The 57,671-nt window shown below is 39.6% G+C and carries 52 protein-coding genes, 1 tRNA gene and 1 pseudogene (1 of these 54 only partly in view); 30 read left to right on the top strand and 24 right to left on the bottom strand.

All coding sequences use genetic code 11. The features are described from left to right. Positions 1 to 1,842 carry the 5' portion of a bifunctional 23S rRNA (guanine(2069)-N(7))-methyltransferase RlmK/23S rRNA (guanine(2445)-N(2))-methyltransferase RlmL gene (gene rlmKL, locus MN869_RS05765; RefSeq protein WP_005204447.1) on the bottom strand. The gene continues 363 nt to the left of window position 1, outside the view, so 1,842 of the gene's 2,205 nt are visible here — the first part of the coding sequence; the start codon lies at positions 1,840 to 1,842; the stop codon falls past the left edge of the window. A 252-nt stretch (positions 1,843 to 2,094) separates the two neighbouring features. Here rlmKL and MN869_RS05760 point away from each other — a divergent pair, with 252 nt between their 5' ends. The 12 genes from MN869_RS05760 (at position 2,095) to MN869_RS05705 (ending at position 17,643) form a co-directional block, all read left to right on the top strand. Beyond that, positions 2,095 to 2,466 (top strand): hypothetical protein, encoded by a 372-nt coding sequence (locus MN869_RS05760; RefSeq protein ID WP_004806346.1) that lies wholly within the window; start codon positions 2,095 to 2,097, stop codon positions 2,464 to 2,466. Positions 2,467 to 2,702: 236 nt separating this feature from the next. Continuing rightward, positions 2,703 to 3,719: an aspartate carbamoyltransferase catalytic subunit gene (locus tag MN869_RS05755; protein WP_033134032.1), complete on the top strand. Its 1,017-nt coding sequence runs from the start codon at positions 2,703 to 2,705 to the stop codon at positions 3,717 to 3,719. 12 nt (positions 3,720 to 3,731) lie between these two features. Next, positions 3,732 to 4,964: a dihydroorotase gene (locus tag MN869_RS05750; protein ID WP_033134031.1), complete on the top strand. Its 1,233-nt coding sequence runs from the start codon at positions 3,732 to 3,734 to the stop codon at positions 4,962 to 4,964. A 197-nt stretch (positions 4,965 to 5,161) separates the two neighbouring features. Next, positions 5,162 to 5,734 carry a hypothetical protein gene (locus MN869_RS05745; protein WP_004806349.1) on the top strand — a complete coding sequence of 191 codons (573 nt, stop codon included), beginning with the start codon at positions 5,162 to 5,164 and terminating at the stop codon, positions 5,732 to 5,734. 247 nt (positions 5,735 to 5,981) lie between these two features. Beyond that, positions 5,982 to 7,406 (top strand): OmpA family protein, encoded by a 1,425-nt coding sequence (locus MN869_RS05740; protein ID WP_243306972.1) that lies wholly within the window; start codon positions 5,982 to 5,984, stop codon positions 7,404 to 7,406. Between the two features lie 182 nt (positions 7,407 to 7,588). Beyond that, positions 7,589 to 8,635, top strand: coding sequence for a hypothetical protein (locus MN869_RS05735; protein WP_033134029.1), 1,047 nt, complete (start codon positions 7,589 to 7,591; stop codon positions 8,633 to 8,635). 83 nt (positions 8,636 to 8,718) lie between these two features. Continuing rightward, complete coding sequence (locus MN869_RS05730; protein ID WP_033134028.1) at positions 8,719 to 9,492, top strand: Rossmann-like and DUF2520 domain-containing protein; 774 nt, start codon at positions 8,719 to 8,721, stop codon at positions 9,490 to 9,492. An 87-nt stretch (positions 9,493 to 9,579) separates the two neighbouring features. After that, positions 9,580 to 12,177 (top strand): type VI secretion system Vgr family protein, encoded by a 2,598-nt coding sequence (locus tag MN869_RS05725; RefSeq protein WP_241345079.1) that lies wholly within the window; start codon positions 9,580 to 9,582, stop codon positions 12,175 to 12,177. A 1-nt stretch (position 12,178) separates the two neighbouring features. After that, a complete protein-coding gene (locus tag MN869_RS05720; protein WP_241345080.1) occupies positions 12,179 to 13,105 on the top strand; it encodes a hypothetical protein in 927 nt (308 codons plus the stop codon). After that, positions 13,098 to 15,890, top strand: a complete 2,793-nt coding sequence (locus MN869_RS05715) for a T6SS effector BTH_I2691 family protein (protein ID WP_033134777.1) — start codon at positions 13,098 to 13,100, stop codon at positions 15,888 to 15,890. The genes MN869_RS05720 and MN869_RS05715 overlap by 8 nt, the downstream gene beginning before the upstream one ends. Before the next feature lie 2 nt (positions 15,891 to 15,892). Beyond that, complete coding sequence (locus MN869_RS05710) at positions 15,893 to 16,627, top strand: putative type VI secretion system effector (protein WP_033134776.1); 735 nt, start codon at positions 15,893 to 15,895, stop codon at positions 16,625 to 16,627. Positions 16,628 to 16,878: 251 nt separating this feature from the next. Next, a complete protein-coding gene (locus MN869_RS05705) occupies positions 16,879 to 17,643 on the top strand; it encodes a putative type VI secretion system effector (RefSeq protein WP_033134775.1) in 765 nt (254 codons plus the stop codon). An 81-nt stretch (positions 17,644 to 17,724) separates the two neighbouring features. On the opposite strand, the gene trmB is transcribed toward MN869_RS05705, so the two are convergent. Continuing rightward, on the bottom strand, positions 17,725 to 18,441 hold the full coding sequence (gene trmB, locus MN869_RS05700) for a tRNA (guanosine(46)-N7)-methyltransferase TrmB (protein ID WP_004654068.1): 717 nt from the start codon (positions 18,439 to 18,441) through the stop codon (positions 17,725 to 17,727). Positions 18,442 to 18,623: 182 nt separating this feature from the next. On the opposite strand from trmB, the gene MN869_RS05695 reads away from it, so the two are divergent. Further along, positions 18,624 to 21,062 (top strand): ExeM/NucH family extracellular endonuclease, encoded by a 2,439-nt coding sequence (locus MN869_RS05695; protein ID WP_033134774.1) that lies wholly within the window; start codon positions 18,624 to 18,626, stop codon positions 21,060 to 21,062. 206 nt (positions 21,063 to 21,268) lie between these two features. Beyond that, on the top strand, positions 21,269 to 21,880 hold the full coding sequence (locus tag MN869_RS05690; protein ID WP_005294962.1) for a glutathione binding-like protein: 612 nt from the start codon (positions 21,269 to 21,271) through the stop codon (positions 21,878 to 21,880). 53 nt (positions 21,881 to 21,933) lie between these two features. Here the strand turns inward: MN869_RS05690 and MN869_RS05685 are convergent, their stop codons facing one another. Next, a complete protein-coding gene (locus MN869_RS05685) occupies positions 21,934 to 22,278 on the bottom strand; it encodes a hypothetical protein (protein WP_004806359.1) in 345 nt (114 codons plus the stop codon). A gap of 157 nt (positions 22,279 to 22,435) precedes the next feature. Beyond that, a complete protein-coding gene (ahpF, locus tag MN869_RS05680) occupies positions 22,436 to 24,001 on the bottom strand; it encodes an alkyl hydroperoxide reductase subunit F (RefSeq protein ID WP_241345081.1) in 1,566 nt (521 codons plus the stop codon). A 230-nt stretch (positions 24,002 to 24,231) separates the two neighbouring features. Between ahpF and MN869_RS05675 the strand changes: the two genes are divergently transcribed. Together MN869_RS05675 and MN869_RS05670 are read left to right on the top strand one after the other, a co-directional pair. Beyond that, positions 24,232 to 24,450: a DUF1653 domain-containing protein gene (locus MN869_RS05675; RefSeq protein WP_005204420.1), complete on the top strand. Its 219-nt coding sequence runs from the start codon at positions 24,232 to 24,234 to the stop codon at positions 24,448 to 24,450. Between the two features lie 40 nt (positions 24,451 to 24,490). Next, positions 24,491 to 25,078: a class I SAM-dependent methyltransferase gene (locus tag MN869_RS05670; protein ID WP_005204419.1), complete on the top strand. Its 588-nt coding sequence runs from the start codon at positions 24,491 to 24,493 to the stop codon at positions 25,076 to 25,078. Here MN869_RS05670 and MN869_RS05665 read toward each other — a convergent pair. Further along, a complete protein-coding gene (locus MN869_RS05665; protein ID WP_033132995.1) occupies positions 25,055 to 26,104 on the bottom strand; it encodes an AraC family transcriptional regulator in 1,050 nt (349 codons plus the stop codon). The genes MN869_RS05670 and MN869_RS05665 overlap by 24 nt on opposite strands. 122 nt (positions 26,105 to 26,226) lie before the next feature. On the opposite strand from MN869_RS05665, the gene MN869_RS05660 reads away from it, so the two are divergent. Further along, a complete protein-coding gene (locus MN869_RS05660; protein ID WP_033132994.1) occupies positions 26,227 to 27,420 on the top strand; it encodes an alkane 1-monooxygenase in 1,194 nt (397 codons plus the stop codon). A gap of 51 nt (positions 27,421 to 27,471) precedes the next feature. Here MN869_RS05660 and MN869_RS05655 read toward each other — a convergent pair whose 3' ends face one another. Both MN869_RS05655 and ahpC read right to left on the bottom strand, forming a co-directional pair. Then, positions 27,472 to 27,681, bottom strand: a complete 210-nt coding sequence (locus MN869_RS05655; protein ID WP_005204416.1) for a KTSC domain-containing protein — start codon at positions 27,679 to 27,681, stop codon at positions 27,472 to 27,474. A 253-nt stretch (positions 27,682 to 27,934) separates the two neighbouring features. After that, on the bottom strand, positions 27,935 to 28,498 hold the full coding sequence (gene ahpC / locus MN869_RS05650; protein WP_004654049.1) for an alkyl hydroperoxide reductase subunit C: 564 nt from the start codon (positions 28,496 to 28,498) through the stop codon (positions 27,935 to 27,937). A 477-nt stretch (positions 28,499 to 28,975) separates the two neighbouring features. Here ahpC and hrpA point away from each other — a divergent pair, with 477 nt between their 5' ends. Together hrpA and MN869_RS05640 are read left to right on the top strand one after the other, a co-directional pair. Next, a complete protein-coding gene (hrpA, locus tag MN869_RS05645; protein ID WP_033132993.1) occupies positions 28,976 to 32,830 on the top strand; it encodes an ATP-dependent RNA helicase HrpA in 3,855 nt (1,284 codons plus the stop codon). Between the two features lie 45 nt (positions 32,831 to 32,875). After that, the gene (locus MN869_RS05640) at positions 32,876 to 33,982 is read left to right on the top strand and encodes a beta-ketoacyl-ACP synthase III (RefSeq protein ID WP_004806370.1); all 1,107 of its coding nucleotides are present in this window, start codon (positions 32,876 to 32,878) and stop codon (positions 33,980 to 33,982) included. 64 nt (positions 33,983 to 34,046) lie between these two features. Here MN869_RS05640 and lipA read toward each other — a convergent pair whose 3' ends face one another. Then, a complete protein-coding gene (gene lipA / locus MN869_RS05635; protein ID WP_033132992.1) occupies positions 34,047 to 35,060 on the bottom strand; it encodes a lipoyl synthase in 1,014 nt (337 codons plus the stop codon). A 189-nt stretch (positions 35,061 to 35,249) separates the two neighbouring features. Between lipA and sthA the strand changes: the two genes are divergently transcribed. Continuing rightward, positions 35,250 to 36,665 (top strand): Si-specific NAD(P)(+) transhydrogenase, encoded by a 1,416-nt coding sequence (gene sthA, locus MN869_RS05630; RefSeq protein WP_004806376.1) that lies wholly within the window; start codon positions 35,250 to 35,252, stop codon positions 36,663 to 36,665. Between the two features lie 79 nt (positions 36,666 to 36,744). Beyond that, entirely contained in the window at positions 36,745 to 37,218 is a 474-nt protein-coding gene (locus MN869_RS05625) for a DUF3465 domain-containing protein (protein WP_004806378.1), read from the top strand. Between the two features lie 40 nt (positions 37,219 to 37,258). Here the strand turns inward: MN869_RS05625 and MN869_RS05620 are convergent, their stop codons facing one another. The 8 genes from MN869_RS05620 to MN869_RS05585 all read right to left on the bottom strand — a co-directional run bounded on the left by MN869_RS05620 (position 37,259) and on the right by MN869_RS05585 (position 44,276). Next, positions 37,259 to 37,711, bottom strand: coding sequence for an Mpo1-like protein (locus MN869_RS05620; RefSeq protein ID WP_004806380.1), 453 nt, complete (start codon positions 37,709 to 37,711; stop codon positions 37,259 to 37,261). A gap of 135 nt (positions 37,712 to 37,846) precedes the next feature. Continuing rightward, the gene (locus tag MN869_RS05615; RefSeq protein ID WP_004806381.1) at positions 37,847 to 38,458 is read right to left on the bottom strand and encodes a septal ring lytic transglycosylase RlpA family protein; all 612 of its coding nucleotides are present in this window, start codon (positions 38,456 to 38,458) and stop codon (positions 37,847 to 37,849) included. Between the two features lie 289 nt (positions 38,459 to 38,747). Beyond that, on the bottom strand, positions 38,748 to 39,749 hold the full coding sequence (gene mltB / locus MN869_RS05610) for a lytic murein transglycosylase B (protein WP_033132991.1): 1,002 nt from the start codon (positions 39,747 to 39,749) through the stop codon (positions 38,748 to 38,750). Positions 39,750 to 39,768: 19 nt separating this feature from the next. After that, positions 39,769 to 40,911 carry a rod shape-determining protein RodA gene (gene rodA, locus MN869_RS05605; protein ID WP_004806385.1) on the bottom strand — a complete coding sequence of 381 codons (1,143 nt, stop codon included), beginning with the start codon at positions 40,909 to 40,911 and terminating at the stop codon, positions 39,769 to 39,771. Between the two features lie 154 nt (positions 40,912 to 41,065). After that, a complete protein-coding gene (locus tag MN869_RS05600) occupies positions 41,066 to 41,725 on the bottom strand; it encodes a hypothetical protein (protein ID WP_033132990.1) in 660 nt (219 codons plus the stop codon). A 33-nt stretch (positions 41,726 to 41,758) separates the two neighbouring features. Continuing rightward, positions 41,759 to 42,574: an NADPH-dependent 7-cyano-7-deazaguanine reductase QueF gene (gene queF, locus MN869_RS05595; protein WP_243306969.1), complete on the bottom strand. Its 816-nt coding sequence runs from the start codon at positions 42,572 to 42,574 to the stop codon at positions 41,759 to 41,761. Next, positions 42,571 to 43,344 carry an ABC transporter permease gene (locus tag MN869_RS05590; protein WP_033132988.1) on the bottom strand — a complete coding sequence of 258 codons (774 nt, stop codon included), beginning with the start codon at positions 43,342 to 43,344 and terminating at the stop codon, positions 42,571 to 42,573. Before MN869_RS05590 ends, queF begins: the two co-directional genes overlap by 4 nt. After that, positions 43,341 to 44,276 carry an ABC transporter ATP-binding protein gene (locus MN869_RS05585; RefSeq protein ID WP_004654024.1) on the bottom strand — a complete coding sequence of 312 codons (936 nt, stop codon included), beginning with the start codon at positions 44,274 to 44,276 and terminating at the stop codon, positions 43,341 to 43,343. The genes MN869_RS05590 and MN869_RS05585 overlap by 4 nt, the downstream gene beginning before the upstream one ends. Before the next feature lie 273 nt (positions 44,277 to 44,549). Here MN869_RS05585 and MN869_RS05580 point away from each other — a divergent pair. Next, a tRNA-Arg gene (locus MN869_RS05580) sits at positions 44,550 to 44,625 on the top strand. 92 nt (positions 44,626 to 44,717) lie between these two features. On the opposite strand, the gene MN869_RS05575 is transcribed toward MN869_RS05580, so the two are convergent. Genes MN869_RS05575 through MN869_RS05555 form a run of 5 tightly spaced genes read right to left on the bottom strand, consistent with a single transcriptional unit; the run spans position 44,718 to position 46,798 of the window. After that, positions 44,718 to 44,984, bottom strand: a complete 267-nt coding sequence (locus MN869_RS05575) for a hypothetical protein (protein WP_243306958.1) — start codon at positions 44,982 to 44,984, stop codon at positions 44,718 to 44,720. After that, on the bottom strand, positions 44,981 to 45,508 hold the full coding sequence (locus MN869_RS05570; protein WP_243306948.1) for a hypothetical protein: 528 nt from the start codon (positions 45,506 to 45,508) through the stop codon (positions 44,981 to 44,983). The genes MN869_RS05575 and MN869_RS05570 overlap by 4 nt, the downstream gene beginning before the upstream one ends. 9 nt (positions 45,509 to 45,517) lie before the next feature. Continuing rightward, complete coding sequence (locus tag MN869_RS05565; RefSeq protein ID WP_243306946.1) at positions 45,518 to 46,213, bottom strand: AAA family ATPase; 696 nt, start codon at positions 46,211 to 46,213, stop codon at positions 45,518 to 45,520. 12 nt (positions 46,214 to 46,225) lie between these two features. Further along, positions 46,226 to 46,489: a hypothetical protein gene (locus tag MN869_RS05560; protein ID WP_243306944.1), complete on the bottom strand. Its 264-nt coding sequence runs from the start codon at positions 46,487 to 46,489 to the stop codon at positions 46,226 to 46,228. Continuing rightward, on the bottom strand, positions 46,490 to 46,798 hold the full coding sequence (locus MN869_RS05555; protein ID WP_243306940.1) for a hypothetical protein: 309 nt from the start codon (positions 46,796 to 46,798) through the stop codon (positions 46,490 to 46,492). A 16-nt stretch (positions 46,799 to 46,814) separates the two neighbouring features. On the opposite strand from MN869_RS05555, the gene MN869_RS05550 reads away from it, so the two are divergent. The 3 genes from MN869_RS05550 to MN869_RS05540 are packed head-to-tail and all read left to right on the top strand — an operon-like array spanning position 46,815 to position 51,239. Continuing rightward, positions 46,815 to 47,849, top strand: coding sequence for a hypothetical protein (locus MN869_RS05550; protein ID WP_243306937.1), 1,035 nt, complete (start codon positions 46,815 to 46,817; stop codon positions 47,847 to 47,849). A gap of 29 nt (positions 47,850 to 47,878) precedes the next feature. Continuing rightward, the gene (locus tag MN869_RS05545; protein WP_243306928.1) at positions 47,879 to 49,066 is read left to right on the top strand and encodes a glycoside hydrolase family 104 protein; all 1,188 of its coding nucleotides are present in this window, start codon (positions 47,879 to 47,881) and stop codon (positions 49,064 to 49,066) included. Continuing rightward, the gene (locus MN869_RS05540) at positions 49,056 to 51,239 is read left to right on the top strand and encodes a hypothetical protein (protein WP_243306926.1); all 2,184 of its coding nucleotides are present in this window, start codon (positions 49,056 to 49,058) and stop codon (positions 51,237 to 51,239) included. The genes MN869_RS05545 and MN869_RS05540 overlap by 11 nt, the downstream gene beginning before the upstream one ends. Here MN869_RS05540 and MN869_RS05535 read toward each other — a convergent pair whose 3' ends face one another. Then, entirely contained in the window at positions 51,240 to 51,467 is a 228-nt protein-coding gene (locus MN869_RS05535) for a kynureninase (RefSeq protein WP_243306923.1), read from the bottom strand. A gap of 63 nt (positions 51,468 to 51,530) precedes the next feature. Between MN869_RS05535 and MN869_RS05530 the strand changes: the two genes are divergently transcribed. The 5 genes from MN869_RS05530 to MN869_RS05510 all read left to right on the top strand — a co-directional run bounded on the left by MN869_RS05530 (position 51,531) and on the right by MN869_RS05510 (position 56,211). After that, on the top strand, positions 51,531 to 53,720 hold the full coding sequence (locus tag MN869_RS05530; protein WP_243306920.1) for a hypothetical protein: 2,190 nt from the start codon (positions 51,531 to 51,533) through the stop codon (positions 53,718 to 53,720). A gap of 18 nt (positions 53,721 to 53,738) precedes the next feature. Then, a complete protein-coding gene (locus tag MN869_RS05525; RefSeq protein ID WP_243306918.1) occupies positions 53,739 to 54,761 on the top strand; it encodes a YqiA/YcfP family alpha/beta fold hydrolase in 1,023 nt (340 codons plus the stop codon). Positions 54,762 to 54,826: 65 nt separating this feature from the next. Beyond that, a complete protein-coding gene (locus MN869_RS05520) occupies positions 54,827 to 55,204 on the top strand; it encodes a hypothetical protein (protein WP_243306915.1) in 378 nt (125 codons plus the stop codon). A 57-nt stretch (positions 55,205 to 55,261) separates the two neighbouring features. Beyond that, complete coding sequence (locus MN869_RS05515; RefSeq protein ID WP_243306913.1) at positions 55,262 to 55,849, top strand: N-acetylmuramidase family protein; 588 nt, start codon at positions 55,262 to 55,264, stop codon at positions 55,847 to 55,849. After that, positions 55,846 to 56,211: a hypothetical protein gene (locus tag MN869_RS05510; protein ID WP_243306911.1), complete on the top strand. Its 366-nt coding sequence runs from the start codon at positions 55,846 to 55,848 to the stop codon at positions 56,209 to 56,211. Before MN869_RS05515 ends, MN869_RS05510 begins: the two co-directional genes overlap by 4 nt. A 244-nt stretch (positions 56,212 to 56,455) precedes the next feature. Here MN869_RS05510 and MN869_RS05500 read toward each other — a convergent pair. Next, positions 56,456 to 56,731 (bottom strand): annotated as a pseudogene (locus MN869_RS05500) (tyrosine-type recombinase/integrase); the annotation flags it as partial. A gap of 323 nt (positions 56,732 to 57,054) precedes the next feature. Further along, positions 57,055 to 57,642, bottom strand: a complete 588-nt coding sequence (locus MN869_RS05495; RefSeq protein ID WP_033132987.1) for a hypothetical protein — start codon at positions 57,640 to 57,642, stop codon at positions 57,055 to 57,057. Positions 57,643 to 57,671 lie beyond the last annotated feature (29 nt).

The raw sequence follows: 57,671 nt of genomic DNA, 5'->3' as shown, positions 1-57,671 counted from the left end.
CAAACCATTGAGTACAAAATTCTCTTTAGACCAATTTAAGTAAGTATTGGATAAATCGACACTGGTCGTACTTGCTGCACCACCTAAAGCGGCATGTAGACTTGCTGTAGAAGTGTAGCTATAAAGATTTAAGAAGTGTTTACCTCGCGCTTCTTTGGCAATTCTTAAACGCATCTGACGATGGTCCAAGAATAACCCTGTATCCAAATAATCAGTCAAATTCACCAAGATACGTGCTTTGCCTTCCTGAACGATAAAACGTTTAGAGGCAGTACTCTGTTTCGTGTATTGGTTTGCACCCGCTTGTTTTGCACGTGTTTTAATAAAGATGGCATCACGACCTAAACCGGTCACAGCACGGATGGCAGCAAGAGCAAGGTTAAAACGTTTTTTTGCTTTTTCTGGATCAATGGTTTTTGGTGGCGCGTATTCTTGAACATGCAAACGATCGCCATATAAGTCGACTGCGACGTTAAAATCAGGCAAATCGGCATCATATAAACGTAAACAGAAAACATTTTCTTTGACTGCCCATTTTTTCAATGTTTGCATATTTTTTTGCAAGCGATTGGTAAAGTCTTCGGCACCTTCAATTTTTTCAAACTGTTGTGGCTGCCAAGTGGCAAGGAAAGGTTGTGTCACTGTTGCAGGTTTAACGGTACCAAAACGGATATAAATTGGTAATTTACCATTCATTAAACGTAAGGTTTGGGGATCGTTAATAGCAAGTACATCTGCTTGTTCAATTTGTGCCGCAATGACAGCCACAGACTGATTTGGGAAATTCTTTTGTAACAGTCCAGATAAACCTAGATAAAATGCACGACTAGAGGCTTTATCACCTAAACGTTCGCCATAAGGAGGATTTGTAACGATAAATGCTTTTTTACCTTCGGCATGGAAGTTATCCCAATCGGCCAAGGTACGTTCTTCAATCTGAATTTGATCGAGTAATTTTTCGAAACCAGCCGCAATGATGTTTTGACGCGTTGCTTTTACGGCTTCCCAATCAGCATCATAAGCATAGAATTTAGGTAGTGGCTGTTCTAAAGCCTTTTCATGACGTTCAGCAGCTTCAGCTTTTAATCTTAACCAAAGTTCATGGTCATGACCATGCCAACCATTAAAGCCAAAACGACGCACTAAGCCTGGTGCACGGTCTGTTAAAATGAGTAGAGATTCGATAATAAATGTGCCTGAACCACACATTGGGTCAAGAATAATATCGGGTTGGTATTTTGATAATTGGGCTTTTTGTAGAATCGCTGCTGCCAAGTTTTCTTTAATGGGTGCATCGGTCATATAGCGTCGGTAGCCGCGCTTATGTAAAGAATCACCAGATAAGTCTAAGCAATAAGTATGTTCAGTTTTACCTGCTAGAGCGTATAGGGTAATTTCAGGCTGCTTGATATCAATGCTCGGACGCTTACCAACGGCTTCCATAAAGGAATCCACTACACCATCTTTAACTCGTAGGGTCGCGAACTGTGTATTGACCTTGATTTCACGTTCAACATGTAAGCGGACTGCAAAGGTACTTTGTGGTGCAAAAATCAGTGACCAGTCAAAGCTAATCGCGCCTTCATAGAGTTCTTCAGCTACATCACGTGCATCATGGGTATGTTCAAGTTCATGGGTATGAATCGGTAAAAGCACGCGAGAGGCAAGGCGTGACCACATACAAACCCGATATGCATTTTCAAGTGTGCCTTTAAACACTAAACGCCCAGCAAAACGTTGGATATTTTGAATGCCTAAATCTTCAAGCTCTTGTTGTAATAAGGTTTCAAGCCCGTCTGCACAGGTCACCCAATAGTCTGTTAGACGTTGTTTAGCATTCATTCAAATTTCCAAAAACATTTTTAGCAATCGCATATTTTAACTGATTTTTGCTTGCTCTGTCGGTGCATATTTGTGTGATTGTCAGCTTTATTCTGCATTAATCGATATTTTTTGAATAATTTTATCTGTGTTTGGGTGATTCAAAAATGTGATCAAGTGCATTTTTATTTTTTATTTTAATAGTTGGTACAGCTTTTGCTTTTCTCTTGATGAATTATCAGTAAATATTTCTCCCAATGATGTGAGGACTTTATGAAAGAAAGCATGAATAACGAAGTATTGGTCAATGCTGAAGCTTTTACGATTGCAACTCAAATGTATGTCCGTTTAAGACGTGTCTGTGGTCGTGTGATCGATGTAATGTATCTCGTTAACAATAAAGATTATGCCAAGCATGTGCTGGATATCGCCTTAACAACTCAGGACCCAGAGTTGGAACGTTTTGTACATCGTTTAAGCCCATTGATTGATTTATATCCTGAGCCAAATCCATTGGTGGTGGAGACAAAAACTGCGACGGAGAAACAACCAGCTGAGATTTTGGAAACTTATTCCATGGAAGTTACCGATGAAGAAATTTATCAAGCACAGGTACATCATCACTATATTGGTGCATTAAGGTAAATTATAAGTCATTAAAAAATAGAATATTAAAAGGATGTAGAGATGATGCTTACATCCTTATCTTTATTTTGGAGTATTTGTATTGGATCAATATTCAGAATCTATGTTCTGATATTGAATAAAAATAAGATCATGGAAAAGATCTAAAATATTTTTACTTAAGTGCTGAAAAGTTCAACTGCGAATGAAATCCAAAGTCTGTATAATGCGTTAACTTAACGTGTTAGGAATCTCTTATGCACTTGGCGGCATTGCATACTTTGAGTCAGATCCAGCTCAATCAACAAGGAAATCTCAAGCACTTTTTAACAATTGAAGGTCTTTCTAAAGAAACCTTAACCAAGATTCTAGATACAGCGCAAAGCTTTTTAGATGAAAATAATAACTTGATCAATCGTCCGTTGCTTGAAGGACTGACGGTGATGAATCTTTTCTTTGAAAACTCCACTCGTACCCGTACTACGTTTGAGGCTGCAGCAAAGCGTTTGTCTGCCAATGTCTTAAATATTGATATTGCACGTTCAAGTACCTCTAAAGGTGAAACGCTACGTGACACGCTTTGGAATTTGGAAGCGATGGCAGCGGATATCTTCGTGGTGCGTCATTCATCTTCTGGTGCAGCACATTTTATTGCCAAAGATGTGTGCCCTAAGGTTGCGATTATCAATGCAGGTGATGGTCGTCATGCGCATCCTACCCAAGCCATGCTGGATATGTTGACCATTCGCCGCGAAACCCAAAAGCCATTTGAAGACTTAACCGTGGCGATTATTGGTGATATCAAGCATTCACGCGTCGCACGCTCAAATGTAGCGGCATTGCAAACATTGGGTTGTAAAGACATTCGTGTGATTGCACCAAATACCTTATTGCCAGTGGCCTTTGATAAATATGGCGAACATGTACGTCTGTTTAACAAAATGGATGAAGGCGTAAAAGACTGCGATGTGATTATTGCCTTACGTATTCAAAATGAACGTATTGATTCACCTGCATTATCTTCACAAGCTGAATTCTATAAAATGTACGGCTTAAACAAAGAGCGTTTGGCATTGGCTAAGCCTGATTGCATCGTGATGCATCCGGGGCCAATGAACCGTGGAGTTGAAATTGATTCAAGCGTTGCCGATGGTGATCAATCTGTTATTTTGAAGCAAGTCACCAATGGGATTGCAGTTCGTATGGCAGTGTTGGCACTTGCGATGCAAGGGCAGTTACAAGAACAAGGTTTAATTGAAGCGATTGCGCTGTAAAGGATAGATCACATGAGTATAGTAAAAATTGAAAATGTCCGTGTGCTCGATCCAATTCAAAAAACTGATCAAGTCAAAACGGTATATATCGAAAACGGTAAGTTGGTTGATGCAGTAGATCAAGTCGATGAAACGATTGATGGCCAAGGCAAATGGTTAATGCCAACCATGGTTGATCTTTGTGCACGTCTACGTGAACCAGGGCAACAACAGCATGGAACCTTAAAGTCAGAAGGTAAAGCGGCGCGTGCCAATGGTATTTTGCATGTGATAACACCACCTGATTCAAAACCAATTGTTCAAGATAATGGCGCTTTAATTCATGGCTTGATTGAAAAAGCACAATTGGATGGCGGCATTTATCTACAAATTATTGGTGCACAAACCCAAGGTCTGAATGGCAAACAACCTGCCAATATGGCGGGATTGAAGAAGGGTGGATGTACTGCGGTTTCAAATGCGAATGCAAGCTTTGAAAATGATGATGTGGTCATTCGTACTCTGGAATATGCAGCAGGTTTGGGCTTGACGGTCGTGTTCTATGCCGAAGAACCACAGATTGCCAAAGATGGCTGTGCACACGAAGGCTTTATTGCTTCTCGTCAAGGTTTACCCATGATTCCTGCGATTGCTGAAACTGTTGCGATTGCTAAATACTTGATCATGATTGAAGCAACTGGCGTGAAAGCACACTTTGGTCTGTTGTCTTGTGGTGCTTCGGTTGATTTGATCCGTGCAGCAAAAGCCAAAGGTTTACCTGTCACTGCCGATGTTGCTATGCATCAGTTACATCTGACTGAGCAACTGACCGATGGTTTTAACTCACTTGCCCATGTACGCCCACCGTTACGTTCTGAGCAAGATAAGGCATTATTGCGTCAAGGAGTGAAAGAAGGCGTGATTGATGCAATCTGTACCCATCATGAACCCCTTAGTAGCTCAGCGAAAATGGCTCCATTTGCTGAAACACAGCCAGGGATTGCTGCTTTTGATACCTATGTCGGTTTAGGTGTGCAGTTGATTCAAGAAGGTGTGTTTGAACCTTTGGAATGGGTGGAGAAAGTCACCTCTATTCCAGCACAAGTGGCCAATATGACGGATCGTTGGTTGCAAGAAGCCGGTTGGGTTTTGATTGATCCAGAACTACAGTGGACGGTGTCTAAAGACAGCATCCTGTCTCAAGGTAAAAATACGCCATTACTTGGTCAACAGCTGACAGGTAAGGTGATGACGACCTTCGCATAAATGATATGCAAACAGCAGAATAAGGCGATCAAGTCTTATTCTGCTTTGTAAAGTGTGATGTAGATATTGTATTTAAATTTTACAAAACTGATAAAAATAAAAAAATTAGATTAAAGTAAGAAAATAAATGAGATGTGCTTTACATAAAATTATAAAAAATGAGAATTAAACAATTGAAATAATTGGAGCTAAATCATATGGCTATTCACCCAATGGAGCTGCTTAAGCAAAAAGTATCCTCTATTATTGTCAATGATCAAACATGTCTAGTAAATGAAAAAAATGATGTTTTATCAAGATTTTATCCTATTTTTTTGCATCGTTTTTTACAGAAACCAGAACTTGTTGATCAGTTAAAAGAGAAGCTGACACCTTCTGTTTTTGACCTAATGGAAGAAAATGAAAAAGTAAAAAATGCATTACTGTTAAGGTTGGCAGCAGGTAAAGTTTCGGTTGCAGAGGTAGAAATCACATTAAATCGAGCGATCCCGAAGAGTCTAGCAGTACTTTCAAATGAAATCGGAAATGATGCAATCAGCATTATTCATTACCTTCGTGAACATCAAGAATCGATAAATGGACTGTTGCCAAATTGGTCGGAGGAGGTGCTTGCCCTATTAGATGAAGTTCCAAGCGTAGCAGTGTCATTAGAAGAAATTACTGAGCCGGTTGAGATAGCGCCTGAAAAGAAATCTTATCGTTTATTTCCGTTTCTTACACTCATTTTTGCGAGTTTTTCCTTACTGTTTCTATATCAATTAAGCAAGTAAAATGCCTTATTATGAAGATGAAATTATTCCTTATCGCACAATTTATAACTCAACTGAATGATGATCTAAAGCGATTTGGCTTTTTCTCGGTTTTGTAAAGTGTGATGTAAGTATTGTATTTAAATGATATAAAAACGAATAAAAAACACACAAATGATTAGAATGAAAAAGCTTCAGTTTGCTTGTACTTCGCATTTTTCTTAAGCGATCTGAATATTATAAATTTAATGTGTTGGAGAGAATAACAATGTCAATAAACCCAATAGAACTGTTAAAGCAGAAAGTGACCTCTGTGCTTGTGAGTGGTCAAGATGGATTGGCGAACGAAAAAAGTGCGCTGTTATCTAAATTTTACCCGATTTTTCTTTCGATTTTAGCTGCAAAACCTGAATTGATTCAGAAACTAAAAGAGTCGATTTCACCTTCCTTATTCGATTTATTTGGTCATAATGATCAAGTTAAAAATGCATTATTATCCAACCTCGCAGGTGGTCAGCTTCCCATAGCTGAAGCAGAGCAAACATTAAATCAAGCGCTTCCAGCCAGCCTTGCTGCTTTAACCAGTGAAGCGGGTAATGATACCCAAAGCATTGTTAATTATTTAAAACAGCATGCTGATTCAATTCGTGCGCTGTTACCTGCATGGGCGGTAGGTTTGCTTGCACCTTTAGGTCTCGTTTCGAGTGCTACAGCCTCCACAACGAGCTTAGCCAGTGCGACCGCGACGACAGGAAGTAAGTCTCGTGCTTGGCTACCGATTGTAGCGCTGATTATTTTGGCATTGTTGGTCGCATGGTTGTGGAAGTCATGTCAACATAAACAAATGGAAGTACCTGTAAGTAATGAGGATTCACCGGCATCACAAGTCGGTACGATGATTGCGCCCGCGAGCTTGGCATTAACCACCGATGCTAATGGTCATGTTGCACAGTGTCAGGTCATGGTTGGTGATCAAGGGCTCCTTGCCAGTATTCAGGCCAAGGTCAAAGAAGTTTTTTCTTCTAATCAGGACTGTACGGTAGATACAGCAGGTACGGCTGCAACACATGCAGGCTCGTTTACTGATCAAGCAGGACTGGCAGGTGTTTTGGGATTGCTTAAAGGGGTTCCAAATGTTTCCTTGGAATGGGTGGGTGATAAGATCACCTTAAAAGGTGCAGATGCAGCTAAACTCAATGAGTTGCTTGGCAAGATTAAAGGATTAGTACCAAATACCGAGGTGGTTGTCGAAGCGCCTGTTAGTGCTGCTGATTCGGTAAGTAATAGTCTAAATGCAGCACAGGATGCATTGGCAAGCATTGATGCCAATCAGGTTGATATTAATGCCGTAATTAAAGCACTTAATCTACAGATTATTAATTTCTCAACGGGATCCAACCAGATTCCAGATGAAAACAAAGCAATCTTGGATAAAGCCGCTGGCTTAATGAAAAATACCAAAGATGCAAAACTGACCGTTGCGGGTTATACCGATTCAACAGGTAATGCCAATAGCAATAAAACGCTATCACAAAAACGTGCACAGGCGGTGGTTGATTATTTAGTCAGTCAAGGCGTGGATGCGGCTCAACTCACAGCGGTGGGGCATGGTGCAGATAATCCTGTTGCAGATAATGCAACTGAAGAAGGACGTTTTAAAAATCGCCGTATTGAGTTTTCAATTAGCCCTTAATTGAGGGTTTGTTGACGTTTAAAAGGAGTTATTGGAAAAATAACTCCTTTTATTTTAATTATTTATTTGAGTGAATATAATTTTAAATGAAGTTGTTTAAATAAAATCAGAGAAAAGACTCGAAAGTATCGTTTTAAATTGAGTAGAATACGCCCGAAAAAAACAAGATTACGAGTATTAATATGAATAAGTTTTTTATATTCACAACATTAACAGCAGCAGTGTTATTAACAGGTTGTGACAAGTTCAAGCCGAAAGATAAAGTTGAAAATACGGATGCGGCTGTCGCTGAGTGGAGTTGTACCAATCAAGACAACTTGAATAATATTCAAGCGGCATTGAAAAAAGACTATTTAAAACAAATCGAGCGTAGCCTAAGAGAAAGTGGGTATCAGGCAGATTATGATGTTTTGGATAAAATCAATAAAGGTCTGAAATTCGAAATTAAAAATGTGCGTACCTTAGATGCAGCAGAAGGCGAGCAAGCATCAAAAACACAATTGAGCTGTGAAAGTCAGTTAATTGTTCAATTCCCGAAAGGCTTACAAAAGCGTGCGGAGAATGCTTATGCTGAGCAGCAAAAAAATTGTGAAGAGTGTGAAGGCGATTATAGTGCCAGTACTTTAGCTGATTATTTTGCAGATAATGAATATTCACTGACCTTAGAAGATGACAAGCTCAAAGGTAGCTTTTTATATGACATTACCAAGACGGATAAAGATGGTTTAGTGTTTAATATTCCTGATCAAAATGCAGTGATTGATGGTGTGGTCTTTATGGCGACCAAAGCCGTGCAATATGTGGCTTATTTAAAAGAAAACCGCCTGATTGAACAAAGCAATGAGCAAGCTCAGCAGCAATATGATGCAGAAGAGTCGGCTCAAATGGGCTTGGCTCAAAAAGCAATGGATATTCGTAAGAAAGAGTTAGATGCTGAAAAAGCACAGCAGGTTGAACGCTTAAATCAAACTTGGGACAAATTTAGTGCAGAGCAAAAAGCACAGTTGCAACAAGACCAGTCTGATTGGTTTGAAAAACGTGATGTTGATTGTAAGGTACTTGCTCAGAAGCATGTATCTGATATTCCTGAAAAAGATTTAGAAACCTATCAAAAGCAATCACGCTATTGGAATGATGCGATGCGTCAACAAGATCAAGATATGCAGTACACCAAGTGCTTCACCCAACGTACCATAGAGCGCATTGTCTATCTCAATAATGTCAATTAAGTAAGCAACAACAAGAAGGACGAATTGATTCGTCCTTTTTTTATTGGCATGCTTAGCACAGCGATGGTTTTAAGATAAATATTATGCGAATTACATTGATTGGAGCAGGTCGTGTTGCAACCCATTTGGCCAAAGTATTGCAATTGCAGCATCAGATTGTGCAAATCTTTAGTCGGAATCTACAACATGCTCAGACCCTTGCAGACCAAGTCAGTGCCCAAGCAATTGACGATGTGCAACAGTTGGATGCGCAAACCGATTTAGTGATTATTGCAGTCAGCGATCAGGCGATTCGTAGCGTGATTGATTCGATTGCGCCATATCTCACTGAAAATCTGATTGTACATACTTCGGGAAGTACTGCTTTATCGGTACTGCAACAGAGACATCCACGCGCGGGTGTGTTCTATCCTCTGCAAACCTTTAGTATGGAAAGGGATGTGAATTGGGCAGATACCCCTTTGTTTGTGGAGGCAGTACAGCAACAGGACTTAACCTTATTAACCGAGTTAGCAAACAGTTTAAGCCAATCTGTCTATCAATATAGTTCGACTCAACGTCTGACTTTGCATTTAGCGGCGGTATTTGCTTGCAATTTTAGTAATTATTGTTATGACATGGCGAAGCAGATCGTTGATGCTGAGCAGGTTGATTTTAGTTTGCTCTATCCACTGATTTTAGAGACCGCAAATAAAGCCACAGCCAATAATCCCAAGGATATGCAGACAGGCCCTGCGATGCGAGGCGACCAAAATATATTAAGTATGCATAGCCAATTATTAGCAGATTCTAATCGCCCAGACTTGCAGAATGTCTATGGTCTTATCAGTGAATCTATTTTAAAACGCCACCATTAAATCGATTTAACAATAAATATACAAAATAGACAAATCAGTCTGTTTTGTATACCATGCCTAAAATTTGATTTAATTTTATATAAAAAGATGTTGGCTAATATATTTCAAGCTTTAGACAATTTAGGTTTGACTGCACAAAAACGTGCAATTCATATTCAATTTTCCAATCAAAATTTAAATACTCAAGTCTTCCTACAGCGTATTGATGGTCAGCATCAACTGAATGAAGGATTTAGGGCAGAACTGATTTGCCTGTCGACCAATGCGACCATTCCTCTTAAACAATTTATTGGCAGCCAAGCGGCAATTGATACCGTCACCGATCAAGGTCAACTGACCCGCGTCACAGGGATTATCACACAAGCCTTACAAGGACAATCAGACGGTAGCTTGACTGTCTATAAACTGACTTTAGAAGATCCCACCGCACTGTGGAAACAACGCCGTAACAGCCGTGTGTTTATGAACAAGAGCGTGCGTGATGTGGTGGAAATTATCTTCAAAGAGTGGCAACAAAAAAGTCCCTTATTTGCATCCAGTTTAACGCTTGATTTAAGCGGACTCAGTCAAAACTACGACATTCGTCCCTTTATTATGCAATATAATCAATCAGATGAAGATTTTTTAACATCTTTGATGCGTAGCGAATCGATTAACTGGCTCATTGATGAAGCTGAACGAACCGTCGCGCAAAGCAGTGCTGCGATTCAGCCGCAAAAACTCCGTCTGATTGATGACAATAGCCAATACCAAGCCTTAGAGCGTCGGCAGATTCGTTATCACCGTAGTAGTGCCACCGAACAATACGACAGCATGACCAGTTTGGTTGGACAACGCTCATTACAACCGAGCAGCGTACATGTACAACGCTGGCAAGCCGATGCACTGGAACAAGAAGATGGTGCAGGCAGTGTACAGAGCACACATAAACACAGTGAACAATATGACAATGCCAGCCTAGGACTAGAGCAGGCATGGCATTTTTCACCCGCGTGGATGCAAGATTTAAATGGGGAAGATGGTGCAACCCCATCGGGCAATGCTCAAATTGAAAAACTGAATCGGAACTTAGGTCAATACTACGACTTACAATCCAAACAATTTACAGCCCATAGCACCGTGCGCGATACCCATGTGGGTTACTGGTTTGAATTGGCTGAACACCCTGAAATTGATCAGCATGATGGTAGTGATAAAGAATTCCTGATTACAGGCAAAAACTTTTATAACCAAAACAACTTGCCTAAAGATCTACATCAACAGATCAATCAATTATTAGCACAAAGCAATTGGCAAATAAAAGAGAGTGACGAACGCCAAGCCAATCAACTGATTTTGCAACGCCGTAGCATTAAAACCGTTCCTGAATATCATCCCTTACAACACCGTCCAGCAGCTTCACCGCAACGTGCCAAAGTGGTTGGGCCAAGCGGCGAAGAAATCTATGTGGATGAATGGGGGCGGATTAAAGTCCGTTTCCTGTTTACCCGTAATGACGATCATAGCCATGATGGTGGTGCGGGTGCCAATGATAACGACACCGATTCTGCTTGGGTTGATGTACTCACGCCTTGGGCAGGTGAAGGCTATGGCGCACGATTCTTGCCACGAATTGATGAAATCGTAGTCATCGACTTCTTTGATGGCAATATCGACCGTCCATTTGTAGTGGGAAGAATCCACGAAGGCCATCGTAGTCCAACTAGATTTGACCATGCAGGCAAGCTGCCTGACACCAAGAAACTGGCAGGGATCAAGTCAAAAGAATATCAGGGCGAAGGTTTTAACCAACTGCGCTTTGATGACACCACAGGTCAGATCAGTGCTCAACTACAAAGCAGTCATGCAGCCAGTCAACTCAACCTCGGCAAACTGAGTCACCCTAAAGCAACCGCAGAAAGTGAAGACCGTGGCGAAGGTTTTGAACTGCGCACTGACCAATGGGGTGCAGTACGCGCAGGCGAGGGTCTACTCGTTTCCACGCATAAACAGGATCAAGCCCAAGGCGAACATCTGGATGCCCAAGTTGCTAAGCAGCGGCTAGAGGGCAATCAAAACAATGCCAAGGCACTGAGTGAAATAGCTAAGAACCAGCAGACCGATGAGATTGAATCACTGGATCAACTGAAAGAGTTTGCGGAAGAAATTGAATCTGATATTGCCAAGTTTAATAAGGCGATGTTGTTACTGAGCTCACCAGAGGGGATTGGTTTAAGTAGCAATGAAGATATTCATCTCTCTGCGGATGGACAGATTAACCAGTTTGCGGGCGATAGTATTAATCTGAGTACGCAAAAAAATTTGATCGCACATGCCAGTGCTAAGGTGAGCCTGTTTGCAGCACAAAATGGAATTAAACAGGTTGCCGCCAAAGGTAAGTTTGAAGTTCATGTGCAAGCTGACACAATGGATTTACTTGCCAAGCAAGGCATCCAGATTACTTCGACTGAAGATCGTATTGAAATTACTAGCCCTAAAGAGATTGTGATTACTGCGGGTGGTTCTCAAATCAAGCTGGATGGTTCAGGTATTTTCCCAACCACAGGTGGCAAGTTTGAAGTGAAGGCAGGGCAGCATTTGTTTATGGGCGCTGCATCTGTGAGTATACCTGCGATTGATTTACCAGACTGTTCTGCGAAACAGCACTCAGCTGCGACCAATGGTGCTGCATTGGTTGAGATATAAAATGTCAGATTTATTTAAATTAGATACACCGATTGAAGCAGTTAATGAAGATTTACTGCTATCTAGATTTGAACATATTTATAAAGAGAATCGAGTTATTGATTTCATTATAGATCGGACTGTTGAACCTGATTTGTTTAGTGAAATTATTGATGATTTTGATCCCCTTATTTCGGTAGAAAAAGTTTTTATCGCTAAGCCGATTACACGGGGGGCAAAACAGCCTCTTGCTCTGCTAAGGCTTAAAAATGATATTAAATTCTATAAATATGCACCTAAGATTATCGAAATATTGTTAGAACAACTGGCTTATACATCCACACGTCAGATTATTTGTGGTTGGGGATATAGTGAACATTCATTAGATGGTTTAAAAATCAAATTTCAAAAAGATTTAATTGCTAAGTCAGAAGGCTCTGCTCAAGCCTTTGTTCTACGTTGGTATGATCCCCGGGTTCAGTATGTTTTTCAAAATATGGCGCCAGAGGTGCTTTATCATCATTATTTGGCGGATTATAAAATTTGGGAGTACCTCCACCCTAAGGGAATTTTCACCAAAGCATCTGTAGCCTATACGTTTAAATTTAATAATATTTTTCCAAAACAGGTCATTGATTTTTTAATGATGTGTGAAGACGTGAACAGCATTAATAAATATCTAGTTAATAAAAATATTCCGTCAAATCAAATCGAGCCTATGTTGACCTATGAACACCTGATTTTGATTAAAGGTAATTCAGCCAATGTTGAGTTTAATGTGATGAGTGAGCTTGTATATTGGTTCTATAAAGTCGGTTCAACTTTGACTGAGCATGCAGACATTAAAACTTTATGGCATAGAGAAGATTATGAGCAAATGCTTGAAAAGCTCAATACAGATTCAACTTTGCAAGCCAATGTTTTAGAAAGAGATCGTGTAAATGGATAATAATTCAACTAAAAAACTTCCCCCTTATTTACAGAATGCACAAAACAATCAAGCAAATAAAACTGTTTCTTGGGGGCAGAATCTTAAAAAATACGATTTAGCCAAGATTGAACAAAAGAAAGCTGAATTACCTGCCAATCAATCTAAAGGCGCACCCAAAGCAATTGCAGTAAAACAGCTTTCTTCAGAAGGGGTAAATGAGCAAAAAAAGGATTGCCCATTTTGTCATGCAGAAGATGATAGTTTTTTTCTATTTCCGACACGCTATGCTATCGCTAAGAAAGCAGATACCCAAGCGGTTTCTCTACCTGCGCACTTGAATAGTTATGTAGGTGATAAGACCATTGCTTATTCGAAGTACACATTAAAATATTTAAATACAGGTTATTTATATGCCTTTGTTGAGTATGAGAATGGAGCAACCCGATGGTTGGGATATCGTGTCAATGAAGAAGGATTTCTAGCAAAGCTCAAGAATATTTTTGACCCGAATTGTGCACCGACGCCATATGGTTGTACCAATGAAAAACACTTTGCAAATAGCTCAATGATTTGTCTTGCGCCTTTTCAGAAGTCAAAGGCAAAAACAGCCTATCTTCTATTTTCAAAGGGATTTCTTACACAAGCAAGATTAAAACTCTACCAAGCAAATCGAGTTAGTTATGCCAATGAAAAAAAATGGCAGAAGATTAATTTAAATGCTTGGCGTGGAGGGCAAAAATCAAACTTTTGTTATAACCAGCAAATTTTTGATCGTCATGTTCCTACACCTAATTTTGCGAAATTTGGTAAGGCTAATCAAACTAGAAAGCAAAAAATTTCAGGTAAATTTGCCCAGTTTCCAAAAGCGGTATGTGGCGTTGCTATTTATGATGCTTTGGGAATTGCAATTGATTTAAATGAAAGAAGAAATGATCAATTTATTGAATTAACAAAATTCATGAATACCTATAAAGATGGTATTAGTAATCAGCAGCGATTTAATAGCATTCCTTTAATTGAATCGATTGAAGAAGGCTTAAAAAGAAAAGCCTTACAAAGTGCAAAAAAATGGGCAGAACACACTAAAAATGTTGATATGAAATCAATTGATGCCCAATTGAACCAACCTTATAGCGAACGTAATTTTCAAATGCATCAACAGAACCTTGAGCAGATGAAAAGAAAAAATCCTGAGCAGTACAAGTTTACCGAAAAAGCGCGTAAGGCTTATTTTGCGCAATATGGTATGACCCCACCAAGCTCTGCCAAACAGGCATATGAACAGCAAAAGGAAATCGCTCAACAGAAGGCAAAAGCACTGGAAAAGGCAAAGATTGAAAGCAATACCGCTTTTGCAATGAATCAGTGGGAGAATAAATATAAGCCTTTAGTCAAATATGATGAGATGCAGACATTTAAATCAAATGTTGCTACAAAGACTAAAAGTGGAATGGACAACGCAAATGTGGTAGGTGCTGATCATTTGATTTGGTTGAAATCGTCTCAATTAGTACAAGAGTTACACGCCTTTGATCCAGAAGATAAAATAAGTGGCTTTGTTTTTTATGAATACATGATGCAGGCCGTTGCTGGTACAGGCGTAACAAAGGCAGGCGCGACTCAGATGGATGGTTGGATTACCAAGCGTAAAGTCGAGTCTGATAATGTGTTTATGCGAGCGGTTCTTTATAACCAGAAATCTGCTATTGATTATTATAATGATGGCACACAAAGCTTCTTTGCATCGGTTGTAAATTATACCGACTGGACAACAGGCCAGAGTACCTATAAGCAGTTGATTGTTACTATTGCTGCCTTAGATGCTGCATGGGATGAATGGGCATCTAATAATGCCAACAAGCATTATATGCCCGATTTTGATAAGACTTTTGTGGGCCGTATAGGGCGTTGGAGCGCAGAGTTTATTCGTGTAGCAGCACAAAAAGCCAGAAGTACCAGTCTCGATCGTTTAATTGCCACACAAATTTGCTGCTTTTTATATGCTCGTACAGGTGTCTTTAGTAAAGGTGTAAATTTACATTCACTGATGTTGTTTGCAACTCCGGGACTAGATCCGCAGCGGCGAGATCCAAAGGTCAGCAATGCAACTTTAGATTCAATTTTAAATGACAGCAAAAACAAAGGTACTGCACGGGTTGCATCTTTTGTCATGGTGTTAGAAGCAATTAATTTAATGTTCCAATTAAATAAAACTATAGATTCTCAGCAGCAGTTGCAAATTTTAGGAGGAGCATGTGGCTTAATCACCGCCAGTTTGGAATTGGTTGGTGTTATTACAGTAACAACCAAAACTGCTACACATAACTTAATTAAATTCGCCGCAAATAGTTTTGCAATAGCTGGTAGTGCATTCTTTTCATTATACGATCTTAGAGCAGCAATGAGCAGTAATGATAGTTTCCTCGCGGTTGTTTATTTTGTTCGTGGTGGTGTGTATTTTGGTTTAGCTTTAAGCTATACGAAAATCTCCATTGATTTTCTACAAAGTGCAGGGAATGCGTTAAAAAGACCAGCTCTGATTAGTTTTTCTAAATTATTAGTTAAATCAAATTTTTACCTAATGATTACACGTATAGGTTCTGTTGTTTGGTTGGCTAGATTTAATATCATTATTCTAGGGCTAACAGCAGTTGAAATTATTTATAAAGTTTATTTTGCAGATAATGCACTTGAAGATTGGTGTAAAAAATCAGCCTTTGGTATTAATGTAGTGAATTTTGAGAATGAAGCAAAAGAGCTTGAGGTTTTTAATCAAGCATTTGTAGAGGTCGTTGGAGTGTAAATATGAAAGTAAAATATGGGACAATTAAAAAACTCCAATTTGTTGATGCAATTGTTGGTGAGTTACCAAAGCTGAGATCTCATGCAACAGCGATGGCTTTAGTATCGATGTTTGCAGAATCTGGAGGGATGGGGGCAGCAGCAACTTTAGCTGGGGTAAATGGGTTTCCAGGTTACTATATTCATTTCTATATTGATGATGTTGAGTTTTATGCAGCCTTTACAGGTCTATTTTTCAAAGAAGGAGAAGATATCTTTGTGGTTTATGATGAAGAAATAAAACAAAACTTTAATGTTTTAGCAGTTATGAATAAAAACACTAAACTATTAGGAATGGTAGCACCTTTTGGGCATACAGTAGAAATATCTGACAAGACTCATAATCGTAATGCATTATATCTGTTTTTAGGAATTAATATTTTTACAACTTTGGTTTTATTCTTTTTTGAATTTAAAATGTTTTTATTTCTTTCTGGATTGATAGGGTCATTTATAATAGTTTTTTCTATAGGTTATAGCGTTAAGAAACAATTTAGAGGGTATGCAGAGGAATCAGAACGAATTTATAAAATATTAGGTATTAGTGATATTAATGCTTTAAATGTAGAAATTAATAAGAATCATCTGAAGCCATACGAAGATAAAGAAACTAATCGTATCTATGATGATGTTCATAATTATACTGAATTTTTAAACTATGATCCTCAACCACTAGTAGATGTAGATATAAAGAAATAAAATTTGAAATAATTAATATTTTATTTATTTTCTGATCTCTAAATTTTTTTGTAATTGAGCCATGTTTTTTATTTTTAAATTTGGAAGTAATTTTGATGTAAGTAATATGTTAATTGGATAGAAAGTTATTTTTGTTGTGTATGCTTTGGCTTTTTATTTTTAATATTTGGTCTTACACATATAAAAGACTTATTTTTTAATATGTTGTTATCTAATTGATTTTTATTAATGCAATAATGTGATGGATTTAGATGAAAGTTGTTTACGGTAAAATTAAAAATCTTCAGTATGTTGATGCAATGATAAGTGAGCTCCCTAAACCAAAAAAAGTTAGAGCACAAGCTGGAGCTACAGCATTGGTATCGATTTTTTCTGAGTCTGGAGGGATGGGTGCTGCTGCTACCTTGGGTGGAGCAAATGGCGAACCAGGTTATTATATTTATTTCTGTATTGATCATATCAATTTTTATGCCGCGCTTACTTCTGTTTTCTTTAAAGAAGATGAAGACGTATATGTCGTTTATGATGAAAATGTGGAAGGTGACTTTAATGTCTTAGCAGTTATGAATAAAAATAATAAGTTATTAGGCATATCTTTGCCTTTTGGAGAAACGGTAGAAATGGTAACAAATAGCCACAGCCCCAAGAATTTGGCTATTGTTGCATCGGGAATGTCGATATTCATGCTTATAATATCATTGTTCTTGACTGATAACGGCACTATTAATGTAGACATAATGGATTATGTCTTTTTATATGCATGTATTTTAGTTTTACCATTTGTTGTGATATTTGGGATAGGGGCGAGTGCGAAAAAAGAGTTACTCCGTTATGCTCTCATATCGGATCAAATTTATAAGTTGTTAGGAGTAAAAGACTTAAAAGTATTTGAGAAAAGGGATCTTACATTAGCTTATCATGATGTTGAGAATAGACAGTTATGTAAGGATATACATGATTACACCCAGTTTTTAGATTACGATCCTCAGCCACTAGTAGATGTAAAGACTAATTGAGTCATATAAAATCTATAAATAAATGAGAAGAAGTAAAAAGCCACTAAAAAATTAGTGGCTTTCTCGAAAAACTAAATCAGCTTATTTAATTTTCTTAAAGATAAAATCATTAATCTTATGACCAGATTCAAGACCACGACGCTCAAATTTAGTCACTGGACGCCATTCTGGGCGAGGGTAGCTATTGCCTTTACCTGCCAAGTTTTCCATATCTGGACGGTTATCTAGGATATCAAGCATCCACTCTGCATACGGTTCCCAGTCAGTTGCTGAGTGGAAGGTACCACCAAGCTCTAACTTCTGTTCAACCAGTTGCATACGCTCATGAATCACAAAGCGGCGTTTAAAGTGACGCTTCTTCTGCCACGGATCTGGGAAATAAAGCTGTACACAGTTAATGCTGTTGTCTGGCATTTCACGTAACACTTGGATTGCATCGGCATCCAGTACAAACAGGTTCTTTAAGCCCGCCATACCCGCTTCATAAACACACTGTGCGATACCAGGCACATGCACTTCGATGCCGACAAAGTTACGTTCTGGATTGGCTTTTGCCATCAATACCAAAGAGCGACCCATACCAAAACCGATTTCAACAGTTAAAGGGCGTTCAGGATGTTCAAAATGCTGGCGTAAATCACCAACAGGGTATTCCAAAATTAAATCACGATAATCTTCTAAAGCAGTACGTTGTGAAGTATTGAGCGGAGCTGAACGACGCATAAACGTCACAATTTCACGGTGCTCAGGCAAATTGTCGAGTTCCGTAATTTGCGTTTCTAACTGATCGTTTGACATGATTCTGGAGATATAAATATAGAAATGCCGTATTTTAAGTGTTCAGGTGGTCAAGTCAAACTTTAAGTGATTTTATTTAGCCGATCATTTCTAAAATTGCTTAAAATTTGTCAAAAAATCTTCATGTAGCTGTCACAGAAATTGCATAGCCTAATTACAATTTTAACACTAAGTAAAAAACCATGAACAATTTTAAATACCATTCGATCGCCATTTGTTTAGGCCTGTTAGGTGCATCTTCACTCTTTTCTGCTGCACATGCACAACTGATGTTTAGCCAGTATGTCGATGGCAGCAGTAATAAAAAGGGACTGGAAATCTATAACCCCGATGCCACAACCGTGAATTTAGCCGATTATGAAATTCAGCAGTTTAATAATGGTGGCACAGTCAAAACCGCAGCTTTTCCTTTACAAGGTAGCTTGGCCAGTAAACAAAAATTTCTGATAGGTCGTTCTGAATTACAGGCACAATTGGGCGATAAGGTTAATCAAGTTGCGGGATTATCTTTTAATGGCGACGATGCCATTGTGTTGCTTTATCGCGGTACACCCGTAGATCGTTTTGGTCGTATTGGTGAGCGTCCAACGGCAGGTTGGGGCACAACGGTATTCAGTACTGCGAATAGCTTTAAACGCATTCAAACAGTTAATCCTGTAGTGAGTGTTGACCCGACCAGTCCATTTGACCTTGACCAATCTTGGCAGGCATGGACAGATCGAAATGATTTTTCGAATTTAACAGGTTCAACCACCACTCCACCTGTAGATGCAGTCAGCTGTAGCAGTAGCGATACACCAATTGCCAGCCTTGCGCAATCGACTCAAAATCAAAACTATACTATTCGTGGTGTAATCACGGCGGATTATCGTTATAGCAATGGTTTCTCAGGTTTCTATGTACAAACCCCTGATAGCAAAGCTACGCCAAATGTCAGTAATGCGATTTTTGTCTATATTCCTGCAAGCAGTGTAGTCAAAGGTGGGCAGGTTGGTGATGAAGTTATCCTACGTGGTCGTTTAACCAGTTATCAAAACCAACTTCAACTGGATCAGTTACAGCAGGATATTAAAACCTGTAACCAGAATATGGCATCGCTGATTCAACCACTGGACTTAAACTTGCCATTTAGCAGCTTGACCGATACTGCTGGTAATTCACCTAAGCGTTATCAAGGGATGTTGGTGAAATTACCGCAAACGTTGACGGTAAGTGAAAACTATAATTTTGGTCGTTATGGCGAACTTTCTCTAAGCCTTGGTCGCTTATTTATTCCGACCAATCTTTATCCTGCACTTTCAAATGAAGCCAAGGCTTTAGCGCAACAAAATCTGCTTTCAAAGATTATCTTTGATGATGGTTATAACAATCAAAACCGTGCACCGTGGTTGCCACAAAACTTTAGTGCGTTGAATACGCTACGTTCGGGCTATCAGTTAAAGAATGCACAAGGGATTCTAGAATATCGTTTTAATGCATGGCGTGTACAGCCGATTGCAGGTGCAAACTTGCCAGAAGTGGTGAACACGACCAATCCACGTACAACGATTGCGGCTAAACAAAGCAAACATATTCGTGCTGCGGCATTTAACGTGCTGAACTATGACAATGGCAAGAATGGTTTCCCAACCGAGCGTGGCGCCAACAGTCAGGCTGAATTTGATAAGCAACATACCAAAATCGTCAATGCATTAAAATCAATCGATGCAGACGTGTATGGTTTGATGGAGATTGCCAATAATGGTTATGGCAGTGATAGTGCAGTTGCTAACTTGACTAAAGCTTTAGGGCCAGACTGGAAATATGTGATTCCAGAAGGACTTAATCAGTTGGGTACTGATGTGATTGCGGTTGCGATTATTTATAACAGCAAACGTGTTCAGCCAGTGAATAAGCCTGCGGTATTGGATTTAGGGGATAAAAGCCGTTCAACCATTGCACAATCCTTTAAGCCTGTACAAGGTGGACAAATCTTTACAGTGATCCCAAATCATCTTAAATCGAAGAGCTGTCGCGGTGTCGATGAAAACTCTCTGGATGCAGATCAACGTGATGGGCAGGGCTGTTGGAACCCAACCCGAGTGAAAGCGGTTGAGCAACTCACCCAATGGATTGCCAAGAATCCAACCCAAGTGAAGAATCCGAATATCTTACTGTTAGGCGATATGAATAGTTATGCCAAAGAAGACCCAATCTTAAGTTTTGAGAAAGCCAATTACAAAGTTTTGCTGAATGACAGCAAAGTCGGTGAGGGGAGTAAGGCATATAGCTATGTCTTTGGTGTGGCGAGCGATGCCGATGGTTATGGCGGTGCAGGTAACCTTGATCATGCCATTGCCGATGCCAATCTGTATAAACGTGTGATTAAAACCTTTGCATGGCATATCAATGCCGATGAACCAACGGTATTGGACTATAACGAAGAATATAAAACTGATGAGCAAAAGGCTTTGTTCTTCTCGGCAGATGCTTATCGCTCGTCAGATCATGATCCTGTGATTGTAGATTTGGATATGAAAAGCTCGGATTCTCAACTTGAGCCAAATAATCCGAAGAATATCATCGTTGAATTTTTAAACTCATTATTTGAATGGTTAGGCAAACTTTTTGGTCGAGCGTAATCTGATTTCCGTGACATTGTTTGGTTTGTTTTTTCATAAATTAATCAATCGTCACGGAATATAACTTGCAAGGCAGAAAAAAATTCATTAATAGTAGTGGTGTAGATGTTCTTAGCATGAAAGCTATTATAAATTTTGGTTATTTCTGTTCTCGAGTTTCGTAGGAACGTTCTAGGGCATAAGTTGTTAGATAACAAGGATCAATTATGAAGTTGTATTATTCACCTGGTGCATGCTCATTGGCAGCCCATATTATTTTAAATGAAATAAATGTCGATTTTGATTTAGAACGAGTTGATCTAAAAACACATAAAACTTCAAAAGGTGCAGATTATTACGAGATTAATCCAAAAGGCTATGTCCCTGCTTTGGAAATTAATCCAGGTTTGATTTTAACTGAGAATGTGGCAATTTTACCGTTTTTGGCACAGCATGATCCTAAACAGGATTTGATTCCACCATCAGGAATGGGGCGTGCTAAAGTCCTAGAGTGGTTAGGCTACTTGAATTCAGAATTGCATGATGCTTATTCAGTATTCTTTGGCGGGAAGCTCACTGACGATGAGAAAACCAAAGCCTATGCAGAAGTTGATCGTTTGCTTAAATATATCGACAATTATTTAGCTGAATCGGATTGTGATTATTTGGTCGATGATAATTTTGGTCCTGCGGATGCCTATCTATTTGTTCTTACCAACTGGTCAAACCATATTGAACATGACTTAACGCCATATATCAATATTATTGCATTGCGTAATAAAGTGGCTGAACGTCAGTCTGTACAAATTGCGATGCGGGATGAAGGTTTATTAAGCTAATTCAAACCAATAAAAAAGCCTCTGTTTACAGAGGCTTTTTTATTTCAACTCAATTATTGTTGAGCTTTTTCTTTCACATCAGCAGCAGTTGATTCTACTGCACCAGCAACTTTAGCCGTTGCATCACGTGCCGCAGCCTCAGTTTTAGCAGCAGCTTCAGCCGTTGCAGTTGCAGTGTGATCAGCAGCAGCATCAATTTGATCACCAGCAGTATCTACAGCCGTTGCAACATTGCTCGCAGCTGCATCAGCCGCATTTTGAACGTCTGCACCAGCTTGATCAGCAGCATGTTCTAAATGCTCACCCGTGGTTGCACCAGTTTCAGGTGCTTTATCTTTATTACAGCCTACAAGCGCAACAGTAGCAGCAAGACCTAATGCAACAAGTAATTTATTCATTGTCTATTTCCTTTTCTTTGTGGCATCCAATCGGATATGGATACCGAAAATATAAACATAAACTTGATGAATAATAAAGTTGAAAATTTGTTGATAACTTGTAAAAACACGCACTTACATCGGAAAATGTAAGTGCGTGCACATGTTCTGAGTAGACTTATACTCCAGAACGGATCATATAATCAAAAGCAGACAGCGATGCTTTGGCGCCTTCACCTGTGGCAATGATGATTTGCTTGTACGGTACTGTCGTACAGTCACCTGCGGCAAAGACACCTTTGACATTGGTTTCGTTGCGATCATTAATCACAATCTCACCACGATTACTCAACTCAACCGCACTGCTCTTTAAGAAATCTGTGTTTGGTAATAAACCAATTTGTACAAAGATCCCTGCAAGTTCAACTGTGTGTTCAACATTAGTAGCACGGTCTTTGTATTTCAATGCCGTTACCTGAGCACCATCACCAACCACTTCAGTACTTAAGGCATTCATGATCACAGTGGTATTTGGTAAGCTATTTAATTTGTCCTGCAACACTTGGTCTGCACGAAGTTTGGTATCAAACTCAACCAAAGTCACATGCTCAACAATCCCTGCAAGGTCAATCGCTGCTTCAACACCAGAGTTACCTCCACCAATCACCGCAACACGTTTGCCTTTGAATAATGGACCATCACAGTGTGGGCAGTATGCTACACCACGAGTACGGTATTCAGCTTCACCCGGTACATTCATTTCTCTCCAACGTGCACCTGTAGACAGGATGATGGTTTTCGATTCAAGCTTGGCACCATTTTCCAGTTCCACTTCAACCAGACCATTGGCCGTTTGATCTGCACCAGTGATTTTGCTGACACGTTGCAAGTTCATGATATCGACACCGTATTCACGAACATGTGCTTCCATGTCTTGAGCGAACTGAGGACCGACAGTTTTTTGAACAGTGGTGAAGTTCTCAATGTCCATGGTATCCATCACTTGACCACCGAAACGTTCAGCCACAATACCCGTTTTGATGCCTTTACGTGCCGCGTAAATCGCTGCTGTACCACCCGCAGGCCCACCACCAATCACCAACACATCAAATGCATCTTTGGCATTGATTGCGGCTGCATCTTTCTCAGCCGAGTTGCTATCCAACTTCGCTACAATTTCTTCCAAAGTCATACGACCTTGACCAATATGCTGATTGTCTTGGAACACCATTGGCACAGCCAAGATTTTGCGTTCTTCAACTTCGTCTTGGAAGAAAGCACCATCAATCATGGTTGCCGTGGTATTTGGATTGTTAATCGCAATCAAGTTGAGTGCTTGAACCACATCCGGACAGTTATGGCAGCTCAGCGATACAAACACATCAAAGTTGGCAGTCAAGTTTAAGCCTTTGATCTGAGTGAGTACTTCATCAGACACTTTAGGCGCATAACCTGATACTTGTAATAATGCCAAGATCAAAGAAGTAAACTCATGTCCCATCGGTAAGCCAGCAAAGAACACACGTGGTTGTTCACCTGCTTTGGCTACACCGAAACTAGGACGGCGAGCGTTTGAACCGTCAAAACGCGCCGTAACTTGGTCAGAAAGTTCCGCAATTTCAGTCACGAGTTCTTTAATTTTTTCTGCTTTGTCGGAGTCATTTAAAGCAGCAACCAACTCGATTGGACTTTCTAAACGTTCTAAGTAAGCTTTTAATTGAGTTTTAATATTTTGATCTAACATGTATTTCTCCAAACGCTAAGACTTTTAAATCAGCTAAATTCATTCAATGAGGCTATAGTACGCAAAAGTACTGAATAGGTAAAACAGTATGTTTTTATGAGTTTGATCGGTTTTTTGAATTTTTAATAAATTTACTATTTTTTGAAGATTTCTTTCACAAAAAATTTGAGTACAATCAAAGTTGTTATATAACTGCAATCATTTCGTGGCATAAATAAAGGGTAAGTAATATGACCTTACAACGTGGCATTTATCAACACTATAAAGGTCAGCTGTATCAAGTGTTTAATGTGGCTCGTCATAGTGAAACCGAAGAGGAATTGGTGGTCTATCAATGCTTATATGGTGATTACTCAATGTGGGTACGTCCATTGGCAATGTTTAGCGAAACCGTTCAGCTCGATGATGGTCAAATTCTGCCACGCTTTAAACTAATACAAACGACTTAAATTAAATACACTTTGCATAAGCGTAGTTGGGGGATCAGATATGACCAGCACTGTATTTTTAAAACGTATCTCTGATTTATATGATGAGTTTAAACAACATGATGCTCGACAGTCTGATCGTTTAAGACGCTACCGAAATATTGAAGCTGAGTCAGCTAAGCTACTTGCGATGTTGGTTCGTACTCAACGATCAAAACGGATTCTAGAAATTGGGACATCTACAGGCTATTCAACACTTTGGCTGGCGGAAGCAGGTAAAAGCGTCGGTGGGGCTGTACAAACCCTAGAAATTAATGCCTTTCGCAGTGCGCAAGCAAAAAAATATGCGGAAGAATTTGGCTTGGAGCCGTTTATTGATTTTTGGGTGGGAGATGCTGCTGATTATCTGGCCCAAGCGGTTGAACCTTATGATTTGATTCTACTGGATGCTGAACGTGGTAGTTATGTGAGCTACTGGCAAGACTTAAAGCGTTTATTGCAGTCTTCGGGAAGTACTTTAATTGTTGATAATGTGATTTCTCATGCAGCAGAGGTGAAGGAATTCCTCGAACTGATTAAAGATGATGAAGATTACATGAGTACCATTCTGCCGATTGGTGCAGGTTTATGTATGGTAGTGTTGAAGTGAATTGATTTTACTTTGATGATGTAGTCGATATGCTTGAGGGCTACAGCCAATCACTTTATTAAATGCACGGGTGAAATTGGCAGGATTAGAATAACCCAGCTCATAGGCAATATGGGTAATGGTAAAGCTAGAATTTTCTAATAACTCAATCGCACGCTCAGTGCTGATTTGCTGCTTTAAAGCTTGAAATTCAACGCCTTGTTGCTGTAAATAGCGTTGCAAGGTCTTGGTCGAAATGTTTAATACTTTGGCACATTCCATGAGGGTTGGGACTTGATTGGCTTGTCGCAACATCATGCTGACCCATTCCACAATTTCTCCTTGATGATAGATCTTCTGGATTTGTTCCTGACAGCGTTGTTCAACTATTTTTAAACTATGTGCATCTGCCAAAGGTAAGGGGAGTGCTAATTGCTGCTGATCAATCACCACGCGGATACCTGAAAGCCAAGTATAGTTAAAGTGGAAATTGGCTTTTACTAAGGTTAAATAACGTTCTTGATAGCTTGGCTCTGGAACACTCAAATAGACTTGATAACGTTGTAATTGCTGACCTGCCAACTCTAATAGGCTGTAGTAGAACGCTACGGCAATCGCTTCAATATGAAAGGCCAAACATTGCTTATTCATCTGCAAAATTGGTTCAAATAATAGTTCAACTTTTTGTGAGCCTGTTGGAAACTGAATGCTGAGCTTAAAACTTGGCATAATCAGTCTAAAATATTGTGCAATCAGCCTAAGTGCATGTTCCAGATTAGGACTGGTCATGAGTGCATAACCGACGAGACTATGTGAGCTGAGCTTGATATTTTTGCCCAGTTCAAAGGCCAAGTCTTGGGTATTGGGCAGACTTAAACCAATCTCAATGAATTGTTCAATTTGCTGAATCGATAATAATTCTGTTTTTGCCAGTTCTTGCTGCACAGCCATCAACAAATCATTATCGTATTGATGCGTACCGATTAGAATTTCAATCAGTCGTAAATAATAACGTGATGGAATAACAGGGATCTGTTGCTTTTGCACAAGAAAAACTCAGTAAAGTCTTAAAATGATAATAGCAAGTCTTAAAATGATAATATAGAGGGCCGGTGAAGAGACACAATCAACTCAAGCAAAACATTTTGTGTTTGATTGAGGAGTTTCTAATGAATATGCATACTCAACTGGATGTCGAGCAAGCGACAACAACATTTAAGGATAAGAAACGTCATTTATGGCTATTGGGTTTGGCTGTACCGACCATTGCGATGGGTGGTTTGGCGGGCTATCAGTTTGGCCCTAAAAAAACGAAAAAGTTCTTTGCTTCATTTGGGCCATTATTTATTCATGGCGTTATTCCAACATTAGATAAATTAATTGGTGAAGACACCGAAAACCCACCATTAGATGCAATCGCGGATTTAGAAGCCGATCCGTATTACGCTCGAATTGTTAAACTTTTTATTCCATTACAATATGCAACCAATATTTATGGGGCTTATTTAGCCAGTCGTAAAGACACCCCAGTTGCAGATCAGGCCTTATTGGGAACTTTGGTGGGCATGGTCAATGGAATTGCGATTAATACTGCACATGAACTGAGCCATAAGAGTGGGCGTCTAGAGCATTATCTTTCGCATTTGGCTTTAGCGCCATCGGGTTATAACCATTTTCGAATTGAACACCCGTATGGACATCATCGTCGCGTTGCAACACCTGAAGATCCAGCATCTTCACAATTTGGCGAAAGCTTTTGGAGGTTTTTACCGCGTACTGTGATTGGCAGCTTTAAATCGGCGATCGAAATTGAGAAAAACCGTTTAGAACGTAAGAAACTGCCTTTCCTCTGTAAGGAAAATGAGTTAATTCATGGCTGGGCGATGTCTGCTGTATATCATGCCGCCATGTTTAGCAAGTTTGGTATGCGTTCAGTCCCGTTCCAAGTCACGCAAGCAGCTTATGCGATTACCTTGTTTGAATCAGTAAATTATATTGAACATTATGGTTTAAAGCGTGCAAAGAAAGAAAATGGCCAATATGAACGGACTTTGCCAGAACATAGCTGGAATAATAATAATGTGGTGACCAATTTGTTCTTGTATCAATTACAACGTCATTCGGATCATCACGCCAATCCGACTCGAAGCTTTCAAACCTTACGTCACTTTCAAGATGCGCCGCAGTTACCCGCAGGTTATGGTGCCATGATTCTGCCAGCATTTATTCCATCTTGGTGGTCAAAAATCATGGATGATCGGGTTGTAGCGCATTATAAAGGTGACCTCAGTAGAATTAATATGCATGCTGATGTGAAGGAAGAAATGCTCGAGAAGTATATTGAGCAAAATGACGCGGCTTAAATAAGCGAAAGATATAAAACAGATCAGCCCCAACGGGCTGATTTTTTATGACTAGGCTGAAATACAGAGTCGTTTAAAATGTAGATCAAATTCTAGATATTTATGCACAAAGGCAGTTTTATCATTGGTGCGAAGTAAATTATTGTAGATAAACTCTGGAACGGGATGATAAAGCTCACCTGAGCCATTGCTATAGAAAATTTTTAAATAGCGTGAAGAAACATCATATTTCCAAGAGGTTACAACAACTGGTTTTTCCATATATTTGTCCCCATTTTGATTTGATCTTTTAGTACATGGTTAATAACTCTGGTGTTCTATTCTTTGACAGTACTCCAACTGTAACCGTCTGACAATTCATAAATGAAGCTTGCTATAAATTTATAAGTATAAGAATTGTAAAAAAATAGCTATAAATTTTGGGTGTGAAATAGGGCTTGGATTGATAAAAATAATCAATAAAAAAACCACCCTAAAAAGGGTGGTTTCAAACCAATTGGTCTAATCTAAATAATTAGATTTTACCAACTAAGTCGATAGATGGAGCAAGCGTAGCTTCGCCTTCTTTCCATTTAGCTGGGCAAACTTCACCTGGGTGAGCGTGAACATATTGAGCAGCTTTAACTTTACGAAGAAGTTCAGATGCATCACGGCCGATACCACCAGCGTTGATTTCAACGATTTGGATTTTGCCTTCTGGATCGATTACGAAAGTACCACGGTCAGCAAGACCAGCAGCTTCGATTAATACGTCGAAGTTTTTAGAAAGTGTCCAAGTTGGGTCACCGATCAATGGGTATTGGATTTTACCAATAACTTCTGAAGTGTCGTGCCAAGCTTTGTGCGTGAAGTGAGTGTCAGTAGATACGCCATAGATTTCAACGCCTAATTTTTGGAATTCAGCATAGTTGTCAGCAAGGTCGCCTAACTCAGTTGGACATACGAAAGTGAAGTCAGCTGGGTAGAAGAATACAACAGACCATTTGCCTTTAAGATCTGCTTCAGATACGTCAACAAATTGACCGTTGTGGTACGCAGTCGCTTTAAATGGTTTAACTTCAGTATTAATTAAGCTCATCATTGTCTCCATGATTGAGGTTTTATTGAGAGGCTAACGCCTTACTTGTTTACGAGGTCAAGAATAAATAATTTTTAGTTATTGGGGAAATAGTATTTTTACATGACTAAAATCGGAAAATTGAATAAATCAATAAAAACGACTTTCACCCAAGAATATCTGTCCTATTTGACTGCATCGAGATGAAGCAAACATGACAAAAGATCCAGAACTAATGTGCATAACAACATGAAGTCTACGCCATCAAAATTCAAGGGTAAAATTGAAAAAATCTAAAATTATATAAAAAACGGAGATATACGATTAAATATTCTACATCAGATGAATATGTAAAATGATCTGGGAATAAAAAAGTATAATTGGACGAATAAGTGCGGTTTTAGATTTTATCTCAAACAGTTTGAAAAGGTTTCTTTGCATAGCAAGGGCTTAAGGCGTAAAATAGCCGATTATTTAATTTTTCAGGAAAGCTGTTCAGTGCAGAGTCATTTAAATGTAGATCAATTGGTTATGGCACGTGACCGTCACCGTTTAAATCGACTGCGCAAAGATAAAAAAACAGAAACAGCGGAAATCGAAAAACTGATTCAACAATCGAATCATAAAGTAAAACAACGCTTAGCACGTGTTCCCAAGATCAAGCTGAATCAAGACCTACCTGTTACCCAATACGCAGACCGTTTAATTGAGGCGATTCAAAAGCATCAAGTCATTATTGTTGCTGGTGAAACGGGTTCTGGTAAAACTACACAGCTTCCCCAAATCGCGATGCTGGCAGGGCGTGGACTCACTGGGATGATTGGTCATACTCAGCCACGTCGATTGGCGGCTCGAAGTGTCTCACAACGTATTGCAGAAGAAGTGGGCGAGAAGCTTGGCGAATCAATTGGCTTTAAGATTCGTTTTAATGAGCAAGGTTCACAAGATTCAATCGTCCGTTTGATGACAGATGGTATTTTGTTGGCTGAATTGACCAATGACCGTTTTTTATCAAAATACGATACGATCATTATTGATGAAGCGCATGAACGTTCACTCAATATTGACTTCATTATGGGCTATCTCAAGCAGCTTTTGCCAAAACGCCCTGATCTAAAAGTTATCGTGACCTCGGCTACGCTAGATGTAAATCGTTTTAGCCAGTATTTTTATAATGCACCAATTTTTGAAGTAGAAGGTCGCAGCTTTCCTGTCGAGCTACGTTATCGTCCAATCTCTGAGCTGAGTATTGTCGGTAGCGATGACGACGAGTTTGACGATTTTGAAGAAAATTTACCGCGCGCTGTAGTACAAGCGGTAGAAGAGTGTTTTGCCGATGCTGAAGCAAAAGGTCATCCTGAATATGCGGATATTTTAATTTTTGCCAGTACAGAGCAGGAAATCCGTGAATTACAGGAAACGCTGCAAAAATATGGTCCTCGTCATACTGAGGTGTTGCCTTTATATGCACGTTTAGCACTGGCTGAACAGCAAAAGATTTTTAGTCCAAGTGGCAAAGGTCGACGCATTATTATTGCGACCAACGTGGCTGAAACTGCATTGACGGTTCCGAATATTCGCTATGTGATTGACAGTGGTTTTGCTCGTATCTCGCGTTATAACTACCGTTCTCGGGTACAGCGCTTACCGATTGAAGCGATTTCACAAGCTGCAGCCAACCAGCGTAAAGGCCGCTGTGGTCGTATTGCTGCGGGTGTATGTATTCGTCTATACAGTGAAGAAGACTTTTTAAGTCGTCCTGAGTTTACTGAACCTGAAATTAAACGGACCAACTTAGCCTCTGTTATTTTGCAAATGCAAAGCTTAGGTTTGGGCAATCTAGAAGATTTTGATTTTATTGAGCCACCTGATTTCCGTTTGGTGAATGACGGACGTAAGCTCTTGGTTGAGTTAGGTGCATTAAACGAACGTAAGAATGATTTAACCAAAGTCGGTCAAATGATGGCGCGTATGCCAATTGACCCACGTTTAGCACGTATGTTGGTTGGCGGGGCTCATTTTGGTGTGCTCAAAGAAACGTTGATTATTGTCAGTGCCTTGGCTATTCAAGATCCGCGTGAGCGTCCTGCGGACAAGCAAATGCAGGCAGATCAAAAACATGCCTTGTTTAAAGAAGCTGACTCAGACTTTTTATTCTATTTAAAACTTTGGAGTACGCTGCAAACCAGTCCTGAAACACAAACTGAAAATAAGCGCCGTCAATTTGCACGTCAGCACTTTTTAAGTTGGTTACGTCTTCGTGAATGGAAACAAACCCATCAGCAATTGGTTGAATTGGCAGAAGGTTTAAAGCTCAGTTTTAATGAAAAATCAGCCAATTATGAAAACTTACACCGTGCGCTGTTAACTGGTTTGCTTTCATTTATCGCGAATAAAACAGATGAACGTAATACTTTTATGGCGGTGCGCCAGCAGAAGGCTAAAGTTTTTCCTGCCAGTACCTTACACAAGACCAATACCGCTTGGGTTATGGCATTTGAGATGGTGGAAACCTCTCAGGTGTATTTACGGACTTTGGCAAAAATTGATCCTGAATGGATTCTATTGGCTGCGCGTGATTTATTGAAATATCACTATTTTGAACCACATTGGTCGAAAAAAGCGGGTATTGTTAATGCTTATGCGCAGATTTCTCTGTTTGGTTTGATTATTGAACCGAAAAGATTAATCAATTTTGAAAAAGTGGACCAACCTGCGGCACATGAAATCTTTTTACGTGATGCCTTAACGACAGGTAATTTAGGTATTACGCCGCCATTTTTAAAACATAACTTACTCAAACTTCAAGAAGTTGAACGGGTTGAAGATAAATTACGTCGTCGTGATTTGGTGGTGGATGAAGAGACTATTTACCAGTTCTATGCAGAGAAAGTGCCAGAAGAAATTGCCAGTCGCAGCAGTTTTGAAGATTGGCGTGCAACCATTGAGTCAGAGCATCCGCGTTATTTATTTGTAGATGATGATGCGTTATGGATGAATGATCGTCCAACGACGCAACAATTCCCAGATTATTTGCATAATGGACAACTGCGACTTGCTGCCAGCTATCGTTTTGACCCTAGCCATGATGAAGATGGTGCGACAGTTAAAATTCCAGTGCAGGCTTTACCGCAAGTGGATGAAAAGCAGTGGTCATGGGGCATTCCAGGGTGGCGTCAGGATTTAATCGAAGCTTTATTAAAAGCACTACCAAAAGACAAGCGTCGCAATTTGGTGCCGATTCCAGATACAGCTAAAAAGCTCATGCAGGGGATTGATGCGGTTCATCTGCGTGAACATTTATTTAGCTACTTGGCGTTTGCTTTACGCGGTGAGCAGATTACGGAAAAAGATTTTTCTTTTGAGCGCATTGATCAGTATCTGATTCCGTTTATCAAGGTGGTAGATGAAAAAGGCAAGTTGATTGCACAAGGGCGTGATCTAGATGAGTTAAAAGCACGTTGTCGTGTTGAAACCCATCGTCCAGTGAAACAGCAACAAGGCGAGTTCCAGACCTTCCCTGAAAATTTTGTATTCGAAGCATCGCAAAAAGTAACAGGTGTTGTGATCAAGCAATATCAGGCCTTGGTGCCAAGCAAGCTATTTGCTGATCTTGACGCCAAAGATGAATCTGGCGTGGTGATTCAAACCTTTAATGATCAGGATGAAGCGATTAAGCAACATCGAGAAGGGGTGATTCGTCTTGTACATATGCAGTTGGGGGATTTAATCCGTCAATTGAAAAAACAGATTTCCAAGCCGTTGGCTCTCGCTTATTCACCCCTGGGTGATCGTGCCAAGCTGGAACAAATGCTGGTTTATGCAACCTTGCAAGTTTCAATTCAAGATCTACCAAAAAATTCGGCTGAGTTTCAGCAGTTACTCACTGAAACTAAAAAGCAATTTTTAGCAAATGGTCAACAGACATTAAGTGATTTAACTGAAATATTTACTCAATGGCAGCAGATCCGCCGTGAGTTATTGGTGTTGGATCAAAGCATCTTTGGTCGAAGTGTAGATGACATTGAAGATCAACTTGATTTAATGTCATTAGCAAACTTTGTTTATAGCCGTCCTGCTGAAATTTGGCAGGAATACCCGCGTTATTTAAAAGCGCTGCTATTGCGTTTAGATCGTTTGCCCAATAATCTACAACGAGACCTTGCTGCAATTGATGATGTCGATCCATGGATGGACAAAGTATTTAAATTTAAAAATGATCCTAAAATCAAAGAACTGTATTTGATGTTGGAAGAATTTAGAATTTCTTTGTTTTCTCAGCCGATGAAAACAAAGCTGCCTATTTCACCAACTAGATTACAAAAACTATGGGATCGATTAGCAATCGGTTAAACTGAGAAATATGAAAGTTAGAAGCATTCTTTACAGGAGTTTTACATGGGCATCCGTATAACAGGTACAGGTTTATTCCACCCAACCGAATCTATTTCCAATGAAGAATTGGTTGAAAGTTTAAATGCTTATGTAGAACAGTATAACCAAGATAACGCAGCGCAAATTGAAGCTGGCGAAATTGAAGCACTTCGTGGCTCAAGCCCTGAATTTATTGAGAAAGCATCGGGTATTCAACGCCGTTATGTGGTCGAAAAATCAGGTATTCTTGATCCGACACGTTTACGTCCGCGCTTGCAAGAGCGTAGTAATGATGAACTTTCACTTCAAGCAGAGTGGGGTGTTATTGCTGCTAAGCAGGCGATGGAAAATGCAGGTGTTACCGCAGAAGATATCGACGTTGTAATTTTGGCATGTTCAAATATGCAACGTGCCTATCCAGCGGTTGCAATTGAAATCCAGTCAGCTTTGGGTATTCAAGGTTATGCTTATGACATGAACGTGGCATGTTCTGCTGCAACGTTTGGTTTGAAACAAGCCTACGATGCAGTGAAATGTGGTGCACGCCGTGTACTCTTGCTCAATGTTGAAATTACATCGGGTCATTTAGACTACCGTACTCGTGATGCACACTTTATCTTTGGTGATGTTGCGACAGCATCAATTATTGAAGAAACTGAAACCAAATCGGGTTATGAAATCTTAGATATCCATTTGTTTACCCAGTTCTCAAATAATATCCGTAACAATTTTGGTTTCTTAAACCGTAGTGAAGATGCAGTTGTTGACGACAAGTTATTCCGTCAAGATGGTCGTAAAGTCTTTAAAGAAGTTTGTCCACTAGTTGCGAAAATCATTACCGCACAATTGGAAAAACTTGAGTTAAGCGCTGAACAAATCAAGCGTTTCTGGTTACACCAAGCCAATGCCAATATGAATGAACTGATTTTGAAATTGGTGGTCGGTAAAGAGGCTGATTTAGAGCGTGCACCGATCATTCTGGATGAGTTTGCCAATACCTCATCTGCAGGTGTGATTATTGCGATGCATCGTACTGGTGAGCAGGTCAATGATGGTGAGTATGCTGTGATTTCTTCATTCGGTGCTGGTTATTCTGTCGGTTCGATTGTAGTGCAGAAGCATATTGCCTAAAGTTTTGTTTTAATCATAAAAAAAACACCACAATTGTGGTGTTTTTTTATTGCCAACTAAAAAGTTAAGCTTCAATCGCCTGAACTGCAATTTTCTTGGCAGGATCGACTTTACGGCGTACCACTGGAACAGGTTCACCATGGTATTGGCGATCAGCAAAGTAGCTTGAGCGAACCATTGGCGCAGACCAGATATTTCTAAAGCCAAGTTTACGACCATGCTCAGCATAACGCTCGAATTCATCTGGCGTTACAAAGCGGTCAATCGGCGCATGTTGCTTAGATGGCTGTAGATATTGACCAATGGTAATGTAGTCAACATCATGTGCTCTAAGGTCATCGAGCAGGGCAATCACTTCTTCTTCAGTTTCACCGATGCCGACCATCAAACCACATTTGGTTGGTACATCAGGGCAGTATTCTTTAAACATTTTTAACAGCGTTAAAGAGTGCTGATAATCAGAACCTGGACGCATCGCTTTATACAAACGTGGCACAGTTTCAATGTTGTGGTTGAATACATCTGGCGGACATTCAGTCATGATGCGTAAGGCAATATCCATACGACCACGGAAGTCAGGTACTAGAATTTCCAATAAGGTTTTTGGGCTTAATGCACGGGCTTCTTTGATACAATCAACGAAGTGTTGCGCACCACCATCCAAAAGGTCGTCACGGTCAACCGAGGTAATCACGGCATATTTGAGGCCGAGATTGGAAATGGTTTCTGCCATGTGGCGTGGTTCATCTGGATCTAGAGCATTTGGGCGACCATGTGCAACGTCACAGAATGGACAGCGACGTGTACAGATATCACCCATGATCATGAAGGTTGCTGTACCACCACCGAAACATTCTGGTAGGTTGGGGCAAGCCGCTTCTTCACATACGGTATGCAGTTTTTGCGAGCGCAAGGTTGTTTTGATACGCTGAACTTCTTCTGGAGCGGTCATCTTGACTCGAATCCAGTCAGGTTTGCGAGGTACTTCAACCGTAGGGATAACTTTTACAGGAATTCTCGCGACTTTTTCCGCGCCACGAAGTTTTATACCCTGTTCAGGTTTACGGTGTTCAGACATATAATTTCTACAGCCTTTGACTTGAGATATCCCGTTATTATAGTCAAATTTACCGTAATAAAGCATGAAAAGTGGTATTCATTTTGAAAATGTAAATATATAAAAATATATAGTTGTGAAATACATCATCTGGCTGCATATTGGTTATCATATATATAGCAAAACGGTTAAGAGACAAAGGAGCTTTGAATGCCACGTAAGAAAGAGGTCGTTGGTGGGAATATTGTCAAATATGATGCAGTAATTCTCGGTTCTGGCCCAGCTGGCGAAGGCGCGGCAATGAAGCTTGCAAAAGCAGGTAAGCGTGTTGCAATCGTTGATGTTCGTGATCAACTCGGTGGTAACTGCGCACACGTAGGCACAATTCCAAGTAAAGCTTTACGTCAAACAGTTTCAAGTATTATTCGTTATCAACGTGACCCAATGTTTCAAAAAGTAGGTGAGTGGAAACAATTCACCATGAAACAGGTACTACGTAATGCGCATAAAGTCATTCAACAGCAGGTTGATACGCATACACGTTTTTATGATCGCAATAAAATCGAAGTTTTCCACGGTCGTGCGTATATCCAAGATAAAAACACCGTACTGATTTTTGGTCAGGATGGCATTAAAGATACCATTATTTGCAAGCAAATCGTGATTGCAACGGGTAGCCGTCCATACCAACCAAAAGGTTTAGATTTCAATCATCCGCGCGTATTTGATTCGGACAAGATTCTTGACCTTGATTATTCAATCCAAAAGATCATCATTTATGGTGCGGGCGTAATTGGTTGTGAATACGCTTCTATTTTTATCGGACTCGATCATAAAGTTGATTTGATCAACACCCAGCAAAAGCTTTTAAGCTACCTTGATGATGAAATTGCCGATGCATTGTCATATCACTTACGTGAACAAGGGGTATTGATTCGTCATAATGAGCAAATTGATCGTTTAGAAACTTTTGATGATCATGTGGTCTTACATTTACTCAGCGGTAAGAAGATCAAGGCAGATGCGATCTTATGGTGTAATGGCCGTTCAGGTAATACCGATGGTCTAGGCTTGGAAAATGTGGGCTTGGTACCGAATGGTCGCGGTCAGCTCATGGTCAATGATCAATATCAAACTGAAGCTGAAAATATTTATGCTGCAGGTGATGTGATTGGTTGGCCTTCACTTGCTTCCGCTGCGTATGACCAAGGTCGTTGCGCAGGTGCAAACATGGTAGGCGAAAAGAATGTGAAGCCAATCCGTGATGTACCAACAGGTATTTATACCATTCCAGAGATTTCTTCAATTGGTAAGACTGAACAAGAACTGACTGAAGAGAAAGTGCCTTACGAAGTTGGTCAGGCTTCTTTCCGTCATTTGGCACGTGCACAGATTACTGGTGATACCGTCGGTGAATTAAAGATTCTGTTCAATCGTGATACTTTAGAGGTCTTGGGTATTCACTGTTTTGGTAACAATGCAGCAGAGATTATTCACATTGGTCAAGTGGTGATGCACAGTCCAAACAATACCTTGAAGTATTTCGTAGAAACGACATTCAACTATCCAACCATGGCTGAAGCCTATCGTGTTGCGGCTTTGAATGGTATGAATCGACTATTCTAAATGTGATAGACGTTGTATGATCAAAATGCCAATCAATTCGATTGGCATTTTGCTATTTTGCGTCTGATAAAAGGTAAATATGAAAACTCAAAAAAATAATCTGATCATTATTGCGATCATTGTGTTGATTGCAGCTTATTTCGGTCTTGATTTTAAGCAAAAACAAAATACCAGTAATTCTTCCTCTATACCAAGTACGAGTAGTGCTGTAGCGGTCGATGATCAAAACAAGATCATGCAAGCCTATCAGCATCAACGAAGTAATGTACAGGTCCAAGCACAAGGTGTTGTGAAAGCGATTTTGCCAGATGACAATGAAGGTTCAAGACATCAGAAAATGATTCTTAAACTGGAGAATGGTTTAACCGTATTGATCGCACACAACATTGATTTAGCCCCAAGAATCGAAGGGCTGAAAAAAGGCGATACAGTTGAGTTTTTTGGTGAATATGAATATAGCCAAAAAGGTGGTGTCATTCATTGGACCCATCATGATCCACGTGGAAAACACATCGATGGTTGGTTGAAATACCAAGGGAAAATCTATCAATAACAGTTTCCCTTGGCTGGTTGCTTGCAAGATGTGCGCTAAATTAGCTTGTAAGCGCTGATTTTTGACGAATTTTCCATTTAGGTAGGACTTTAGCTAAATAAGCGTCCATGCACCACACAGGGCCAATCAGAAGGAATTGTAAATCTTTAAAGAATGAAGGCTTCTTGCCCTCAACTTTATGCCCATAAAATTGTCCGATCCACGCAATCACAAAAACACCGATATAGAATCCAACTCCCACAGGTAGGATCACAATTAGCCACGCCATGACGGCTAATAAAGCAGCCATTGCTATTGCAAGTACGACATCCAGACGTGCGTAAAACACCAAAGTTAAAACCAGCAATAGGGCGGTGAGTAAGGTGCTAAAGTGCGCCAGAATACCAATGATCGAAAATAGAATGGCAGGAACACAGACCCAGTGGATTTTTTTGTTGGTTTGGTTTTGGTGACTGTCACTATATTCATCAAACCATTCGTCAATCGATTTCACAGCGCGCTCCTTGCAGTATTCATTTTTATTTATTCAATATACCGAAGAATAGGATAAGGCGTAAAGCATTAACAAATGTAATAGATAAAAATAAAAAAGCCGCAATAAGCGGCTTTTTAGTAATGGTCTTAATGATTAAGAATTAGGACCATCAACACGTTCAATGCTCACATTGCCCGTACCTGAACTAGACATACCAAGTTGCTTTGCAGCGCCATAAGATAAATCTAATACACGGTTACCATGGAATGGACCACGATCGTTAACTTTTACAACAACACTTTTGCCATTGTCTTTGTTTGTTACACGGATATAACAGTTCAAAGGAAGGCTACGGTGAGCAGCAGTCATAGCATTCATATCGAATGTTTCACCGCTTGCTGTTTTGCGACCATGGAATTGACGACCATACCACGATGCAACGCCATTTTGGCTGAATTTACGAACGGTGTTCGAAGCAACAGTATTCAGTTTTTCAATCACTGAAGGCTCTTCTGCTGGGATATCGATCTTAGCAGCGATCGTTTGGCGACGTACTTTGTCACCTGAACTCTCAGTGATTGAAAGACTATTAACGTTTGAAAAACGAGAATTAAAATTTTGAGAATCTTTGCTTAGTACGCGGGCAGCCAAGTTAGAACCTTCAACATCATTGGTTAATGATGAAGACTGTACCATTTCAGCATGTAACGGGCTTAAACTTAAGCCTGCCGTCAGCGCTATAATATATTTTAGCGAAAACTGCATTGTATAAACTCCTAGAGAACATGCTTTTCTATTTCAATAAAAACACCTTGAAATATAGTGCACATGTCTAATTATTCACTTTTGCAATTACTTTATCTTGCGGCGATAATATTCATCACTTACGAAGTGTGTCTAGTCCTTAACGATAAATAGTTACAAAAAGGGCAAAAACTTACAGTTTCTGGTTAAAAAATAATCAATATTGTAACAATTTATAAATTTTGCTGATTAAGTGTACTTTTTTAATAAAAAATTTATTGACTTTTCATAATGTTGTAAAAAAGCTAGCCTATCGGCTAGCTACTTCGGTGCCTAATAACCATACAGCAGTTGCATACATGCGACTCTTGTTGTAGGTCGTAATGACTTGGAAATTTGGATAAGTAATATAGTAAATTGGACCAAATTGGTCTTGTAATTGAATAACATTGACTAAATCAAGATCATCAATTTTTACCAAAGGGTCAATTGGTGCGACTCCCAATTTTTTCAATTCACCATAAGGAACTGGCTGGGTCAAATCTTTAGCAATCACGCTATCTGGATTGTTACCTAAGTAGCGAGCAGGGAAGCCAATTGGACGATCTCGCTGCCAACCGTGTTGAGCTAAATAGTTGGCAATTGAACCAATTGCATCAGCAGCAGAGTTTCTTAAATCGATATGTCCATTACCATCGTAATCCACGCCTAATTTTTGAATATTGCTTGGCATGAATTGCGGGTAACCAATCGCACCTGCATAAGAACCCATGATACTGTTGGTTGGATAGCCTTCTTTATATGTCCATGAAATTAATGCAGCCAATTCATCGCTAAAGTAGTCAGCACGACGAGGGTAACCAAAGGCAAGCGTTGCTAAGGCGTCTCTAGTGATGAAAGAGCCTTTATTGGCACCATAGCCCGTTTCTACACCTAAAATGCCGAGAATCACCGATTTAGGTACACCATACTGCTGTTCAGCACGATTTAGTACATCTTCATATTGGCTTTTAAAACGTGCACCACGTTGAATGGTACCTTCAACTAAAAACATTGAACGATATTGATACCAAGGTTTACTTTCACCAGGGCGAGTCATGATGTTCAAAATATTGGGTAAATTACGCGCACCACTCATCGCAGCATCGATTTGTTCGCTGCTTAAGCCGTAGGTTGTCATTGCCTTTTGTTTGAAAGCAAAGTAATTAGGGTGATTGTAAAATTCATTTGCTTGTGCCCAATTACTGCTCAAGAATAAACCAGCACTTAAAGTTAAAAATTTAAAAGTTTTATTCAAAGTAGGAAGAAACATAAGTTTATAAAATTCCTCATTATCGATGTGTATGAATAGACATAACCAGTCCAAAAGTTGACATAAGGGTAATAATTGCAGTTCCGCCATAACTCATGAACGGCAAAGGCACACCTACTACAGGTAAAATACCACTGACCATGCCTGCATTTACAAATACATAAACAAAAAATGACAAACCAAAGGCACCAGCAACCAAACGACCATAGTTATGAAAGCTTTGTAAGCCAATCTGGAATGTTCTAAAAATAATTGCACAATAGAGAAGAATCAGCAGTGTAACGCCAATCAAGCCAAATTCTTCTGAATAGGCGGCAATAATAAAGTCAGTATGACCTTCAGGTAAAAAGTGTAAGTGGGATTGAGTTCCCTCTAAAAAGCCTTTACCTGAAAAGCCACCAGAACCGATTGCAGTTTTAGACTGAATAATGTTCCAACCTGTACCTAGAGCATCGGCTTCTGGGTTAAATAAAGTCAAAACACGTTGGCGCTGATAGTCGTGTAGTAAAAATTCCCATGCGATCGGAATAATGACACCTGCTACACCCGCTGCACCTGCAATCAATTTCCATGATAAGCCACTGAGGAAAAGCACGAAAATCCCACTGGCGAGTACCAATAAGGAGGTGCCTAAGTCGGGTTGTTCAGCAATGAGGAGAAAAGGCACCACAATCAGCAATAAAGACAGAATGACTTGTGAGAAGCTTGGCGGCAGAGCTTTACGTGACAAGAACCACGCTACCATCATCGGCATACCAATTTTCATAAACTCACTGGGTTGCACGCTACCAAAGCCGGGGATGTCAATCCAACGCTGAGCACCCATACGAACTTCACCAAAAATCACCACTGCAAGCAGCGACAGCACTCCAAATACATAAAAGTAGGGAGAAAATGCTTGATACACTTTTGGTGGGATCTGAGCCAAACTAAACATGACCACGAAACCGATACCAAAGCTCATGGCTTGTTTACTTACAAGCCCAACGTCTTGTGCAGATGCACTATATAAGACCGTGAGCCCTAGTATGGCATTGAGAATCAGAAATAGACAAAGCCATGGGTCGATATGCAGTTGTTGCCAACGAGAAGGCTGATTGGCTGTGCTCAAGCCATCACGAGGTGCTTGACGTAAAAATTTGTATTGCGGGCTTGGAGACATGCGATTCTAAATCAGGTAAATCAACGCTTCGCGAATGCTAACATAAACGCTGATTTAGACAATGTAAATTTAGAAATTGTGACATTTATAAGAGATTAATTTGGCATAAAAAAAGCGACGATTTGGCAATCGTCGCTTTCTCAGCATTCTAGGCTTATTTTTGTACCAAAAGTTGGTCGAAGTGCTTGGTAAAGACTTCAAGTTCCACTTGGCTTAAGCTCGGAATCAGTTTTTTAATCACGATATGAACAGCAGTTTCTACGCCGCTGGTCGCAACGCTGGCAACGCCACGTTTCACCATACCTAGACCAAGAGTTTTGTTGAATTCAGTCATAAAGTGATGGATGAGGGCATCAGCAAAAGATTTAAACTGCTTTGTTAAAGCATCACGTTGCTCTTTACCGTTTCCAGCAGCAACTTCTGCAAAGCTTTTTTTCATGTCGTTGACAAGATTGTCTGGTAATACCGTACCGATACGTTGTTTACCCTCATTATCAATAAACAAGCTCTTTTCCATGAATGCTAATGATTCAAGCACTTGTTCATTTGAAGCTTTGCCTAGGAGCTGCTTCATCAAGGTTTCAACAATGCCGCGAATTTTAATCGCAAGACCTTCAGTCGTATCACGTTTGTCACTTGGTGGAAATTGTTGAACCAAGTGAACCAACATAGTGTCAATTAACTCATCAGTTAGCTGTAGAGAAATTTTGTCGCGTAAAGGGTATTGAGGCTCTTTACTGTCACGGTTGGCTTGTGCAAGTTGAATGTCCTGACTCAAACTTGCTGACGGAAGAATCCCGAAATAACTGGTCATTGAAGAACGTCCTCTATATCAAATTTATTCGTTTTATTGTCGTACCAAGCGAATTGGCTCGGGCATCCATGACAAATCTGATACTCGGCATGGGTTAATATCCAAGCCCCCACGGCGAGTATAAGTTGCATAGACCATCAGTTTTTCTGGTTTTAACAGTTGCCAAATATCCGCAAATATTTGCTCAACACATTGTTCATGGAAACCATTATGCTGACGGTACGAGATAATATAAGCTAAAATGCTGCGATAACAAGGCTTTTTACCTTGCAAACGAATAAAAACAGTGCCCCAGTCGGGCTGACCCGTCACTGGACAATTGCTTCTCAATAAATGTGAATACAACTCGATTTCAACCTCATCTTCAGCGCTTGTATCTAACTGCAACAAAGTCGAATCAGGATGTTCTGATAAACGCTCAGGAATGAGATCGTCAATACAGATCCCTTGAGGTTTAGAAATCGCTAAATCATCAACTTGAAACAGTTGCAGCTCGACTTTAGCACCCGCAGCATTAGATAAATCACCTTCAACGGTTTCAATAAAGGCTTGCTGAGACTCAAATTGGGTGAAGTTCATGCTGTTGAAATAAAGTTTAAGCGACTTTGATTCAATTAAATTGGGTGAATGGGCTGGTAATGTCAAACGGCCAATCGCAACTTGTGGTAAGCCAAGTTGGTTCAACCATGAAATTTCAAAAACATGCCACCAGTCTTTACCCTGCGTAATTCCGTCAACATGTAAATATTGCTGACGTGACTCGGCACGAGCAATCGGAAATAAAACATCGGGTTGATATTGAGTTGGGTATTGGGTGTCTTTACCCAATAAAGAATGTTCAACACTCATTCACGCATTCCTGAACCACGAGCTAATAAATGATAGGCAACTGCATAGAGGACAACACAGCACAACGTCACGATGCCTAAAGAGAAAGATACATTGACATCGCTATGACCCAAGATACCGTAACGGAATGCATTGACCATATATACAATTGGATTAACTAAAGAGACGTTTTGCCAAAATGGGCTGAGTGCACTAATGGCATAGAACACACCACCTAAATAGGTGAGTGGTGTCAATACGAAAGTCGGGATAATTGAAATATCATCGAAGGACTTGGCATAAACCGCATTGATAAAACCGCCCAGTGAAAATAATAATGAAGTAATGATGACGGTATATATAGTCACAAATACATTATAAATTTCTAGATGAGTAAAGAATAGGCTCATTATCGTGACGATCAAACCAACCAATACACCACGGCTAACACCACCAATCACATAACCCCATAAGATTAAGTGTAAGGGTACTGGGCTCATGATCAGTTCTTCAATACTTTTCTGGAATTTGGCACTAAAGAAGCTTGAGGAAACGTTAGCATAGCTGTTGGTGATCACGGCCATCATAATTAAGCCAGGCACAATAAACTGCATGTAGCTAAAGCCACCCATTTCACCAATACGTGAACCCACCAAGTTGCCAAAAATTACGAAGTACAAACTCATGGTAATTGCTGGTGGAAGTAAGGTTTGTGGCCAAATTCGCATAAAGCGACGAATTTCTTTAACCACTAAAGTCCAGAGTGCGGTTTGTAATTGACTGAAATTCATTGATCCGCTCCTGCAAGATTTTTCTCGACCATTTTCACGAACAATTCTTCCAAGCGATTCGATTTATTCCGCATACTGCTGACTTGGATATTCTGTGACTGTAATAACAAGAACAGATCATTCATGCTATGCGCTTTGTCCATCGTTACTTCTAAGGTGACGGGGTCAATTAAATTGAATTTAAAACCAATAATATTGAGATCAAATCCATTGATCGGCTCAGCTAAATCAAAAATGAATGATTCTTCATTCAGCTGATTGAGGAAACCTTTCATCGAGGTATCTTCTTTAATCACACCGCGGTCAATGATTGCGATGCGACGGCACAGCATTTCTGCTTCTTCTAAATAGTGTGTTGTGAGAATGATGGATGTGCCATTTTCATTCATTTCGGTGAGGAAGTCCCACATCGAACGACGCAACTCAATATCAACGCCAGCTGTCGGTTCATCGAGGATCAGCAGTTTAGGTTCATGCATCATCGCACGTGCAATCATCAAACGGCGTTTCATACCACCAGAGAGCATACGCGATTGAATATTACGTTTTTCCCATAAACCGAGCTTTTCTAAATAATGTTCAGCACGTTGTTCGGCCAATTTCTTCGGAATGCCGTAATAACCCGCTTGGGTCACTAAAATATCGAAAGTTTTTTCGAATTGACCAAAGTTAAATTCTTGAGGAACAACGCCAAGACATTGTTTTGCATGTGAGGGATGGGTATCTAAGTTATGCCCAAAAATCTCAACTGAACCAGATGTTTTTTTGGTTAAAGAGCTGATGATACCAATCGTTGTCGATTTTCCTGCACCATTAGGTCCTAATAATGCATAGAATTCACCTTCAGGTACGGTAAGGTCGATCCCTTTTAACGCCTGAAAACCATTACGATAAGTTTTGGACAAACCGCTCAACACCAAAGCATCAGTCATAAACGTCTCACGTTGTTAAATAGAACGGGTATTTTGAGCGATATGAAAAAATAAACCAAGTAGAAAAATAGGTTTATGGCGTGTTAAAAACAGAACGTTGTCTGTTGGGCTTGATTCAAGCGTAAGGAGATCGGTTTTTGTTAAATTAAACTGTTTAAAAGTAATTAGATAATTCTATAAGACCAAAATCGTTGTTTTAATAGGCAATAAACATTTTTGTTTAAGGCTATGTATTTACCAATATGCTTTTTTTGCCTATGATGTGGCTCGCATGCGCTCATAGCTCAACTGGATAGAGTACAGGTCTCCGAAGCCTGTGGCGTGGGTTCGAGTCCCGCTGAGCGCACCAAACCTTTTAATAAAATCAATGATTTATAGTGTGTTTGGCGTAAATTTGGCGTAACTGCTTAAAAATCTCTACCTTTACATAGAAAAACCCCGCTAAATTTTGCGAGGTCTTCCTAGTGTCTTTTTCAATGTATCAGGTCTTTCACTTAACCATTTTGATACTTGCGCTAAATTCCATCTTCTACCTTTTATAGTCTCTGTCACAAACTTTGGTTTAGGGAAATCCTTTAAGCAAATAATGGCTGCTTTAAAATAACCCTTTTCGTAGTTCAGAAATTCTGCTGCTTGTTCGTCAGTCATCCAGATATCGGATGGAGGTAGGGCAACTATTAAACTTCCAATATTAGTCATTGAGCTCATTCTCCCTCCGCAGCTTCAATCATGGCTTTATATAAGCCTAAGCTCAGTATTTCTGTACCTACTTCATATTGTGTGTATTCATCATTTGCGTGATGTTTTTCAGTAACAATGTCTTCAACACTGTAACCAGCAGACTCAATAACAACCCCATAACAAAGTTCATTAAAGTTGCCATCTTCATTAACATGATGTCCATCTGCGACTCGCTCTTGATACCACTCTAAATTAGCCAATGCCTCTTTTTGGGCTTCGTCTAGGGTGTTGTGGTATTTAAAGCCATCGCCGTTAAAATCATGGCTAAAGTATATTTGATGTTGTGGTGTGGCTTTGGCTTTTACTGCTTTTAGTTGACCTAATGTTTGCTGTGTTAGCTCACCCAAATTTACTTCAGGTGAAATGGCTTTATTTTCATTATTTGATAACTGCATTACTACAGAATTAACATCAACTTGATTGTCTTTGAGTAGCATTAATAGAGAATTGATAACAACGGTTGATACTTTTGCTAAGTTCTGAATATCCATCACGCCACCTCAATAATCGTTCGGGTAGTAAATATCTTCAGGATCAAAATCATCCCAAACCAAATAAGCACCGCCGAAATAGAGGGCGCAGATCAATTTTTCATATTCGCTGTAAGGACTAATTACCTCTTTACCAAGAATGTTGCCACGAACCTTACCAGCATATAGTTCATAGCATTTATACCCATCATGAAGCTTGAATTCTTTATTCTTTCGATCAATGAAGACTGGGCTCAGATTTAAGCAATTTTCAAAACTAAAAGTATGTGTTTTAGCTGATCTATAGCTACTAGTTGTCTCTGGCTCAGCTTCAAATCCGATGCCCCAATACCCATCAGCAACCTCAGAATCCTTAAATAAAATATTAGGTTTTTCCCAACAGTTTTCCGCTGCTTCCTCTTCATTACTTTCAATAAATGCTTCAAAAAGTTCAGACATTAATACAATGGTGTCAAAAACCACGGTTTGATATGGTTCAAGATCATCAGGAGAGATATTTACAATATCATTCCAACATTCAGCCACAACAACGTCAGCACGTCGGTTAACACCAGTACGGTAAGCACCTTTATCAGCATCGATAATCAGGGCCTTATTTGCAGTCATACCAAGGGTGGTTTTATACATACCAGGATCACCGTAAAAATAAACCTTGATTGCATTTACAGTGATAGGTTGAGTTGGAGAAATAATATTAATAGCCATGATAAGTTCCCCTTAAGCCCAGCGATTATGTTGACGTTGTTTTGCATTAGCACGATGCAAACTAAAAGCAGCCTGATCCAAGATTTCACGAACCATACTTGGTCGAAGCCATGGTTTTTTTGCATGCTCAGCAGCATTCACAAGAACCAAGTCATTGTTACGAGTGCGTTTAAAGATTCGATGACTATCATCCATCACATAGGTCACAGGGAATTTTGTTCCGACTAAAACAACATGATTGCCGTTGTCATCGCGTTTTTGGTATTTAGCGAACATTTACACATCCTCCACTAAATGATGCTGCAAGATATAACCAACGATCATTGCGTTGATTTGCTGGTGGTCGCTTGCATTTGTGAAGTCGCTGAACTCTGTACCATCAAGAGTTTTGATCTTGATTTCTTTTAGTTCTGAAACTTCAACATTAGTGAACTCAGTACCATGAGGACCATAGCTATCAAGTACGGTTATATAGTCGAAATCAACATTTAGAATAAAGTCATCCAGCGTGATGATCGCCGCGCCAGTTGCAGGGCCAGTCAGCCTTAATGACTCAAGGCCATAAGTTGAAGGTGTATAAAACAAAGCATTACAAGATCAAATGAAAGCTGAAGCAGATATTGCTAAAACATCGAGTGAGGCATACAAAAACAATCAGCAGGGAGCTGGCTTTGGTGTTGATAATTCCCAAAAGCGTCTCGGTGCTATTAACGGTGCTATTACGCAGGGAGCAATGACTGGGGATAAAACACAGGTACTTTTAGGTCTAGATGGTTTACGTCGTACCGGCATGATTAGTGATGATGATTATACAAACTTTTCTTCAAAACTAAATTTAATGACGCCTAATGATATTAAGCAATGGGGTCAGGGTGTTGTTCTAAGTGGCGCAAAGGACCCATCTTCTTATTTTTATCAAACTGCTAATAATGCTGCTGATAACGCTCAATCTGATATTAACAATCAGCGAACAACACAAGCATCTATTTACAGCACTGATAAAAATTATGATCTTGGACAAAGCAGACTCCAACAAGATCAGCATCAGTTTGATACAAAACTTGAATATCAACGTCAGCAAGACGAGATTAAAAACAGGCAAGGTGAGGTTAAAGAGTTTGGCGGGAAGGCTTATGTTGTCTATAAGGATGGTACATATCGGCCTGCGCTAGATGCTAATGGACAACACATATCAAGTGCTAGCCCTAATTCTGCAAAAATCCAAAACGATCAGCGTGAAGAAACAATGCGTATTGATCGAGTGGATGCAATTTTGCCAGAAATTGAGAAGATATTACCAAACGCCACAAATAGCTATCTTGGTACTGGCGTGGATTTAATGGGTAATGCTTTTGGTTATTCAACTGGTGGATCTAAAGCAACAGCACAACTTAAAACGTTATCTGGACAACTTGTTTCACTTATGCCGAAAATGTCTGGACCACAATCTGACAAAGATGTCGCAATGTATAAGGAGATGGCGGGTAACCTCAGCGATCCAACCATTCCAATAGAAACTCGAATGGCTGCGTTACAAACCATTCGCGAGCTAAACAGTAAATATAAATCAATGTCATCAGCAGGACAGCAACAAAAAACTGTGGATGCAGCACATGTTCAATCTTTTTTCCAATAGGAATATATAAGCCTATTCATGGGTGATATATGGCAAATTTAGCACAACTTCAACAAGCTTATAACAACCCAAATGTGCGCCGTTTACTTGATGTTATTGCGAGTGCAGAAGGTGTTAAGCATGGCTATAACACTATGTTTGGTAATCAGCGTTTTGGTGATTTGTCTGCACACCCAAACATACGCAAGTCATTTAGACAGACTGATGGACAAACTAACTACACAACCGCAGCGGGGCGCTATCAGTTTATTAAAGGAACGTGGGATGGTTTAGCGCGTCAATATGGGTTTCGAGATTTCTCGCCACAATCGCAAGATCTTGGAGCAATTGCATTGATTGCGCAACGTGGCGCGCTTCAAGATGCGATAAATGGTAACTATCAAAAAGCGATTAGTAAGCTTGGTGGTACATGGGCATCACTACCAAGCTCCCCATACGCCCAGCCTAGACGTTCTCAAGATTGGATTAATAAACAGCTTGGTGTAAATGGTGATGCGAGACCAGTGGATTTCCGAATACCAGTGCAAAGGTGGTCTGATCTAACCAGGCAGCAAGACAATGCTGCAAGTAATAGGGTGCCCACCCGAAACTGGGCTGACTTAACTGGCAACAAAAATGGTAATACAACACCAAAGAGCGGTAGTGCAGCAATGTTCTTTGGCGACAGCATTGCAAATGGATATCGTCAGCAAAACAAATCTGCTGGTGAGACATTGGATGGAGCTAGTCCAATTGCTGTTTTAAATCAGATACAGAAAGCGTTAAAGCAAAACCCCAATGCATTGCGTGGTCAAAACATTGTGTTATCAAGCGGGTATAGCAATAACGTCAATGATACTAGAAGCATTGAGCAGCAGCTCTCATTGTTAAAAAATGCAGGTGCAAACGTGCAGCTCATGGGTGTGGCAAATCAATACAACAAGTTCAATCAAAATGGCGCAGCGATGAACAGTAACTTGCAAAATCTTGCTGGAAAGTATGGTGCGTCATTTTTAGGTGGCTTTGATGCTGGTAGTGACTTAGTTCACCCAAAGTCATATCGAGATAACTACGTTGGTAAGTTTTCGTCTATTGGTGCTCCAATGCTAACTCAAGACAATAGGCCACAGGCACTGAATTGGGCTGAATTAACAGGGCAGAAAAGCAATCCCGTTGTAGATAGTCGATTACCTACAAAAAGTTGGGCTGAATTAACAGGTGGTAAAAATGGCGGGTGAACAAACACAGGCATTCATTGCAAAAGAGCGTCAGGCTGGTACACCGGATATTAAAATTTTCAACAAAATGCTTGATGATCAAAATTATGTGAAAAGCATTAGAAAGGCAAATGATGCTGGGTTATCTAATCGAGAAATTGCCGCAGGACTTGGCCTAAATATTGAGCGAGTAGTTTACGATCCAAATGGTGATGGTAAGCGTGAAATGCTGCGACAAGCTAAAGATGCTGGCAAATCACAGGCGTGGGAGTCTGGACTACTGGGATTTTCTGATCTTGGTGCTGGTATTGCTCAGGGGGCTGAATATGTCGGTGATGGTATGAGTAAGGGGATTAATAAGGTTACCGGTTCAAAGTTAAGCACGGATAACTATGAGCGATTTACACGTGAGCGTAAAGATATCGAAGATTGGCATAATTTGCGCCGTGAAGCCAATAATCAAGATTTTGACTGGACTCGACTTGGTGGTCAGATTGCAGCTACAGCACCAATGGCCGTGCTTGGTCGTGGTTATAATGGCACAAAAGTCTTGTCAAAAGCCAGCATGGGTGTAACAGCTCAGAATGCTGCTGTTGGTGCCGCTATTGGTGGATCTGGATTTGCTGAAAATGCAGATAAGCGCATGACTAACACAGTGCTGGGTGGTATTGGTGGTGCTGCTGGTGCAGTCATTGGTGAAAAAATTGGCCAAGGATTAAATAAGGGTGCCAATGCATTAAAATCGCAAGCTAGTCGATTTTCAACAGAGCAAACAAATAGGATTCTACAATCCGTTGATCAAAAGCTTGATGATGTTCTAAGGCAGAATGGTATTTCATTTGGTGACTTATCCAGTACAGTGCAAAAAGGCTTGCGTGATGATGCTAAAAAGATATTGCTATCAGGTCACGAGCTTAATCCAGAAACTGTTGCGCGTAAGGCTGTACTTGATCGACTTGGCTTAAAGGGAACGAAAGCACAGTTGACTGGTGATGCAAAGCTATGGGGACAACAGGCAGAGCTTGCGAAAATTAATGGAGCTGGTGATCCAATTCGCAACAAATTGATCGATGACAATGTTCAGCTCAAAAGTTTGCTAGATGATGCATCCGCAAAAACTGGCGGCAAAGCAACAGATCAATACGGTGCGATGCAAAATGCACTTGATTCAATCGATGGTCAACTTGCGCAAAATAAAAACTTTGTGAGAGAGGCGTATGCAACTGCACGTGCTGCACCCGGTAATGACATTCCCCTCGATGGTCGTGGTTTTGCGAATGATGCATTTACTGCACTTGATCAAAACTATGCAGCATCAAGCTTGCCTGCGAATATTCAGAAGATTATCAAAGATATTAATGATAATCCTGACTTGTTCACACTAGGTAAGTCCGAGGAACTAATTAAAGTACTAAATCGTGAATTTAAAGCAAGCATGCAGAATGGTCAGCCTACAAGTGCATCACATGCAATCGGGATTGTGCGAGATGCATTAAATGTTCGCCAAAGCCAAGCTATGCAGGATCTAATATCAAACGGTAATGATGTTGCACAAGCGTATCAATTTGCCCGAGGTGCACATAAATTTAATGTGGAGCAGATCGAATCAATGCCTTTACTGCAGGATGCGTTGAAGGGTGTTGAGCCAGATAAGCTTTTTAACAAGCACGTATTGAACGGAAATGTTGCTGAATTGGGTAAAACAGTTGATTTACTCAACAATGTAAACCCTCAAGCTGTTAACGACATCAAGCAACAAGTAATCGAGTACATATCAAGCAAGGCTGTAAATCAGAACGGGCAGTTTAGTCCAGCTGGTATGAAACGTGCGCTTGATTCAATCGGATCACGCCGCCTATCAACCATGTTTGATACCAAAGAGCTTCAGCATATTCAAGATATTGGTAAGGCTGGGCATTACCTCGTTACTCAGCCAGCGCATTCATACGTCAACAATTCTAATACCGCTTCGGCTGTTATGAATTACCTGGGCGGAATGGTTGATAAACCTGGTATGCGTGTGTTGTTGTCACCAGTTAAAGATATCAAAGATGGTATACAGGTTGGGAGAATGATGCAGACTAATCTGCCAGCGGGCCAAGTGACAACACAACCTGCAACACAAGCTAAGCTATCGCTAATAGACAAGCTAACAAAGGCCGGCCTTCTTGGTGGTGCCAATATATCTGACTAGTCACTCATCCCATGAATGACCATTAGCACCACAGTTTCGCTCTAATGAGTCCATGATCTGGTTGACTGGATATTCTCCTTTTTTCCAAGAATCAATGCTTGCTTGAACTATAGCTCTGCAATTTTTTGGCAACCCAGTTTCACTATAAGTCGGCTTGCTATTTTGTTGATTGCATCCAGTTAAAAATATTAATGCAGTTAATAAGGCAAAGTTCTTCATATTAATCATCAAATTAAACCCTCACCTCTAGTATGCCACCGCAATGGTGGCTTTTTTATTGCAGGTCAAAAAATGCCTATTGAATTACCAAAACCAATCGCCGTGACACCTGTGCCAAATGTACGCTATCGAGAGTTCACAAAGTGTGGTCAAAAGCCGTTATCGGGTGGTGAGATTTGGACGTATGAAGCCAATTCAACAACACCAAAACTTACATATCAGGATCCTTACGGTTTCTCTCCAAATACAAACCCGATTATCTTAGATGCTGCAGGTGAAGCAGATATTTACTTAAATGGCACCTATCGTTTTGTTGTTAAAGATAAGCGCGGTGTTGTACAGAAGGATGTTGCAAAAATCGGTAGTTGGTATAGTGGAGATATCGAGGATCAGTTTAAAAGCTTAAATGATGCGCTCGAGAGTAGTGCAGAGCAATTAATGCAGCCTCTACAGGATGCTATTGACACTGCTCTTGCAGCTGGCGCGGGGGAGGCTGGTTGGGTAGACAATCTAATTATCACTGAACATGGTCGTACCCAGCGCGACAAAAATAACGATTCAATTAGTCTGCATGACTATTGTCGATTGAATGGAACAGATGAAACTGTAGGATTTTTAAAGGCTGTTTATGCAGCAAAAATTAAAAATAAAAAACTAGTCGCATTCTATGGAAAAATACGTATTTCATCAGATGTTAATTTACGCAACATAGCTTGTGATATATCAACACTTGATATTATTTGCTTAGAAACAGCTAAACTTATAATTGGTGGTAGTGCAGGTAATGGCGTGGAAAACCCTGATCAACTGATTGGCTCTGTTAGAAATTTAAATTATCAATATGATGTTGAAAAAATAATTAATCCAACAATCGTGTGTATTGGTGCTAAAGATCAATACATTAAAATTCGATTCTCACAATACATATTATTTTACCAATCTACTGATCCTGCTACTTATCCAAATGATGCATCGCAAGCATATTCAACATTTGATATTGGTTATTCAATCAAAATAGTAGTTGATACAGATCCACGATTTCAAAATGGTGGTAGTGATGATGGAGCAGGATCTCGAATTCAATGGTTTAATGAAAATACGATCAATCTAAATCGCTGTATCGGTTTTTTTATGCGTGGGAACTACAACCATAATGCGAATATAATTAATGGTGGGAGTTTTGAGGGGAAATCCAAAATATATTTAGAAGATGGTGGAAGGAATAAATTTAAAGATATTCGTTTTGAAGGTGCAGAATATGATATTTATTGTGGTCCAAGAACAGATTCCAATCTGTTCGAAAAAAAATTTTACGGTTCTACTGCAAATTTTTGGACATTCAACTACAAAGATTTTGGTCAAATGAATATGTTTAGAACCACATTTGATCAAAATGCAAATGTTGAAACAGTTCTAAGTATTTCATCTGATGAAGAAATTCAGTTTGATGGTAAGTTTGGTAATTATAATTATAGAACTCCTTCGAAAGTAGCCCTTAAATCCAATGCATCAGGAGCAAGATTATTATCTGAAGTTAATAAGATTGCATTCCTGAAAGGTGATTACCTGCTAATTTACTCAGAAAATTTAGATATGACTATTAGCACATATATTGCTACCGTTGATTGCTTTGATAAGTATGGTAATTTAATCGATTTAAGTTCTGTTAGCTTTGATTCTGGAAACTTTAAACTAACTTCGCAAAAAGGACGATTAGAAGGCTCCTTTAATACATCTGGAGTACAAAGACTTTGTTTTCTTAAGAAGAATGTAATTGATATTGCTTATATTGACCTAAGAATCCTGTCCGCAGGTGACATATCTAAATCTAAAGCAAAATCTATTGTTGCAAAGAGGGTTAATTTTAGTGACTCAAAATTACGACATGTTAGTGATAGTTTTAGTAATAATTCATTTTTTTCCTTAATTTATCAAAAGCCAACAGCTGTTATTGCTCCAATTGGAACAATATTTCAAAAGTATGATGGGTCAGAGCAATATATTTGTTCATTTAGTACCACAACATTTTTATCATCTAATGCTGATCTTTCAGCATTAACAGTTAATATTAATGGTTGGAGTGTGTCAGGATTTGGTGATGCTAAACCAGGTGATAAGATTGGTATTGAATTGAATAATGGAGCAGTTCACTGGTCAGAAATCATATCCATTAGCTTAGGTGTTGTTGTGCTTAAAAGTGCTTTGATTTACAGTGCAGACAAAGAGAACCTAGTCTATATCTCACGCTTATCTAATTTTTAATAACTTATAGGGTTAGTAATGTTCTGTATTACGCAAACAGTTGAAAACAATCAAGTGAAAGTTACCTCAACAGCAAAATTGCAAGGTATTCCTTTTACATATGCATTTTATGTTTATAAGGATGGCGAGCGTATTGAAAAGAAAATGTATACTTCAGATAATCAATTTTCGATTAACACTGAGGGTTTTTATGGGAACCTTCAATTTCAGTGCTTTTTTAAAAACATGAAAACCGCAGAAGTTACTGTTGTTAATGCTGATACAATTAGTTTTCCACGTAAAAAAATCACACTCAGTGATTTGGATTTATCTGTTGATTTAAATGCAGATATTCAAACCAAATGTGGAGATATACCAGTAAATTTCATTAAAAAAGACTCTAGAAAATTAGTGGTTTTTCTAAATGCGGCATTAGCACTTGATGCGCAGAAAAAACATTATCCATACTTCAACCGCATCTCATATCATAAAGATTTGGACTGTAATTGCTTATATCTTTATGATATTAGTTTAAATATGGCTGATAATTATACTATTGGTTGGTATAGAGGTACTACTGAAAATAAGTTAAACGACACTTATGTTGAGATTATCAATAAAGTTATTGCTGATCTTGGTATCAAAAATAAAGATGTTGTTTTGTATGGTAGTAGTGCTGGTGGATTTGCGGCAATGAAATTTGCAGAAAAAATAAATGGAGTAACAGCTGTAGCAATTAATCCACAGGTTGAAATATCAAAGTTTATTGATAAGAATGCTGTTGCGAAGTTTGAAAATATTTTTGATGTGAACTCATACAAAGATGACACTATTATTAATCCTAAAAATCTTGGAAAATCAAAAGTTATTTATGTTCAAAACACCCAAGATACAGATCACTATGAAAACCATTTTAAGCCATTTTGGTCTAAAATTAGTCGAAAATTGAGCGGGTATGACCAAAAATACCATAACTATGCATTAATTTATGATCATGAATCTGGGCACGGAGGGGAGACGCCAGAGGTTTTTGATGAAATAAAGAAATTAGCATTCATGTAATAAAATACTAAATATAAAAACCACCGTTTGGGTGGTTTTTTTATGTCTAAAATTTAGGAAAACCAATGGAACCAGTTTCGACAGGCAGCTTGACTGCCTTTTTAAAATTCTATGGGGCTGCAATTGCTGTAACTTTGGCGATTGCAGCCGTAGCAACAGTTGTCATCATGATGCGCTTTCCACGCTCACCACAGGAGTGGGCAGTTGGCCTGATTTGTACAGTCGTCTCTAGCCTTGCAGGTGGCTCATTCATTATTGTTCGCTGGGGTCTACATGAATGGGTAACAGACATTTGGGGAATGATCGCCCTTGGGGGCTTTTTTTTCGTCTGTGGTTTACCCGGGTGGGCAATTGTACGTTGGACTTTTAACTTCATAAATCGGCAAGAGGGTAAAACCATTGTTGAGGTCGTGAAAGAATTAAAGCAAGTAAAAGATGAATAGTCTAAATAAGTTGAATGCCGCCTTTCTTGGCGGTTTTATTTTGTCTGGAGAAAAGTAGTGTCTAAGGAATTAACAACTGAACAAATTGAAAAACAAGCTGCATCATTGGGTATCTCAGTAGCAGCACTTCGAGCAGTGATTGAGGTTGAGTGTAAGGGTAGTGGCTTCAATAGTGACCAAACGCCAGTTATCCTTTTTGAACGTCATGTTTTTCGTCAGCGTTTAATTGCAAATGACAAAGCGCAAGCTGCTGAAAAGGCCATGAGTGAGCGACCAGATCTATGCAATAAGACTGCTGGTGGATATGGTTTATATTCTGCTCAACATGGGCGTTTAAATGCTGCTACTCAATATCATCGAGATTCTGCTCTTGAATCAGCATCTTGGGGATTAGGTCAGGTGATGGGCTATCACTGGAAGTCATTAGGATATCCAAATTTACAGAATTTCATCAATGCAATGTATCGAGATGAAGCCTCACAGCTTGATGCAATGTGCCGTTATATCAAGGTGAATAATTTAGTCAAAGCTTTGCAAAACAAAGATTGGAAAGCCTTTGCACGTGGTTATAACGGCCCAGCATATGCAAAAAATCAATATGATATGAAGCTGGCTAATGCTTATAAGAAGTGGGGTGGTAAGTGAATCTATCCCTCATCTGGAAATACAAATACTGGATCGCAATTGCGGTCCTTTCTTTTATCTGCTTGGGGCAGTTGGCTTATACCAATCATTTGGGTGGTGAACTCAAGAAGGCTGAAACCCAATGTCAGCAAAAGATTCAAAAGCTTAAAGATGATCAGCAGAAAGAGTTAGTCAAAGCACAAGACAAGGCAAACCAAGCCAGCTCTGACTATGAAAAACTTAAATCAGAACAGCGGGTGAAAAATGAAGTCGTTATTAAAGAAGTTCAAAAAATCATTGATCGGCCTGTTTATCGCAACGTCTGCATTGACGATGATGGGGTGCGCCAGCTCAACAGCCTCATCCCCCAAAATACCAGCTAATTTACTTACACCTTGTCCTGATCTACAACAGTTAGAATCGGGGCAGGGTAGTGTTTTAATGTTATGGGCCATTGATGTCGTAATTAAATACAATGAATGTCAGGCGAAGCATGGTGCGATTGTGAAAGTCCTCTAATTAAGAGGGCTATTAGTTTCCGAATCTTGTGGCGTGGGTTAGATGCGTACTTAAAACATTTGGTGTTCTGGGTTAGATGCGTAAACAGACGGTTTACATACTTGTCGATTAATCAAGTCTATTTGCAATTTCTGATGCTGTTGCATTGTAATAAATCATAAGGCTACGTAAATCTTTATGACCAATCATTCTTGCCAAGTCTAGAACCTCAAGTTTACGTGCAAGCCTAGTACATGCCTCATGTCGTGAATCGTGAAAATGTAGGTCCTCTATTTCACATCGATCGCGTAGCTTTCTCCATAATGTGTCAAAGCTTCCATGATTAATGTTAAATACCTTTTCCTTATCAAGACCAATCATAAACTCCAGTAGCTCTACAGCACGCCAAGCGGAGCCACGCTGTCTAAATGATGCCATGTAAAAACCTTTGCTAACTTTGTGGCGTAAATTTGGCGTAACGCCAAACAAATCAATAACTAGCAAAAATGATATAACATTAAATTATGTGTGCAAGCAGAATCTCCTAAGCTATTGCACAGCATAGTAAAATTAGAAAAGATGATAAAACATTAGAAAACATGAAATTAGCGATATTGCCCGCTGAGCGCACCAAAATTATTAATTTCTTACATAATATAATAAGCATCGTCTCTCTAAATGAGCTTTTAGAGGATTGCGATTGGCTCAAATTCTTTCTTTTCACTTCTCTATAAATGTTGCACTGAATAATTGATCAACTTTAACGTTTGATTCAGTTGAGCCGGTGGAATGCGTGATTCTTGCAAGGACGTAATCCATTGCATTTGGCAGGCCTTCAGTTGTTGTAAAGAACTAATCGACTGAATTTTTTGTATCAATGGACGCGCCATCAAACCACAATAGGTCGTGAGTGTTTGAATCATGACTTGCTGGATTTCAACAAAAGGTAATTTTTCTAACTCAAGAATTTCAGGTTCGATTTCAGGTTTTAGTTCAACTTCAATCGGTTTTGGTGCGATTGCGATTGTTTCTTGTGTTGTAACGGGCTCTGATGGTGTTTTGAGATCATTAACTTTTAATTCTGACGCTACATTTTCTTTTTGAACAATAGGTGTTGTTTGTTCAGCCAGTAGGCCCATATCAATCAGTTGTTGAACCAGTTCAGTCGGTGCAATCCTTTCCTTATAGTCTTGATCCAGTTCTTTAAAATCTTCATGATCAATTAAAAGTAGTAGACGACGTTGACGTGCAGTCAATGCAATACTACGTTCTTGTAGTGCAGTTTGCCCAAGCTCTGTTTTAAAAAAATGTGACATCTCTTAATCTCCCCAAATCAAGATCTAGA

The organism is Acinetobacter sp. NIPH1876, assembly GCF_022808535.1.
Lineage (GTDB): Bacteria > Pseudomonadota > Gammaproteobacteria > Pseudomonadales > Moraxellaceae > Acinetobacter > Acinetobacter higginsii.
The sequence above is the reverse complement of the archived record's forward strand: the minus strand, read 5'-3'. Positions and strand labels throughout refer to the sequence as shown.

What these genes read in the sequence shown, in the direction of transcription:
- MN869_RS05530 (WP_243306920.1), top strand. Translation starts at nt 51,531, where the DNA reads ATGCCTATTGAATTACCAAAACCAATCGCCGTGACACCTGTGCCAAAT.
- MN869_RS05565 (WP_243306946.1), bottom strand. Translation starts at nt 46,213, where the DNA reads ATGGCTATTAATATTATTTCTCCAACTCAACCTATCACTGTAAATGCA.
- MN869_RS05750 (WP_033134031.1), top strand. Translation starts at nt 3,732, where the DNA reads ATGAGTATAGTAAAAATTGAAAATGTCCGTGTGCTCGATCCAATTCAA.
- MN869_RS05590 (WP_033132988.1), bottom strand. Translation starts at nt 43,344, where the DNA reads ATGAATTTCAGTCAATTACAAACCGCACTCTGGACTTTAGTGGTTAAA.
- MN869_RS05715 (WP_033134777.1), top strand. Translation starts at nt 13,098, where the DNA reads ATGGATAATAATTCAACTAAAAAACTTCCCCCTTATTTACAGAATGCA.
- MN869_RS05655 (WP_005204416.1), bottom strand. Translation starts at nt 27,681, where the DNA reads ATGGAAAAACCAGTTGTTGTAACCTCTTGGAAATATGATGTTTCTTCA.
- MN869_RS05690 (WP_005294962.1), top strand. Translation starts at nt 21,269, where the DNA reads ATGAAGTTGTATTATTCACCTGGTGCATGCTCATTGGCAGCCCATATT.
- MN869_RS05600 (WP_033132990.1), bottom strand. Translation starts at nt 41,725, where the DNA reads ATGACCAGTTATTTCGGGATTCTTCCGTCAGCAAGTTTGAGTCAGGAC.
- MN869_RS05575 (WP_243306958.1), bottom strand. Translation starts at nt 44,984, where the DNA reads ATGAGCTCAATGACTAATATTGGAAGTTTAATAGTTGCCCTACCTCCA.
- MN869_RS05560 (WP_243306944.1), bottom strand. Translation starts at nt 46,489, where the DNA reads ATGTTCGCTAAATACCAAAAACGCGATGACAACGGCAATCATGTTGTT.
- MN869_RS05660 (WP_033132994.1), top strand. Translation starts at nt 26,227, where the DNA reads ATGAATATGCATACTCAACTGGATGTCGAGCAAGCGACAACAACATTT.
- MN869_RS05760 (WP_004806346.1), top strand. Translation starts at nt 2,095, where the DNA reads ATGAAAGAAAGCATGAATAACGAAGTATTGGTCAATGCTGAAGCTTTT.
- MN869_RS05725 (WP_241345079.1), top strand. Translation starts at nt 9,580, where the DNA reads ATGTTGGCTAATATATTTCAAGCTTTAGACAATTTAGGTTTGACTGCA.
- mltB (WP_033132991.1), bottom strand. Translation starts at nt 39,749, where the DNA reads ATGTTTCTTCCTACTTTGAATAAAACTTTTAAATTTTTAACTTTAAGT.
- ahpF (WP_241345081.1), bottom strand. Translation starts at nt 24,001, where the DNA reads ATGTTAGATCAAAATATTAAAACTCAATTAAAAGCTTACTTAGAACGT.
- MN869_RS05710 (WP_033134776.1), top strand. Translation starts at nt 15,893, where the DNA reads ATGAAAGTAAAATATGGGACAATTAAAAAACTCCAATTTGTTGATGCA.
- MN869_RS05615 (WP_004806381.1), bottom strand. Translation starts at nt 38,458, where the DNA reads ATGCAGTTTTCGCTAAAATATATTATAGCGCTGACGGCAGGCTTAAGT.
- MN869_RS05550 (WP_243306937.1), top strand. Translation starts at nt 46,815, where the DNA reads ATGAAAGCTGAAGCAGATATTGCTAAAACATCGAGTGAGGCATACAAA.
- rodA (WP_004806385.1), bottom strand. Translation starts at nt 40,911, where the DNA reads ATGTCTCCAAGCCCGCAATACAAATTTTTACGTCAAGCACCTCGTGAT.
- ahpC (WP_004654049.1), bottom strand. Translation starts at nt 28,498, where the DNA reads ATGAGCTTAATTAATACTGAAGTTAAACCATTTAAAGCGACTGCGTAC.
- MN869_RS05495 (WP_033132987.1), bottom strand. Translation starts at nt 57,642, where the DNA reads ATGTCACATTTTTTTAAAACAGAGCTTGGGCAAACTGCACTACAAGAA.
- MN869_RS05745 (WP_004806349.1), top strand. Translation starts at nt 5,162, where the DNA reads ATGGCTATTCACCCAATGGAGCTGCTTAAGCAAAAAGTATCCTCTATT.
- MN869_RS05740 (WP_243306972.1), top strand. Translation starts at nt 5,982, where the DNA reads ATGTCAATAAACCCAATAGAACTGTTAAAGCAGAAAGTGACCTCTGTG.
- MN869_RS05730 (WP_033134028.1), top strand. Translation starts at nt 8,719, where the DNA reads ATGCGAATTACATTGATTGGAGCAGGTCGTGTTGCAACCCATTTGGCC.
- MN869_RS05670 (WP_005204419.1), top strand. Translation starts at nt 24,491, where the DNA reads ATGACCAGCACTGTATTTTTAAAACGTATCTCTGATTTATATGATGAG.
- MN869_RS05640 (WP_004806370.1), top strand. Translation starts at nt 32,876, where the DNA reads ATGGGCATCCGTATAACAGGTACAGGTTTATTCCACCCAACCGAATCT.
- trmB (WP_004654068.1), bottom strand. Translation starts at nt 18,441, where the DNA reads ATGTCAAACGATCAGTTAGAAACGCAAATTACGGAACTCGACAATTTG.
- MN869_RS05545 (WP_243306928.1), top strand. Translation starts at nt 47,879, where the DNA reads ATGGCAAATTTAGCACAACTTCAACAAGCTTATAACAACCCAAATGTG.
- MN869_RS05540 (WP_243306926.1), top strand. Translation starts at nt 49,056, where the DNA reads ATGGCGGGTGAACAAACACAGGCATTCATTGCAAAAGAGCGTCAGGCT.
- MN869_RS05720 (WP_241345080.1), top strand. Translation starts at nt 12,179, where the DNA reads ATGTCAGATTTATTTAAATTAGATACACCGATTGAAGCAGTTAATGAA.
- MN869_RS05535 (WP_243306923.1), bottom strand. Translation starts at nt 51,467, where the DNA reads ATGATTAATATGAAGAACTTTGCCTTATTAACTGCATTAATATTTTTA.
- MN869_RS05520 (WP_243306915.1), top strand. Translation starts at nt 54,827, where the DNA reads ATGGAACCAGTTTCGACAGGCAGCTTGACTGCCTTTTTAAAATTCTAT.
- MN869_RS05685 (WP_004806359.1), bottom strand. Translation starts at nt 22,278, where the DNA reads ATGAATAAATTACTTGTTGCATTAGGTCTTGCTGCTACTGTTGCGCTT.
- MN869_RS05695 (WP_033134774.1), top strand. Translation starts at nt 18,624, where the DNA reads ATGAACAATTTTAAATACCATTCGATCGCCATTTGTTTAGGCCTGTTA.
- queF (WP_243306969.1), bottom strand. Translation starts at nt 42,574, where the DNA reads ATGAGTGTTGAACATTCTTTATTGGGTAAAGACACCCAATACCCAACT.
- MN869_RS05585 (WP_004654024.1), bottom strand. Translation starts at nt 44,276, where the DNA reads ATGACTGATGCTTTGGTGTTGAGCGGTTTGTCCAAAACTTATCGTAAT.
- MN869_RS05755 (WP_033134032.1), top strand. Translation starts at nt 2,703, where the DNA reads ATGCACTTGGCGGCATTGCATACTTTGAGTCAGATCCAGCTCAATCAA.
- MN869_RS05625 (WP_004806378.1), top strand. Translation starts at nt 36,745, where the DNA reads ATGAAAACTCAAAAAAATAATCTGATCATTATTGCGATCATTGTGTTG.
- MN869_RS05705 (WP_033134775.1), top strand. Translation starts at nt 16,879, where the DNA reads ATGAAAGTTGTTTACGGTAAAATTAAAAATCTTCAGTATGTTGATGCA.
- MN869_RS05675 (WP_005204420.1), top strand. Translation starts at nt 24,232, where the DNA reads ATGACCTTACAACGTGGCATTTATCAACACTATAAAGGTCAGCTGTAT.
- MN869_RS05570 (WP_243306948.1), bottom strand. Translation starts at nt 45,508, where the DNA reads ATGGATATTCAGAACTTAGCAAAAGTATCAACCGTTGTTATCAATTCT.
- sthA (WP_004806376.1), top strand. Translation starts at nt 35,250, where the DNA reads ATGCCACGTAAGAAAGAGGTCGTTGGTGGGAATATTGTCAAATATGAT.
- lipA (WP_033132992.1), bottom strand. Translation starts at nt 35,060, where the DNA reads ATGTCTGAACACCGTAAACCTGAACAGGGTATAAAACTTCGTGGCGCG.
- MN869_RS05525 (WP_243306918.1), top strand. Translation starts at nt 53,739, where the DNA reads ATGTTCTGTATTACGCAAACAGTTGAAAACAATCAAGTGAAAGTTACC.
- MN869_RS05735 (WP_033134029.1), top strand. Translation starts at nt 7,589, where the DNA reads ATGAATAAGTTTTTTATATTCACAACATTAACAGCAGCAGTGTTATTA.